58 protein-coding genes and 1 other RNA gene (1 of these 59 cut by a window edge) are annotated in these 53,857 nt (G+C 70.6%); 24 read left to right on the top strand and 35 right to left on the bottom strand.

The window, feature by feature from the left end:
* The 7 genes from C9F13_RS13605 to rsmI form a co-directional block, all read right to left on the bottom strand.
* Positions 1-997 carry the 5' portion of a UDP-N-acetylmuramoyl-tripeptide--D-alanyl-D-alanine ligase gene (locus C9F13_RS13605; RefSeq protein ID WP_108446818.1) on the bottom strand. Its footprint begins 371 nt before the window's first position, so only the first 997 of its 1,368 coding nucleotides appear in the window; its start codon is at positions 995-997; its stop codon lies beyond the left edge, outside the window.
* Entirely contained in the window at positions 994-2,502 is a 1,509-nt protein-coding gene (locus C9F13_RS13600; protein WP_108446817.1) for a UDP-N-acetylmuramoyl-L-alanyl-D-glutamate--2,6-diaminopimelate ligase, read from the bottom strand. Before C9F13_RS13600 ends, C9F13_RS13605 begins: the two co-directional genes overlap by 4 nt.
* A gap of 22 nt (positions 2,503-2,524) precedes the next feature.
* Positions 2,525-4,240, bottom strand: a complete 1,716-nt coding sequence (locus C9F13_RS13595; RefSeq protein ID WP_108446816.1) for a peptidoglycan D,D-transpeptidase FtsI family protein — start codon at positions 4,238-4,240, stop codon at positions 2,525-2,527.
* Positions 4,237-4,563 carry a cell division protein FtsL gene (gene ftsL, locus C9F13_RS13590; RefSeq protein WP_108446815.1) on the bottom strand — a complete coding sequence of 109 codons (327 nt, stop codon included), beginning with the start codon at positions 4,561-4,563 and terminating at the stop codon, positions 4,237-4,239. Before ftsL ends, C9F13_RS13595 begins: the two co-directional genes overlap by 4 nt.
* Positions 4,564-4,571: 8 nt before the next feature.
* A complete protein-coding gene (gene rsmH / locus C9F13_RS13585) occupies positions 4,572-5,528 on the bottom strand; it encodes a 16S rRNA (cytosine(1402)-N(4))-methyltransferase RsmH (RefSeq protein ID WP_108446814.1) in 957 nt (318 codons plus the stop codon).
* A 53-nt stretch (positions 5,529-5,581) separates the two neighbouring features.
* Positions 5,582-5,947: RNase P RNA component class A (gene rnpB / locus C9F13_RS13580), an RNA gene on the bottom strand.
* 32 nt (positions 5,948-5,979) lie between these two features.
* Positions 5,980-6,837 (bottom strand): 16S rRNA (cytidine(1402)-2'-O)-methyltransferase, encoded by an 858-nt coding sequence (rsmI, locus tag C9F13_RS13575; protein WP_108446813.1) that lies wholly within the window; start codon positions 6,835-6,837, stop codon positions 5,980-5,982.
* A 58-nt stretch (positions 6,838-6,895) separates the two neighbouring features.
* Between rsmI and C9F13_RS13570 the strand changes: the two genes are divergently transcribed.
* Genes C9F13_RS13570 through C9F13_RS13555 form a run of 4 tightly spaced genes read left to right on the top strand, consistent with a single transcriptional unit; the run spans position 6,896 to position 10,210 of the window.
* Positions 6,896-8,644: a penicillin-binding protein activator gene (locus tag C9F13_RS13570; RefSeq protein WP_108446812.1), complete on the top strand. Its 1,749-nt coding sequence runs from the start codon at positions 6,896-6,898 to the stop codon at positions 8,642-8,644.
* The gene (locus C9F13_RS13565) at positions 8,628-8,996 is read left to right on the top strand and encodes a YraN family protein (RefSeq protein ID WP_108446811.1); all 369 of its coding nucleotides are present in this window, start codon (positions 8,628-8,630) and stop codon (positions 8,994-8,996) included. Before C9F13_RS13570 ends, C9F13_RS13565 begins: the two co-directional genes overlap by 17 nt.
* 37 nt (positions 8,997-9,033) lie before the next feature.
* Complete coding sequence (locus C9F13_RS13560) at positions 9,034-9,627, top strand: phosphoheptose isomerase (protein WP_071941788.1); 594 nt, start codon at positions 9,034-9,036, stop codon at positions 9,625-9,627.
* A gap of 4 nt (positions 9,628-9,631) precedes the next feature.
* Positions 9,632-10,210 carry a BON domain-containing protein gene (locus C9F13_RS13555; RefSeq protein WP_108446810.1) on the top strand — a complete coding sequence of 193 codons (579 nt, stop codon included), beginning with the start codon at positions 9,632-9,634 and terminating at the stop codon, positions 10,208-10,210.
* 128 nt (positions 10,211-10,338) lie between these two features.
* Here C9F13_RS13555 and C9F13_RS13550 read toward each other — a convergent pair whose 3' ends face one another.
* The 8 genes from C9F13_RS13550 to zapE form a co-directional block, all read right to left on the bottom strand.
* Positions 10,339-10,803 carry a ClpXP protease specificity-enhancing factor gene (locus tag C9F13_RS13550; protein ID WP_108446809.1) on the bottom strand — a complete coding sequence of 155 codons (465 nt, stop codon included), beginning with the start codon at positions 10,801-10,803 and terminating at the stop codon, positions 10,339-10,341.
* A 56-nt stretch (positions 10,804-10,859) separates the two neighbouring features.
* The gene (sspA, locus tag C9F13_RS13545; RefSeq protein WP_108446808.1) at positions 10,860-11,486 is read right to left on the bottom strand and encodes a stringent starvation protein SspA; all 627 of its coding nucleotides are present in this window, start codon (positions 11,484-11,486) and stop codon (positions 10,860-10,862) included.
* Between the two features lie 145 nt (positions 11,487-11,631).
* Entirely contained in the window at positions 11,632-12,399 is a 768-nt protein-coding gene (locus C9F13_RS13540) for a cytochrome c1 (RefSeq protein WP_108446807.1), read from the bottom strand.
* Positions 12,399-13,658 (bottom strand): cytochrome b, encoded by a 1,260-nt coding sequence (locus C9F13_RS13535; protein ID WP_108446806.1) that lies wholly within the window; start codon positions 13,656-13,658, stop codon positions 12,399-12,401. The genes C9F13_RS13540 and C9F13_RS13535 overlap by 1 nt, the downstream gene beginning before the upstream one ends.
* Positions 13,658-14,251: a ubiquinol-cytochrome c reductase iron-sulfur subunit gene (gene petA / locus C9F13_RS13530; protein WP_108446805.1), complete on the bottom strand. Its 594-nt coding sequence runs from the start codon at positions 14,249-14,251 to the stop codon at positions 13,658-13,660. Before petA ends, C9F13_RS13535 begins: the two co-directional genes overlap by 1 nt.
* Before the next feature lie 218 nt (positions 14,252-14,469).
* Positions 14,470-14,859: a 30S ribosomal protein S9 gene (rpsI, locus tag C9F13_RS13525; protein WP_108446804.1), complete on the bottom strand. Its 390-nt coding sequence runs from the start codon at positions 14,857-14,859 to the stop codon at positions 14,470-14,472.
* Between the two features lie 13 nt (positions 14,860-14,872).
* Positions 14,873-15,301 carry a 50S ribosomal protein L13 gene (gene rplM / locus C9F13_RS13520; protein WP_071941796.1) on the bottom strand — a complete coding sequence of 143 codons (429 nt, stop codon included), beginning with the start codon at positions 15,299-15,301 and terminating at the stop codon, positions 14,873-14,875.
* 152 nt (positions 15,302-15,453) lie between these two features.
* Positions 15,454-16,644, bottom strand: a complete 1,191-nt coding sequence (gene zapE / locus C9F13_RS13515; protein ID WP_108446803.1) for a cell division protein ZapE — start codon at positions 16,642-16,644, stop codon at positions 15,454-15,456.
* Positions 16,645-16,839: 195 nt separating this feature from the next.
* On the opposite strand from zapE, the gene C9F13_RS13510 reads away from it, so the two are divergent.
* Positions 16,840-17,277 carry a Z-ring associated ZapG family protein gene (locus C9F13_RS13510; RefSeq protein WP_108446802.1) on the top strand — a complete coding sequence of 146 codons (438 nt, stop codon included), beginning with the start codon at positions 16,840-16,842 and terminating at the stop codon, positions 17,275-17,277.
* A 66-nt stretch (positions 17,278-17,343) separates the two neighbouring features.
* Here C9F13_RS13510 and C9F13_RS13505 read toward each other — a convergent pair whose 3' ends face one another.
* On the bottom strand, positions 17,344-18,105 hold the full coding sequence (locus C9F13_RS13505; RefSeq protein WP_108446801.1) for a Nif3-like dinuclear metal center hexameric protein: 762 nt from the start codon (positions 18,103-18,105) through the stop codon (positions 17,344-17,346).
* A 103-nt stretch (positions 18,106-18,208) separates the two neighbouring features.
* On the opposite strand from C9F13_RS13505, the gene C9F13_RS13500 reads away from it, so the two are divergent.
* Positions 18,209-19,438 carry a S1C family serine protease gene (locus tag C9F13_RS13500; protein WP_108446800.1) on the top strand — a complete coding sequence of 410 codons (1,230 nt, stop codon included), beginning with the start codon at positions 18,209-18,211 and terminating at the stop codon, positions 19,436-19,438.
* Between the two features lie 114 nt (positions 19,439-19,552).
* On the opposite strand, the gene hisD is transcribed toward C9F13_RS13500, so the two are convergent.
* The 9 genes from hisD to C9F13_RS13455 form a co-directional block, all read right to left on the bottom strand.
* On the bottom strand, positions 19,553-20,875 hold the full coding sequence (gene hisD / locus C9F13_RS13495; RefSeq protein WP_108446799.1) for a histidinol dehydrogenase: 1,323 nt from the start codon (positions 20,873-20,875) through the stop codon (positions 19,553-19,555).
* 81 nt (positions 20,876-20,956) lie between these two features.
* Positions 20,957-21,619 (bottom strand): ATP phosphoribosyltransferase, encoded by a 663-nt coding sequence (gene hisG, locus C9F13_RS13490; RefSeq protein WP_108446798.1) that lies wholly within the window; start codon positions 21,617-21,619, stop codon positions 20,957-20,959.
* 20 nt (positions 21,620-21,639) lie between these two features.
* Positions 21,640-22,902, bottom strand: coding sequence for a UDP-N-acetylglucosamine 1-carboxyvinyltransferase (murA, locus tag C9F13_RS13485; RefSeq protein WP_108446797.1), 1,263 nt, complete (start codon positions 22,900-22,902; stop codon positions 21,640-21,642).
* A 12-nt stretch (positions 22,903-22,914) separates the two neighbouring features.
* Positions 22,915-23,169, bottom strand: coding sequence for a BolA family protein (locus tag C9F13_RS13480; RefSeq protein WP_245781416.1), 255 nt, complete (start codon positions 23,167-23,169; stop codon positions 22,915-22,917).
* Between the two features lie 140 nt (positions 23,170-23,309).
* Entirely contained in the window at positions 23,310-23,648 is a 339-nt protein-coding gene (locus tag C9F13_RS13475) for an STAS domain-containing protein (protein ID WP_108446796.1), read from the bottom strand.
* Positions 23,645-24,295 carry an MlaC/ttg2D family ABC transporter substrate-binding protein gene (locus C9F13_RS13470; protein WP_108446795.1) on the bottom strand — a complete coding sequence of 217 codons (651 nt, stop codon included), beginning with the start codon at positions 24,293-24,295 and terminating at the stop codon, positions 23,645-23,647. The genes C9F13_RS13475 and C9F13_RS13470 overlap by 4 nt, the downstream gene beginning before the upstream one ends.
* 4 nt (positions 24,296-24,299) lie before the next feature.
* Entirely contained in the window at positions 24,300-24,764 is a 465-nt protein-coding gene (mlaD, locus tag C9F13_RS13465) for an outer membrane lipid asymmetry maintenance protein MlaD (RefSeq protein WP_108446794.1), read from the bottom strand.
* Between the two features lie 16 nt (positions 24,765-24,780).
* Positions 24,781-25,563 (bottom strand): lipid asymmetry maintenance ABC transporter permease subunit MlaE, encoded by a 783-nt coding sequence (gene mlaE / locus C9F13_RS13460; RefSeq protein WP_089846059.1) that lies wholly within the window; start codon positions 25,561-25,563, stop codon positions 24,781-24,783.
* Positions 25,560-26,372: an ABC transporter ATP-binding protein gene (locus C9F13_RS13455; RefSeq protein WP_108446793.1), complete on the bottom strand. Its 813-nt coding sequence runs from the start codon at positions 26,370-26,372 to the stop codon at positions 25,560-25,562. The genes mlaE and C9F13_RS13455 overlap by 4 nt, the downstream gene beginning before the upstream one ends.
* 157 nt (positions 26,373-26,529) lie before the next feature.
* Here C9F13_RS13455 and C9F13_RS13450 point away from each other — a divergent pair, with 157 nt between their 5' ends.
* The 11 genes from C9F13_RS13450 to C9F13_RS13400 all read left to right on the top strand — a co-directional run bounded on the left by C9F13_RS13450 (position 26,530) and on the right by C9F13_RS13400 (position 34,759).
* The gene (locus C9F13_RS13450) at positions 26,530-27,480 is read left to right on the top strand and encodes a calcium/sodium antiporter (protein WP_108446792.1); all 951 of its coding nucleotides are present in this window, start codon (positions 26,530-26,532) and stop codon (positions 27,478-27,480) included.
* A 40-nt stretch (positions 27,481-27,520) separates the two neighbouring features.
* Positions 27,521-28,516: a KpsF/GutQ family sugar-phosphate isomerase gene (locus tag C9F13_RS13445; RefSeq protein ID WP_108446791.1), complete on the top strand. Its 996-nt coding sequence runs from the start codon at positions 27,521-27,523 to the stop codon at positions 28,514-28,516.
* 46 nt (positions 28,517-28,562) lie between these two features.
* The gene (locus tag C9F13_RS13440) at positions 28,563-29,135 is read left to right on the top strand and encodes a KdsC family phosphatase (protein ID WP_108446790.1); all 573 of its coding nucleotides are present in this window, start codon (positions 28,563-28,565) and stop codon (positions 29,133-29,135) included.
* A 3-nt stretch (positions 29,136-29,138) separates the two neighbouring features.
* Positions 29,139-29,723, top strand: a complete 585-nt coding sequence (gene lptC, locus C9F13_RS13435; protein ID WP_108446789.1) for an LPS export ABC transporter periplasmic protein LptC — start codon at positions 29,139-29,141, stop codon at positions 29,721-29,723.
* The gene (gene lptA, locus C9F13_RS13430) at positions 29,723-30,250 is read left to right on the top strand and encodes a lipopolysaccharide transport periplasmic protein LptA (protein ID WP_425432891.1); all 528 of its coding nucleotides are present in this window, start codon (positions 29,723-29,725) and stop codon (positions 30,248-30,250) included. Before lptC ends, lptA begins: the two co-directional genes overlap by 1 nt.
* Complete coding sequence (lptB, locus tag C9F13_RS13425; protein WP_108446787.1) at positions 30,250-30,975, top strand: LPS export ABC transporter ATP-binding protein; 726 nt, start codon at positions 30,250-30,252, stop codon at positions 30,973-30,975. The genes lptA and lptB overlap by 1 nt, the downstream gene beginning before the upstream one ends.
* Positions 30,976-31,129: 154 nt before the next feature.
* On the top strand, positions 31,130-32,548 hold the full coding sequence (locus tag C9F13_RS13420; protein WP_108446786.1) for an RNA polymerase factor sigma-54: 1,419 nt from the start codon (positions 31,130-31,132) through the stop codon (positions 32,546-32,548).
* 169 nt (positions 32,549-32,717) lie between these two features.
* The gene (gene hpf, locus C9F13_RS13415) at positions 32,718-33,026 is read left to right on the top strand and encodes a ribosome hibernation-promoting factor, HPF/YfiA family (RefSeq protein ID WP_089846043.1); all 309 of its coding nucleotides are present in this window, start codon (positions 32,718-32,720) and stop codon (positions 33,024-33,026) included.
* 7 nt (positions 33,027-33,033) lie between these two features.
* Positions 33,034-33,519 (top strand): PTS sugar transporter subunit IIA, encoded by a 486-nt coding sequence (locus tag C9F13_RS13410; protein WP_108446785.1) that lies wholly within the window; start codon positions 33,034-33,036, stop codon positions 33,517-33,519.
* Positions 33,520-33,565: 46 nt separating this feature from the next.
* Positions 33,566-34,486 carry an RNase adapter RapZ gene (gene rapZ / locus C9F13_RS13405; protein ID WP_108446784.1) on the top strand — a complete coding sequence of 307 codons (921 nt, stop codon included), beginning with the start codon at positions 33,566-33,568 and terminating at the stop codon, positions 34,484-34,486.
* A 3-nt stretch (positions 34,487-34,489) separates the two neighbouring features.
* The gene (locus C9F13_RS13400) at positions 34,490-34,759 is read left to right on the top strand and encodes an HPr family phosphocarrier protein (protein ID WP_108446783.1); all 270 of its coding nucleotides are present in this window, start codon (positions 34,490-34,492) and stop codon (positions 34,757-34,759) included.
* 43 nt (positions 34,760-34,802) lie between these two features.
* Here C9F13_RS13400 and pmbA read toward each other — a convergent pair whose 3' ends face one another.
* Positions 34,803-36,143 (bottom strand): metalloprotease PmbA, encoded by a 1,341-nt coding sequence (gene pmbA, locus C9F13_RS13395; protein ID WP_108446782.1) that lies wholly within the window; start codon positions 36,141-36,143, stop codon positions 34,803-34,805.
* Positions 36,144-36,260: 117 nt separating this feature from the next.
* Here pmbA and yjgA point away from each other — a divergent pair, with 117 nt between their 5' ends.
* A complete protein-coding gene (gene yjgA, locus C9F13_RS13390) occupies positions 36,261-36,767 on the top strand; it encodes a ribosome biogenesis factor YjgA (RefSeq protein ID WP_108446781.1) in 507 nt (168 codons plus the stop codon).
* A gap of 151 nt (positions 36,768-36,918) precedes the next feature.
* Here the strand turns inward: yjgA and tldD are convergent, their stop codons facing one another.
* The 7 genes from tldD to C9F13_RS13355 form a co-directional block, all read right to left on the bottom strand.
* The gene (gene tldD, locus C9F13_RS13385; protein ID WP_108446780.1) at positions 36,919-38,373 is read right to left on the bottom strand and encodes a metalloprotease TldD; all 1,455 of its coding nucleotides are present in this window, start codon (positions 38,371-38,373) and stop codon (positions 36,919-36,921) included.
* Positions 38,370-42,215, bottom strand: coding sequence for a YhdP family phospholipid transporter (locus C9F13_RS13380; protein WP_108446779.1), 3,846 nt, complete (start codon positions 42,213-42,215; stop codon positions 38,370-38,372). Before C9F13_RS13380 ends, tldD begins: the two co-directional genes overlap by 4 nt.
* Positions 42,216-42,219: 4 nt before the next feature.
* Positions 42,220-43,683: a ribonuclease G gene (gene rng / locus C9F13_RS13375; protein ID WP_108446778.1), complete on the bottom strand. Its 1,464-nt coding sequence runs from the start codon at positions 43,681-43,683 to the stop codon at positions 42,220-42,222.
* Between the two features lie 83 nt (positions 43,684-43,766).
* Entirely contained in the window at positions 43,767-44,351 is a 585-nt protein-coding gene (locus tag C9F13_RS13370; protein WP_108446777.1) for a Maf family protein, read from the bottom strand.
* Between the two features lie 41 nt (positions 44,352-44,392).
* A complete protein-coding gene (mreD, locus tag C9F13_RS13365) occupies positions 44,393-44,881 on the bottom strand; it encodes a rod shape-determining protein MreD (RefSeq protein ID WP_108446776.1) in 489 nt (162 codons plus the stop codon).
* On the bottom strand, positions 44,881-45,753 hold the full coding sequence (gene mreC, locus C9F13_RS13360; RefSeq protein WP_108446775.1) for a rod shape-determining protein MreC: 873 nt from the start codon (positions 45,751-45,753) through the stop codon (positions 44,881-44,883). The genes mreD and mreC overlap by 1 nt, the downstream gene beginning before the upstream one ends.
* Before the next feature lie 74 nt (positions 45,754-45,827).
* Entirely contained in the window at positions 45,828-46,865 is a 1,038-nt protein-coding gene (locus C9F13_RS13355) for a rod shape-determining protein (RefSeq protein WP_089846023.1), read from the bottom strand.
* Between the two features lie 182 nt (positions 46,866-47,047).
* On the opposite strand from C9F13_RS13355, the gene gatC reads away from it, so the two are divergent.
* Genes gatC through C9F13_RS13335 form a run of 4 tightly spaced genes read left to right on the top strand, consistent with a single transcriptional unit; the run spans position 47,048 to position 50,902 of the window.
* On the top strand, positions 47,048-47,335 hold the full coding sequence (gene gatC, locus C9F13_RS13350; RefSeq protein WP_108446774.1) for an Asp-tRNA(Asn)/Glu-tRNA(Gln) amidotransferase subunit GatC: 288 nt from the start codon (positions 47,048-47,050) through the stop codon (positions 47,333-47,335).
* Positions 47,336-47,386: 51 nt separating this feature from the next.
* On the top strand, positions 47,387-48,847 hold the full coding sequence (gene gatA / locus C9F13_RS13345; protein ID WP_108446773.1) for an Asp-tRNA(Asn)/Glu-tRNA(Gln) amidotransferase subunit GatA: 1,461 nt from the start codon (positions 47,387-47,389) through the stop codon (positions 48,845-48,847).
* On the top strand, positions 48,847-50,301 hold the full coding sequence (gatB, locus tag C9F13_RS13340) for an Asp-tRNA(Asn)/Glu-tRNA(Gln) amidotransferase subunit GatB (protein ID WP_108446772.1): 1,455 nt from the start codon (positions 48,847-48,849) through the stop codon (positions 50,299-50,301). The genes gatA and gatB overlap by 1 nt, the downstream gene beginning before the upstream one ends.
* Before the next feature lie 49 nt (positions 50,302-50,350).
* Complete coding sequence (locus C9F13_RS13335; RefSeq protein ID WP_108446771.1) at positions 50,351-50,902, top strand: cupin domain-containing protein; 552 nt, start codon at positions 50,351-50,353, stop codon at positions 50,900-50,902.
* Positions 50,903-50,911: 9 nt separating this feature from the next.
* Here C9F13_RS13335 and C9F13_RS13330 read toward each other — a convergent pair whose 3' ends face one another.
* Positions 50,912-51,082 (bottom strand): DUF6435 family protein, encoded by a 171-nt coding sequence (locus C9F13_RS13330; RefSeq protein WP_108446770.1) that lies wholly within the window; start codon positions 51,080-51,082, stop codon positions 50,912-50,914.
* 250 nt (positions 51,083-51,332) lie between these two features.
* On the opposite strand from C9F13_RS13330, the gene C9F13_RS17595 reads away from it, so the two are divergent.
* Complete coding sequence (locus C9F13_RS17595) at positions 51,333-51,782, top strand: hypothetical protein (protein WP_170121157.1); 450 nt, start codon at positions 51,333-51,335, stop codon at positions 51,780-51,782.
* Positions 51,783-51,992: 210 nt separating this feature from the next.
* A complete protein-coding gene (locus C9F13_RS13315; protein ID WP_108446768.1) occupies positions 51,993-53,432 on the top strand; it encodes an FAD-binding oxidoreductase in 1,440 nt (479 codons plus the stop codon).
* An 84-nt stretch (positions 53,433-53,516) separates the two neighbouring features.
* Here the strand turns inward: C9F13_RS13315 and C9F13_RS13310 are convergent.
* Positions 53,517-53,857: aldehyde dehydrogenase family protein (locus C9F13_RS13310; RefSeq protein ID WP_114446917.1), on the bottom strand; the 341-nt coding region annotated here is incomplete at its 5' end.

Below are 53,857 nucleotides of genomic sequence, written 5' to 3'. Positions count from 1 at the left end.
AGAGGCGCGTGGCCTTGAGGCCCTCCACGGCGCTCAGTCGGCCCGGCATCGGTGCCACCGCGGCGAGCCCGGCCAGCACCTCGGCCGCCTCGAGCCCCATGGCCAGGGCCGCGGCCGCGGCGGCCAGGGCGTTGGCCACGTTGTGGCGCCCCATCAGGGCCAGCTGGACCCGGCCGAGCTCGCGGCCGTCCCGGACAAGCGTGAAAGCATAGCGCCCGAGGGCGTCGCAGGCCAGCGCCGCGGCGTGCACCCGCGCCCGGGGATCGAGCCCGAAGTCGAGCACCTCCCGGGGGGCGGCGAGGCTTGCCCAGGTGGCGAAGAAGGCGTCGTCGCGATTGAGCACCGCCACACCGTCGTCGGGCAGGCCGGCAAGGATCTCGGCCTTGGCCTGGGCGATGCGCCCCGTGCCGCCGAACTCGCCGACGTGGGCGCCGGTGACGTTGGTGATGATTGCCACCCGGGGCGCGGCCAGGGCCGTGGTCCAGGCGATCTCGCCCAGGTGGTTGGCGCCGAGCTCCACCACCGCCTGGCGGTGGCCGGACTCGAGGGCCAGCAGCGTCAGGGGCGCGCCGATGTCGTTGTTGAGGTTGCCCTGGGTGGCGAGCGTCGCGCCGCGCCGGCCGAGCAGGGTCGCCAGCATCTGCTTGACCGTGGTCTTGCCGCTGTTGCCGGTGACGGCGACCAGGTCGCCCGCCCAGGCCCGGCGCCGCGCCCGGGCGAGCAGCCCCAGGGCGAGCCGGGTGTCGGGCACCACCAGCTGGAGCAGCGGGTCGTCCACCGGGCGCTCGACCAGCGCCGCCACGGCGCCGGCATCCCGGGCCTGGGCCAGGAAGTCGTGGGCGTCGAAGCGCTCGCCCACCAGCGCCACGAAGAGCGCGCCGGGGGCGAGGCGCCGGGTATCGGTGACGATGGCATCGACGGCGTGATCTTCATCGGGCCGGGGCAGACCCAGGGCGGCCGCGACCTCGGCCAGGGTCCCCAGGCCGACGCCGCTCATCGTGCGCCCTCCCCGACCCGGCGCGCCAGGCCGCGCTCGGCCTCGGCGAGATCGGAGAAGGCGTGGCGCACGCCCGCCACCTCCTGGTAGTCCTCGTGGCCCTTGCCGGCGATCAGCACCACGTCATCGGGGGCGGCCTCGGCCAGCACCCGGGCGATGGCCGCGCCACGGCCGTCGATCTCGCGCACCTCGCCGCCGGTGCTCTCCTCCAGGCCCGCGAGGACCTGGGCGCGAATCGCCTCGGGCGCCTCGCCGCGGGGGTTGTCGTCGGTGACCACCAGCACGTCGGCATGACGCGCCGCGGCCTGGGCCATCAGCGGCCGCTTGCCGCTGTCGCGGTCGCCGCCGCAGCCGAACAGGCACCACAGCCGCCCCTCGCCCGGCAGGTGGGCGCGCAGCGCCGCCAGGGCATTGTCCAGGGCATCCGGCGTGTGGGCGTAGTCGATGACCACCGTGGGCGCGCCCGGGCGCGACAGCGGCGCCATGCGTCCCGGCACCGGAGATAGCGTCGCCGCCGCCGCGAAGAGCGCCTCGAGGGAGTGCCCCAGGCCGTGCAGGGTGGCGATGGCCAGCAGCACGTTGTCCAGGCTGAAGCGCCCCATCAGCGCAAGCTCGAGCTCGCGTTCGCCGTCGGGGGTGGCGATCAGCGCGCGCTGGCCGCCGGCATGGGCGAGCCAGTCGACGACACGCAGGGTCACCGCCTCGTCCTGGCCCACCGCCAGCACCCGCACGCCACGATGCACGCCGGCGAGCATCAGGCGCGCCAGGGGATCGTCGCCGTTGACCACGGCGAGTTCGAGCTCGTGGCGACGGAACAGTCGCGCCTTGGCGGCGGCGTAGGCCGCCATGCTGCCGTGGTAGTCGAGGTGATCGCGGCTCAGGTTGGTGAACACCGCCGCCCGCACGCTGGCCCCGTCGAGACGCCCCTGCTCCAGGGCGTGGGAGGAGGCCTCCATGGCGACCCGCGTCACCCCCTCGGCGGCCAGCTCACCGAGCGCCGCCTGCAGCGCCAGCGGCCCCGGCGTGGTCAGCCGGCCCGCCGCCAGGGCGCCGGGGCGGCCATGGCCGAGGGTGCCGATCAGGCCCGCTTCCACGCCGAGAGCCTGGCTCAGCTCGGCCAGGTAGTGGGTCACCGAGCTCTTGCCGTTGGTGCCGGTCACGCCGATCAGCTCCAGCGCCGCCGGCACGTCGAACAGCACCCGGCCCAGTTCCCCCTGGGCCTCGCGCAGCCCGGCGAGCCACAGCACCCGTGGGCTCTCCGGCCCGGCCCGGCCGTCGTCGTGGGCCAGCACCAGCGCCGCCCCGGCGGCCAGCGCCTGGTCGATGTAGTCGCGGCCGTCGACCGTCACGCCGGGCACCGCGACGAAGACGTCGCCCGCGCCGACCCGGCGGCTGTCGAGGACCAGGCGCACGGCATCGGGCAGGCCGATGCCGGCCAGGGCATGGCGGCTGTCGGGCCAGAGGCCGACCAGGCCCGCTTCGAGTCGCTCGGCACTCAGCTGCATCTCGTCTCTCCTGGCATTGCCATCATGGATCCTGCGCCCGGGCATCCGGGGGCACGTCGAGCAGGCGCAGGGCGTTGCCCACCACCCGCGAGAAGACCGGGGCGGCGACCGCCCCGCCGTAGTAGCTGTCGCCCCGCGGGTGGTCGATCATCACCACGGTGACGATCCGCGGGTCCGAGACCGGGGCGATCCCGACGAACAGGCCCCGATAGGCCTGCTCCTGGTAGCCGCCGGCGGCGGTCTTGCGCACGGTGCCGGTCTTGCCGGCGACCCGATAGCCCGGCACCAGGGCCCGGCGGGCGCCGGTGCCCGGCTCGACGACCTGATCCATCATCCCGAGCACCCGGCGGGCCACGTCGGGGTCGATCACCGGCTCGCCGGCCGGCGGCTCGGCGAGCTTGAGCAGCGAGGGCGGCAGGCGCCGCCCCTCGTTGGCGATGGCGGTGAAGGCGCTGGCCAGCTGCAGCGCCGAGGTCGACAGGCCATAGCCGTAGGAGAGCGCCGCCCACTGGCTGCTCGACCAGCGCACCGGGGCCGGGATGCTGCCGGTGGCCTCGCCGGGGAAGCCGGTGCCGGGGCTCTGCCCCAGCCCCAGGGCGCGGTAGGTGGCCGGGATCACCGGCTCCTCCAGGCGCAGGGCCAGCCGGGACATGCCGACGTTCGAGGACTTCTCGAGGATGCCGGCCAGGTCCAGCTCGCCGTAGTTGCGGATGTCCTTGATAGTGAAGCGATCGATGACCATCCAGCCGGGCGAGGTGTCGACCACCGTATCCGGCGCCACATCGCCGTGCTCGATCATCGCCGCCATCGCCAGGGGCTTCACCACCGAGCCCGGCTCGTAGGTGTCGACAATGGCCCGGTTACGCAGCCCCTGGGGGTCGAGGCCGGTGCGGTCGTTGGGGTTGTAGGAGGGCTGGTTGGCCATGGCCAGCACCTCGCCGGTGCGGGCGTCGAGCATCACCACGCTGCCGCCGTCGGCGTCGTGCTCGGTGACCGCCGCCTTGAGCTCGCGATAGGCCATGTACTGCAGGCGCTGGTCCAGCGCCAGGGTGAGGTCGCCGCCGGGCTGCGCCTCCTGCAGAAGCTCGAGGTCGCGCACCAGGCGACCGCGACGGTCCTTGAGCACCCGCCGCTTGCCGGGCACGCCGGCGAGGTAGGGCTGATAGGCGAGCTCGAGCCCCTCCTGACCCTGATCGTCGATGTTGGTCACCCCCAGCAGCTGGGCGCTCACCTCGCCGGCCGGGTAGTAGCGCTTGTACTCCTCCCGGGCGTGCACGCCCGGCACGCGCAGGGCGAGCACCCGCTGCGCCGCCTCGGGGGTCATGCGGCGGCGCAGGTACATGAACTCGCGGGTCGCATAGCGCGCGATGCGCTCGTTGAGGGTCTCGAGCTCCTGACCGAGGGCGTTGGCCAGCATCAGGCGCTGGATGTCATCGTCCGGCAGGTCCTGGGGGTTGGCCCAGAGCGTCACCACCGGCGTGGAGATGGCCAGCGGCTCGCCGTGGCGATCGGTGATCATGCCGCGGTGGGCGGGGATGGTGTCGGTGCGCAGGGTGCGGGCGTCGCCCTGCCCCTGCAGGAAGGGGCGGTCGAAGACGTGCAGGTCGACGATGCGCCCGGCCAGCAGCGCCAGGCCCAGCACCACCAGGCCCATCATCAGCCGGTAGCGGGCCTTGCCCATGGGGGCCGTGGGCGGGGGACGACGCGGCGTCACGCCGCTGCGCGCCTCGCCGCTCATGGCTGGATGACCTCGACCTCGTCGATATCGGGCAGGCGCATCTCCAGGCGCTGCTGGGCCAGGCGCTCGATGCGTGCCGGCGAGGACCAGGCGCTCTCCTCGAGCAGCAGCTGGCCCCACTCGGTCTGCAGCTGCTGCTGCTCGCGCTCGAGCTCCTGCAGGCGGGCGTACTGGTCGCGGGTCAGGTGGCTGGTGGTGATCACCCCGATGGCCGAGGCCAGGCAGGCCGCCAGCAGCAGCGTGACCAGCAGCAGCGCCCGCGACGCCCCGAGGCGCAGGGGCCACCCGAAGGAAGAGGTTACCGCAGAGCGTCCCTGTGCCATGGCGTGCCTCAGTATCGCTTGCGCGCTACACGCATCACCGCACTGCGCGCCCGGGGATTCTCCTGCACCTCCTCGGCGGAGGGCCGACGCGCCTTGCCCAGCGACTCGAGACGCCGCTTCAGCTGGTCGTCGCGGACCGGGACGCCCCGCGGCAGGTCGGTGTCGCCGCGCACGTGGTCGCGGATGAAGCGCTTGACCCGGCGATCCTCCAGCGAGTGGAAGCTGATCACCACCAGGTGCCCGCCCGGGGCGAGGGCCTCGAGGGCCGCGTCGAGGGCGGCATCGAGCTGCTCCAGCTCGCCGTTGACCTGGATGCGCAGCGCCTGGAAGACGCGGGTGGCGGGGTGCTTGCCCTTCTCCCAGGCGGGGTGGGCGGCCTTGACCACCTCGGCGAGGTCCGCGGTGCGCTCGAAGGGGCGCTCGACGCGGCGCGCCACGATGGCCCGGGCCAGACGGCGGGCGAAGCGCTCCTCGCCGTAGCTCTTGAAGACGCGCACGATCTCGCCCTCGTCGGCGCGGGCCAGGAAGGCGGCGGCGCTCTCGCCGTGCTCGGGATCCATGCGCATGTCGAGCGGCCCGTCGCGCAGGAAGCTGAAGCCGCGCTCGGGGTCGTCGAGCTGGGGCGAGGAGACGCCGACGTCGAGCAGCACCCCGGAGAGCCGGCCCTGCAGGCCGCGGCGCTCGCTGATCTCGTCGAGGCGGGCGAACTCGCCGCGCTCGATGGCGAAACGGGGGTCGGCGATGGTGCCGGCCTCGGCGATCGCCTGGGGATCGCGATCGATGGCCAGCAGCCGCCCCGCGGGACCGAGCCGTTCGAGGATGGCGCGGGAGTGGCCGCCGCGACCGAAGGTGCCGTCGAGATAGACCCCGTCGGCATCGTGGATCAGCGCCTCCACGGCGCCATCGAGCAGCACGCTGGCATGACGAAAGCCGCGGGCGGGCTGTTCAGGGGCGGATGGCGGCATGCGCTTCTCGATGACAGGGGACATGGAAGGCCGTTCGCGACGGCGATGTTAGAAGTGGGAGTCGGCCGATAAGCCGGGTTCTGTCGTGGACAGTCATTCCTCTAGGAGCCGCGTCACCGCGGCCCTCCAGCAACCTACCCGAACCCAGCGCGGGCCACGCCATGGGGTTCCTATTTGGTCTTGCTCCGAGTGGGGTTTACCGTGCCACGCACTGTTGCCAGGCGCGCGGTGCGCTCTTACCGCACCCTTTCACCCTTACCGGCCTCCCGAGGGAGACGTAGGCGGTCTGCTCTCTGCTGCACTTTCCGTCGGCTCGCGCCGCCCAGGCGTTACCTGGCACTCTGCCCTGTGGAGCCCGGACTTTCCTCCCCCGCCGTCGATGCGTGATCGGCGGCGGCGGCGACTGTCTGGCCAACTCCCGCGGCAAGGATACCAGCGCCCGGGCGCCGCCTCAATGACCGTCCTTGAGCGCCTGGGCCCGGGCGTACCACTCCTTCTTGACCCCGCCCAGCACCCGCGCGGCCACCGCGGCGACCTGCTTGACGCCCACCCCCTCGGCAAGCAGGGCCGCGAGCAGGGCATCGGCCTCCACCGCCGACTGCTCGGCCTCGTCACGCCGGGCGGCACCGGCCACCATCACCACGAACTCGCCGCGGGCCTGGTCCGGGTCCGCCTCCATGCGGGCCAGCAGCGCCCCGGGCGTGCCGTCGAGGAAGGTCTCGAAGGTCTTGGTCAGCTCCCGGGCCAGCACCACCCGGCGTTCGCCGAGCACGGCGTCGAGGTCGGCCAGGGTGTCGCGGACCCGGTGGGGCGACTCGTAGAACACCAGGGTCTCCTCCCGGGCGGCGAGCGATTCCAGCCGGGCGCGGCGGGTCCCGCCCTTGGCGGGAAGGAAGCCCTGGAAGAGGAAGCGGTCGGTGGGAAGCCCCGCCGCGCTGAGCGCCGCGACCAGGGCGCAGGGCCCCGGGAGGGGCACGATGCGGCGCCCCCGGGCCCGGAGCTCGCGCACCAGCACGAAGCCCGGATCGCTGATCAGTGGGGTGCCGGCGTCCGAGACTAGGGCGACGTCCTCGCCGGCGGCGAGCCGGGCGTCCAGGGTGTCGACCCGCGCCGCCTCGTTGTGCTCGTGCAACGAGAGCATCGGGCGCGACAGGCCCAGGTGGCGCAGCAGTCGGCCGCTGTGGCGGGTGTCCTCGGCGGCGATCAGCGCCACCTCGCCGAGCACCCTGGCGGCCCTCGGGCTCAGGTCGTCCAGATTCCCAATCGGCGTGGCGACCACGTACAATGAACCCGCAGGCGTATCGGACATCTCGGCTCCTGGATGCTCTGATGGGACGGTCTGGATCATGGAAACAAGGGAAGGAATCATGAAGATCTCGTTACGCGGCCCGCTGGCCGTCGCGCTCACGGCGCTGCTCCTCGCGGGCTGCAGTTTCCAGCCGGGCATCATCGAGCGACAGCCCGATGCCGACCCCGAGCGGCTGCTCGAGCAGGCCGAGCAGCAGACGCCGGAGCAGGCGGCCCTCTCCCGCCTGGAAGCGGCCGACATCCTAGCACGCCGGGGCGATCGCACCCAGGCGCTGGAGGTCGCCAAGCAGGTCGACGACAGCCGCCTCGAACGCGAGGCCCGGGTGCGCTGGGCCCTGCTGCTCTCCGAGCTGGGCGAGGCCGAGGGCGATCCCTGGGCGGTCATCCAGGCCGGACAGCTGCTCGACGAGATCCAGCTGCCCCGCGAGGCCTCGTTGACCCTGCGCGAACGCCTGGGTCGGGCGCTGGGCGAGGTCGACGAACCCCTCGCCGCCGCCCGGGCGCTGATCGAGGTCCAGGCCGCGACCGAGCGCGAGGACCTCAACGACCCGATCTGGGCGCAGCTCTCGAGGCTCGACCGCCGCGAGCTCGACACACTGCGCGGCGGCGACGACCTGACCGCGGGCTGGGTCGCCCTGACCGAGCTGGTGCGCTCCACCGGCAGCGACATCCAGCGGCTCTTCGCGCACCTCGACGACTGGCGCGAGCGCTACCGCGGCCACCCCGCCGCCAGGCGCCTGCCCGCCGAGATCACCGCCCTGGGCGAGCTGCGCGGCCAGCGGGTGGATCATATCGCCGTGCTGCTACCGGAGTCCGGCCCCCTGACGAGCATCGCCGAGGCGACCCGCCAGGGCATCCGCACCCACCACCTGTCGGGCGTTGACAGCGGCGCCCAGCTGAGCTTCATCGACAGCAGCAGCGGCGACATGCCGGCCCTCTATCGCGAGGCCGAGGCCCTCGGCGCCCAGGTGGTGATCGGCCCGCTGGACAAGGACATCGTCAGCCGGCTCGAGCAGCGCGACCGGGTGCCGATGCCGACCCTCGCCCTCAACTACGGCCGCGGCGAGCGCAACCGCGCCAAGGGGCTCTTCCAGTACGGCCTCTCCGCCGAGGACGAGGCGCGCCAGGCCGCGCAGCGTGCCTACGGCGACGGCCATCGCCTGGCCTCCCTGCTGGTGCCGGACAACGACTGGGGTCGCCGCGTGGGCGAGGCCTTCTGGAACGCCTGGCGCGAGCTCGGCGGCGAGGTCGCCAACGCGGTCCGCTACAACCCCGGCGCACCGGCCACCGAGAGCGCCAAGCGGGCGGCCACGAACCCCAAGCCGGACATGCTGTTCCTGCTGGCCCTGCCCGACTACGCCCGCCAGGTGCCGCCCAACCTGGACTACGCCTACAGCGGCGACCTGCCGATCTACGCCACCTCGCACCTCTACGAGGGGCGCCTGCAGCCGCGCCTGGACGCCGACCTGAACGACGTGATGTTCGTCGACATCCCCTGGCAGATTCCCGACGCGGCGGTGGGCGGCGTGGAGGCGCTGCCCTTCCTCGCCAGCTATCGCGAGCTGCGCGACGAGTCCAACTCGACGATGTTCCGGCTGATGGCCATGGGAGTCGACGCCTATGAGCTGGCCCTGCGCATGCCGCAGCTGCAGGCGATCGGCGGCACCGAGCTGTTCGGCGCCACCGGCACCCTGAGCGCCGAGGACGACGGCCGCATCCAGCGCCGCCTGCCCTGGGCCCGCTTCGTCGACGGCGTGCCCCAGCCGGTGCTCGCGCCCAACGTGTTCGGCGATGACCGGACCCCGTGACGCCCGCGCCCGCGGCGGCGCCATCGAGCGGCTCGCCGCCCGCTGGCTCGTCGAGCGCGGGCTGACCCTCGAGGCCAGCAACCAGCACGCCAAGGGCGGCGAGATCGACCTGGTGATGCGCGACGGCGCGACCCTCGTCTTCGTCGAGGTGCGCCACCGCGCCGACAGCCGCCACGGCCATCCCCTCGAGACCATCACCCCCACCAAGCAGCGCCGCCTGATCCGGGCGGCGCGTTTTTATCTCCAGCGCAACCGGCTATCATGTGCCTGCCGCTTCGACGTGCTGGCCGTGACCGGCACGCCGCCCGACCTCGAGATCGACTGGGTCGCGAACGCCTTCGAAGCGCCCTGACCGGTCAAGCCACTCTGCCAAAGGACCCGGAACCCGCATGGATTTCCAGCAGCGCATACTCGGCCACTTCAACGCCAGCATCGACACCAAGACCTACGCCAGCGAAGTGCTCCCCCCCTTCATCGAGGTGGCCAGCCAGATGATGGTCCAGTGCCTGGTCAACGAGGGCAAGATCCTGGCCTGCGGCAACGGCGGCAGCGCCGGCGACAGCCAGCACTTCTCCTCGGAGCTGCTCAACCGCTTCGAGCGCGAGCGCCCCAGCCTGCCGGCCCTGGCCCTGACCACCGATACCTCGACGCTGACCTCCATCGCCAACGATTACAGCTACAACGAGGTCTTCTCCAAGCAGATTCGCGCCCTGGGCCAGCCCGGCGACATCCTGCTGGCGATCTCCACCAGCGGCAATTCCGCCAACGTCATCCAGGCCATCCAGGCCGCCCATGATCGCGACATGACGGTGATCGCCCTGACCGGCCGCGACGGCGGCGACATGGCCTCGCTGCTGGGCCAGGACGACTGCGAGATCCGCGTCCCGGCGACCTCCACGGCGCGCATCCAGGAGGTCCACCTGCTGGCCATCCACTGCCTCTGCGACCTGATCGACGAGCAACTCTTCGGCACAAGCGAGTAATTCCATGACCAAGACCTCCCTGCTCCCCCCCCTGCTGCTCGGCCTGGCCCTGGCACTCGGTGGCTGCACCACCGTGACCGGCGTCACCAACCCCGGCACCATCGACGAGAACTACGGGGAACGCACCTTCGGCGCCCAGGTCGAGGACCAGAGCATCGAGACCAAGATCGCCCACAACCTGGGCCGCACCGATGCCCGCCTGAGTGATGCCCGCATCAACGTCGACAGCTTCAACGGCGTGGTGCTGCTCACCGGCCAGGTGCCCAGCGAGGAGCTCAAGAGCACGGCCGAACGGGTCGCCGGCGAGGTGCGCAACGTGCGCGAGGTGCACAACGAGCTCGCCATCGCCGCCAACCTGCCTGCCAGCCAGCGCCTCGCCGACACCTGGCTGCGCACCCGCATCAACTCCCACCTGGTGGCCAACCAGGAGATCGACTCGGGTCGCGTCCAGGTGATCACCGAGAACGACAGCGTCTACCTGATGGGCATCGTCACCCGCAGCGAGGCCGAGCGCATCGTGCGCTCCGTCGCGGGCCTCGGCGGCATGCAGCGCATCGTCAAGGTCTTCGACTACCTCGACTGAGCGTCGCCGCGTGATGCGGCATGCAACGCAAGACGGCAGGCCCATGGCCTGCCGTCTTGCGTTGCGGTGTCGATGATGGCGCGACCGACGTCCCGAGGCGCGCTACGCCGCCTGCGGTCGACGTCCACTCACTTGACGACGCGCAGGGACGGACGCCCCTTGCGCGGCCTGGCGTCGTCACCGTCGGCCTGGCCTTCATCGGCCTCGTCGCCGGCGTCGACCGTGCTCTCCACCTCGCTCAAGGGCGAGGCGTCGTCCGTCTCGTCGGCCTCGACCGGCATCACCGGCTCGTGGCCGAACACCATGCCCACGCCGTTCTCGCGGGCGTAGATGGCGATCAGCGCCTCCATGGGCACCATGATCTGCATGGGTTGTCCGCCGAAGCGGGCAGAGAAGCTGACCGCCGCGTTCTCCATGGCGAAGTCGCGGATGGCGCTCGGCGCCAGGTTCAGCACGATCTGGCCGTTCTGGACGCACTGTCGTGGCACCTCGACGCCCTCCTGCTCGGCATCGACGACGATGTAGGGCGTCAGCTCGTTGTCCAGCAGCCACTGGTACAGGGCCCTGGCCATATAGGGACGGCTCGAGTGCATAGTTGGCCCTCCTGGGGGTTACCCCCGGTCGAACCGGGGGAGAAATGCCGGGTGGATCAGGCGCGCATCTCGCGCTCGTTCTCGCTCAGCGCCGCCTTGAAGCCGTCGCGATCGAACAGCCGCTCCATGTAGTTCAGCAGCGGCTTGACCTGCTTCTCGGGCAGCTCGATGCCGAGCACCGGAAGGCGCCAGAGGATCGGCGCCAGGCAGCAGTCGACCAGCGTGAACTCGTCGCTCATGAAGTACGGCATGTCCTCGAAGATCGGCGAGATGCCGACAAGGCTCTCGCGCAGCTCCTTGCGGGCCTTCTCCACGTCCTTCTTGGCGCCGCTCTGGATCTGCTCGACCAGCGGGCACCACTCGCGCTCGATGCGGTGCATCCACAGCCGGCTCTTGGCACGGGCCACGGGATACACCGGCAACAGCGGCGGATGCGGGAAGCGCTCGTCCAGATACTCCATCATCACCTTGGACTCGTAGAGCACCAGGTCGCGATCGAGCAGCGTGGGCACGCTGTTGTAGGGATTGAGGTCGGCAAGCTCCTCCGGGCGCTGCTCGTCGCTCACCTCGACGATGTCCACGGCCACGCCCTTCTCGGCGAGCACGATGCGCACACGATGACTGAAATGGTCATCTCCCCCGGAGTAGAAGATCATCGACGACCGCTTGGCCACTACACCCATGAAACAATCCTCGCATCAGTTCGTGCCGAGATGATAACACGACCACCCCCGTCTTGAGGGCGATCGTGCGGCCCGGTATCGGGCAAAAAGCATCGGGGCGCACGGCCAGTGGCCATGCGCCCCGCAATGCACCGTCGCTGGCGGATCAGTGAATGTCGCGCCAGTACTCACGCTTGAGCAGGTAGCCGATGACACCGAAGATGAAGATGAAGATCAGCACCTTGGGTCCCAGCGACTGGGCCTGCAGCTTGGACGGCTCGCCGGCGTAGGCCAGGAAGTTGGTGAGGTCGTAGACCGCCTCCTCGAACTCCTCGGGCTCCATCTCGCCGGGCTTTGTCACCTGCAGCGTCTCGCAGGACTGGTACTTGCCGGTCAGCGGATCCAGCTCGGCCCCCGGGACCGGCTTGTCCGTGGCGGCGCAGACCTTCTCCTGCACCCCCTGCAGCGGCTCCAGCACGTTGGGCATGGCCACCAGCGGGAAGACCGCGTTGTTGACGCCGGTGGGACGCTCCGGGTCGCGGTAGAAGCTCAGCAGGTAGGTGTAGATCCAGTCGGTGCCGCGCAGGCGCGCCTCGAGGGTCAGGTCCGGCGGCGGCGCGCCGAACCAGTTCTCGGCATCGCCGCTGTCCATGGCGATGTGCATCTGGTCATTGAACTTAAGGGCGTCCGAGAAGATCAGGTTGTCCTCGACCAGTCCCTGGGGCATGTCCAGATCCTGGGCCGCGCGAGAGAAGCGCTGGTGCTCCATGGAGTGGCAGCCCATGCAGTAGTTCACGAAGAGCTTCATGCCGTTCTGCAGCGACGCCTTGTCGTCGAGGTCCGGATTCATCTCCTCGAGATGGACGCTCCCGCCGGCGGCGAACCCGACCATCGGCACCAGCGCGAAGAGCAGTGCGAACAGTTGCTTTTTCATTAGCCAGTCACCCTTTCCGGAACGGGTTTGGTCTTCTCCAGCCGGGTGTAGATCGGCATCAGCAGGAAGAAGGCGAAGTAGAGCGCGGTGCACAGCTGGGCGACCAGGGTCCGCGTCTCGGTGGTCGGCAGCACGCCGAGCACGCCGAGGATCACGAAGCTGATGGCGAACAGCAGCAGCATCACCTTGGAGATCCACCCCTTGTAGCGCATGGAGCGCACCGGGCTCTTGTCCAGCCAGGGCAGCACGAACAGGATGGCGATCGCCGCCCCCATCACGATGACGCCGAGGAACTTGGCGTCCAGGCCGAACAGCGAGAAGGTGATCGCGCGCAGCATCGCGTAGAAGGGCGTGAAGTACCACACCGGCGCGATGTGATCCGGCGTCTTCAGCGGGTTGGCCGGCTCGAAGTTCGGCTTCTCGATGAAGTAGCCGCCGCCTTCCGGGAAGTAGAAGATCACCACCGCGAAGACGAACAGGAACACGGCCACACCGACGATGTCCTTCACCGTGTAGTACGGATGGAAGGGGATGCCGTCCAGCGGCTTGCCGGTCTCGTCCTTCTTCTTCTTGATGTCGATGCCGTCGGGGTTGTTGGAGCCGACCTCGTGCAGGGCGATGATGTGCAGCACCACCAGCGCCAGGATCACGATGGGCAGGGCCACCACGTGCAGGGCGAAGAAGCGGTTCAGGGTGATGCCGGAGATCAGGAAGTCACCGCGCACCCACTGTGCCAGGTCCGGGCCGATGGCCGGAATGGCGGAGAACAGCGAGATGATGACCTGGGCGCCCCAGTAGGACATCTGGCCCCAGGGCAGCAGGTAGCCCATGAAGGCCTCGGCCATCAGCGCCAGGTAGATGGTCATGCCGAAGATCCACACCAGCTCGCGGGGCGCCTTGTAGGAGCCGTAGAGCAGGCCGCGGAACATGTGCAGGTAGACCACGACGAAGAAGGCAGAGGCCCCCGTGGAGTGCATGTAGCGGATCAGCCAGCCCCACTCCACGTCGCGCATGATGTACTCGACCGAGGCGAAGGCGCCCTCGGCGGAGGGGTTGTAGCTCATGGTCAGCCAGACGCCGGTCAGGATCTGGTTGACCAGCACCAGCAGGGCCAGCGAGCCGAAGAAGTACCAGAAGTTGAAGTTCTTCGGCGCGTAGTACTTGGACAGGTGGTCCTGCCACATCTGGGTGGCGGGGAAGCGGTCGTCGACCCAGCGCATCAGGCCGCGCTCCGCCTTGGCCTTGTTAGGATTACCCATCAGGCAGACTCCTCATCTTCGCCGACAGTGATCAGCACGTCGCTGTCGAAGCGGTAAGGTGGCACTTCGAGGTTGGTCGGCGCCGGCACGTTGGCGAACACCCGGCCCGCCAGGTCGAAGCGGGAGCCGTGGCAGGGGCAGAAGAAGCCGCCCGGCCAGTCCCCGACGTCCACGCTGCCCGGCTCCGGCCGGAACAGCGGCGAGCAGCCCAGGTGCGTGCAGATGCCGATCAGCACGCCGATCTCGGGCTTGATGGAGCGCATCGGCCCCTCCACGTAGGTCGGCTGCTGCGGCACGCTGGAGTCCGGATCCGCCAGTTCCGAGGGCTCGATGGCCTTGGTGCGCTCGATCATCTCCGGCGAACGGTTGAGGATCCACACCGGCTTGCCCCGCCATTCGACGGTCAAGCGCTGCCCGGGCTCGAGCTTCGACACGTCCGCCTGGACGGGCGCGCCCGCTGCTCTCGCCCTGGCGCTCGGCTGCCAGGAAGCTACAAAGGGGACCGCTACCCCGACGGCACCCACCGCACCCACGACGGTGGTGGCACCTACGAGGAAGCGGCGCCGACCCTTGTTTACGCCGTTATCTGCCATTTTCAGATTTCTCCCATCGACTTACCCGCTGTTCCATCACGAGCAGTGAATCCCCCGCGACCACGGATATCAAATGCGCACTATGTTAAAAAATCGCGTCGCCCCGCACAAGGAAAGGTTCCCCGCGTGCGGCGCAATCCGACGACAAATTCTTGATCCGAAACAAGAAACGCCCAGGTCGCAGGACCTGGGCGTTTTCGAGCGGCAATACGTGCGTATCAGCGCTTGGAGAACTGCGGGCGACGACGCGCCTTGCGCAGGCCGATCTTCTTACGCTCGACCTTACGGGCGTCACGGGTGACGTACCCGGCCTCGCGCAGCTGGCCGCGGAAGTCCTCGTTGTACTCCATCAGGGCACGGGTGATGCCGTGGCGGATGGCGCCGGCCTGGGCGCTGCCGCCGCCGCCCTTGACGGTGACGTAGACGTCAAACTGGCCGAGGGTCTCGGTCAGCTCGAGGGGCTGACGGACCACCATGCGGCCGGTGACGCGACCGAAGTACTGGTCCAAGTCGCGGCTGTTGACGGTGATCTTGCCGGTGCCCGGCTTCAGGAAGACGCGCGCGGTAGAGGTCTTGCGGCGCCCGGTACCGTAATACTGCTGTGTCATGGCGAAGACTCCCTCAGATGTTCAGTTCTTGCGGCTGCTGGGCAGCGTGCGGATGCTCGGTGCCGGCGTAGACCTTGAGCTTCGAGTACATGGCACGGCCCAGGGGACCCTTCGGCAGCATGCCCTTGACGGCGGACTCGATGACACGCTCCGGTGCGTGGGCGATCATCTTCTCGAAATTCATGGAGCGCAGGCCGCCCGGATAACCGGTGTGGCGGTAGTAGGTCTTGGCGTTGACCTTGTTGCCGGTGACCTTCACCTTCTCGGCATTGATCACGACGATGTAGTCGCCGGTATCGACATGCGGGGTGAACTCCGGCTTGTGCTTGCCACGCAGGCGGCGAGCGATCTCGGTGGCCAGACGACCGAGTGTCTTGTCCGCAGCGTCGACGACGAACCAGTCGCGCTGGACGGACTGCGGCTTGGCAGTGAACGTCTTCATGGGTGAATCACCATTAGGATGTATTGGGTTCTGCCGCCGGATGTCCGGCATGGAACCGTCCCTATTCTTCTTGGTTGCCCGTCCCGAGGGACGACGCAACGGTCGAGCGAGCGCGCATTCTACACGACCCGCGCCCCGAAGGGGAAGGGGCATCAGGGCTTGTGCGGCAGCGCCAGGTAGTCGTGGGACTGCATCTCCTGCAGCCGCGAGAGGGTGCGCTGGAACTCGAACTCCAGGCGCCCGTCGCGATAGAGCTCCTCGGCCGGCACCTCGGCGGACATCAGCAGCTTGACGCCGCGGTCGTAGAACTCGTCGACCATGTTGATGAAGCGCCGCGTGCGGTCGTCGGTGGCCCCGCTCATGCGGGTGACGTTGGAGACCAGCACGCTGTGGAATTCGCGCGCCAGCTCGATGTAGTCGTTCTGGCTGCGCGGCCCGTCGCAGAGCTCGCTGAACTCGAACCACACCACGTCGTCGTGCAGCCGCCGGGTGTGCAGCACCCGGTGGTTGATCTCCAGCGGCGCGCCCTCCTCGCCCTCGTGGCCGGCGATCTCGCGGAAGCTGCGGGCGAGTTCGACCTCGGCCTCGGCGTCGAGGGGGGAGTGGAAGATCTCGGCGCGCTCCAGCACGCGCAGCCGGTAGTCGACGCCCGAGTCGACGTTGACCACCTCGCAGTGGCGCTCGAGCAGGTCGATGGCCGGCAGGAAGCGCGCCCGCTGCAGGCCGTCCTTGTAGAGCTCCCCGGGGACGATGTTGGAGGTCGCCACCAGCACCACGCCGTGCTCGAAAAGCGACTCGAGCAGGTTGGCCAGGATCATCGCGTCGGTGATGTCCTTGACGAAGAATTCATCGAAGCAGATCACCCGGGCCTCGGCGGCGAACTTGGCGGCGATCAGCGAGAGCGGATTCTTCTCGCCCTTGTAGTGCTCGAGCTCGTTGTGCACCCGCTGCATGAAGCGATGGAAGTGGGTGCGCATCTTCTCGGGAAAGGGCAGCGTCTCGAAGAAGGTGTCCATCAGGTAGGTCTTGCCGCGCCCCACGCCGCCCCAGAAGTAGAGCCCGCTGACGGCCGGCAGCGCCGGCTCGTCGGACGCCTCGCGCCCGCCCCGGCCGAACAGCCCCGCCACCCGCGAGGCGAGCCCGCCGCCGCGCCTCGGCGGCGCCACCCGCGAGGGCGGGGTGGCCACCAGGTCGTCATAAAGGCGCTGCAGGTGCGCCACGGCCTGCTCCTGGGCCGGGTCATGCTGGAAGTCGGGGCGCTCGAGATCGGCTCGGTAGCGGGTCATCGGCGTCTCGGGCCGGCGCGACTCGCGGGCGGCCGCGGGGGAGTGCGTCTCGCTCATGGGGATTCCTGATCGCCTGTCCTCGGGCTTTGGCGTGAGGATTATACGCGTCCCGCCACTCATTGGCATGCACGCCCGCCCGCATTGACCCGGCACGTGGCCTCGCCTCTATAATGGAAGCCCGGCCATCAGCGGTCTCACGACGGCACCGGCGGCCGGCACGCCAAGGGCCACTGCTCCAGGGAGACGTACAACGTGGATGAGACCAACATCAGCTGGGCGCTGGCCGCCGCCTGCCTGCTGGCCGGCATCGGAATCGGGGCGCTGGGCTACCACCTGCTCAACGCCAGCGCCGGTAACACCCAACGCCTGCGCCAGCGCCTCGCCGAGCGCGAACGCACCCTGGCCGAACTCAAGGACGGCCTGGGCGACAGCCTGGAGCGCATCGGCCAGCTCGCCGAGAGCCTGCGCCGGGAGAGCCAGAGCCTCGAAGAGGAGGCCGCGACGGCCAGCACCACCCTGGGCGCCCCGTCACTGCGCCGCCAGGCCATGGTGGACGCCGCCACCCCCGCCGAGGGCGAGGCCGAGCCGTCGATGCCTCGCGACTACGCCGACGGCAACCGCGGCACCCTCTCCGAGGACTTCGGCCTCAAGCAGGGCGAGGAAGGCGCGCCCCAGCCGCCCCGCTACTGAGCGCCCCGCCCTGCCCCATCGCGCGCCCCGGCTTCTGGTCGGGGCGTCATCGTTATGAGCGTCGGATCAGGCCGGATTGTCGATGTCGACGAAGCGGTGCTCGACCCCGTACTCCGCGGCCAGCCGCGCGCCCAGCGCCTGCACCCCGTAGCGCTCGGTGGCGTGGTGGCCCGCCGCCAGGTAGTGAATGCCCATCTCCCGGGCCAGGTGGGTGGTGCGCTCGGAGATCTCCCCGGAGATGAAGGCGTCGGCGCCGGCCTCGACGGCGGTGGCGATCATGTCCTGGGCACCGCCGGTGCACCAGGCGACGCGCCGGATCTCCCCGCCGCCCGGCGCCTCGATCAGCAGCGGCTCGCGCTCCAGGCATGCGCCGACATGGCGGGCCAGCCCCGCGGCATCGAGGCCACGCGACGGCTCGCCGAGCCACACCAGCCCGTCGCCGAGCGCCCCGTCGGCGCAGCCGGTGACGGTGAAGCCCAGCCGCCGGCCGAGCTCGGCGTTGTTGCCAAGCTCGCGGTGGGCATCCAGCGGCAGGTGGTAGGCCAGCAGGTTGATGTCGTGGGCCAACAGCGTCGCCAGGCGCCGGCGCTTCATGCCGGTGATGGCGACCGGCTCGTTCTTCCAGAAGTATCCGTGGTGGACCAGCAGTAGATCCGCCTGCCAGGCCACTGCCTCGTCGAGCAGCGCCTGGCAGGCCGTCACGCCGCTCATCACCCGGGTCACCCGCTCGCGGCCGGCCACCTGCAGGCCGTTCAGGGTGTAGTCCTTGAAACGCTCGGGCTCGAGCAGGCGATCGCAGGCGGCGACCAGGTCGTCTCGGTTCGTCATGCAGCCTCCAGGCGCGGTCGGGTTGGCGATGTTACAATCCGCACAGTGTAACCAGCGGGCGGATGCCCCGCGACCCAGCATCGTCGACAAGGACTCCCGCCGCATGCGACGCACCCTGCTCCCCTACCTCTGGCCCGTGCTCATCGGCGTGCTGGGGGCCATCGTGCTGCTCAACGCCTTCCCGCAGCTGATCGGGCGCCCCGCTCCGGCCCCTGCGCCCTATGCCACTGTCCCCTATGAGGCCGCCCCGGGCGTCGCCGAGGGCGAGGGCGAGCCCCGCGACGCCCCCGAGGTGCGCCAGGCCGAGCCGCTGACGCGACAGCAGGGACCGGTGAGCTACGCCCAGGCGGTGGCGCGCGCCGCCCCGGCCGTGGTCAACATCTACTCCTCCCGGGTGGTCGAGCGGGAGGAGCACCCGCTGATGTCCGACCCCTTCTTTCGCCAGTTCTTCGGCGACGAGACGCCCCGCCGGCAGCGCATGCTGTCGAGCCTCGGCTCCGGGGTGATCGTCAGCGAGGACGGCTACGTGCTGACCAACCATCACGTGATCCGCGGCGCCGACCAGATCCAGGTCGCGCTGCGCGACGGTCGCGAGACCCTCGCCGAGGTGATCGGCACCGATCCGGAGAGCGATCTCGCCGTGCTGCGCATCGAGCTCGCCTCGCTGCCGGTGATCGAGCTGACCGACACCACCCAGATCGCCATCGGCGACGTCTCGCTGGCCATCGGCAACCCCTTCGGGGTCGGCCAGACGGTCACCATGGGCATCATCAGCGCCACCGGGCGCAGCCACCTCGGCCTGAACGCCTACGAGGACTTCATCCAGACCGATGCCGCCATCAACCCCGGCAACTCGGGCGGCGCCCTGGTCAACGCCGAGGGGGCGCTGATCGGCATCAACACCGCAATCTTCTCGCGCTCCGGCGGCTCCCAGGGGATCGGCTTCGCGATCCCCGCCAACCTGGCCCGCAGCATCCTCGAGGAGCTGGTCGTCAAGGGGCGGGTCATCCGCGGCTGGATGGGCATCGAGGCCCAGGAGCTCAATCAGGAGCTCGCCGCCTCCTTCGGCCTGAAGAACCCCATCGGCGTGGTGATCGCCGGGGTGGTGCCGGGCGGGCCCGGCGACCGCGCCGGCCTGCAGCCCGGCGACGTGCTGCTGGAGGTGGACGGCGAGCCGGTGCTGGACCCCCGCCAGACCATGAGCGACATCGCCGCGGTGGAGCCCGGCACCCGCCTGCCGCTAACCGTGGTGCGCGGCGGCGAGCGCCGCGAGGTGACCATCGAGCTGGGCGAGCGGCCGACGCCGACGGTGCGTCGCCCCGACCAGCGCTGAGCGCGCCCCGGCCGCTCGACGCGATCCACCCGCCCAAAACGCAGAGGGCCCCGCCGGATGGCGGGGCCCTCTTTACGTGCCCGCGTCTCTCGCGCCTAGGCGGCGCCTGCCCGCTCAGGGCTTGAGGCGATACTCGGCGGAGCGCGCATGGGCGGTCAGCGACTCGCCCCGCGCCAGGGTCGAGGCGATCTTGCCAAGCTCGCCGGCCCCCTCGGCGGAGCAGTGGATGATCGAGGAGCGCTTCTGGAAGTCGTAGACCCCGAGCGGCGAGGAGAAGCGCGCCGTCCCCGAGGTCGGCAGCACGTGGTTGGGGCCGGCGCAGTAGTCGCCCAGCGCCTCGGCGGTGTAGCGCCCCATGAAGATGGCCCCGGCGTGGCGCACGTCACCCAGCCAGCCCTCGGGATTGGCCACCGAGAGCTCCAGGTGCTCCGGGGCGATGCGGTTGATCAGCGTCGCCGCCTCGGCGCGGTCCCGGCAGCGGATCAGCATGCCGCGACGCGACAGCGACTCACGCACGATCTCCGCGCGCTCCAGGGTCGGCAGCAGCCGGACGATGGCGGCCTCCACCGCCGCCAGGTGCGCCTCGTCCCAGCTCACCAGGATCGCCTGGGCATCCTCGTCGTGCTCCGCCTGAGAGAAGAGGTCCATGGCCAGCCAGTCGGGGTCGGTGCCGCCATCGGAGACCACCAGGATCTCCGAGGGGCCGGCGATCATGTCGATGCCCACCTGGCCGAACACCGCGCGCTTGGCGGTGGCCACGTAGATGTTGCCCGGCCCGACGATCTTGTCGACCCGCGGCACCGTCTCGGTGCCGTAGGCCAGCGCCGCCACCGCCTGGGCGCCGCCCAGGGTAAAGACGTGATCGACGCCGGCCAGGTAGGCGGCCGCCAGCACCAGCTCGTTGAGCACGCCGTCGGGGGTCGGCACCACCATCACGATCTCGCGCACCCCGGCCACGTGGGCGGGAATGGCGTTCATCAGCACCGAGGAGGGATAGGCCGCCTTGCCCCCCGGCACGTAGATGCCGGCGCGATCCAGCGGCGTGACCTGCTGGCCGAGCACGGTGCCGTCCGCCTCGGTGTACTGCCAGGAGGCGGGCTTCTGGTGCTCGTGGTAGACCCGGATGCGCTCGGCGGCCGCCGCGAGCGCCTCGCGCTGCTGGGCCGGCAGCCCCTCGTAGGCCTCGCGCAGGCGCGGCTCGCCCAGCGTCAGCTCGGCCATGGAGGTCACGCTCAGGCGGTCGAAGCGATTGGAATACTCGACCAGCGCCGCATCGCCCCGGGCCCGCACCTCGGCGAGGATCTCGTCGACGCGCTGCTGGATCGTGGCGTCGGAGACCCCCTCCCAGGCGAGCAGGTGATCCAGGCGGGCATCGAAGTCGTCCTGCTCGGTCGACAGCCGGGCGATGTCGACGCCGGCGGTGGGGGATTCGCTCATGGCAAGGCTTCCTCTCGGATCAGGGTTCGTCGCATCGGGGCAATCACAACGGGTGCCCGCGGCGGTGCCGCGGGCCGGGCGCTACGACGCCGTCAGGGTCGCGTCGTCGCGACGCGCCGCCACGGCCTCATTGAGACGGGCGAGCAGCGGCTTGAGCCGGGCGTGCTTCATGGTCATCGCGGCCTTGTTGACCACCAGCCGGGTGCTGATCGGGGCGATCAGCTCGCGGGGCTCCATGCCGTTGGCGCGCAGGGTGTTGCCGGTATCGACGATGTCGACGATCTCGTCGGCCAGGTTCATCAGAGGGGCGAGCTCCATGGCGCCGTAGAGCTTGATCACCTCGGCCTGGATGCCCTGCTCGGCGTAGTAGCGGCGCGCCACGTTGACGAACTTGGTGGCCACCCGGCGCCGCGCCCGGGCCGGCTCGGCCCCGGTGATGCCGGCGGTCATCAGCTTGCAGCGGGCGATCTCCAGGTCGAGAGGCTCGTAGAGCCCCTCGACGCCATGCTCGAGCAGCACGTCCTTGCCCGCCACGCCCAGATCCGCCGCGCCGAGCTGCACGTAGGTCGGCACGTCGGTGGCCCGGATCACCACCAGCTTGACGTCCGGCAGGTTGGTGTCGAAGAGCAGCTTGCGGCTCTTGCCCAGGTCCTCGGCCGGGGTGATGCCGGCATCGGCCAGCAGGGGCAGGGTCTCGTCGAGAATACGGCCCTTGGAGAGGGCCAGGATCAGTTGCTTGCTCATGGGTCTCGCCTGTTGTCGGCTCAGCCGGGCACGCGTCGGATGCGGGCGCCCAGCAGCTGCAGTTTTTCCTCGATGCACTCGTAACCCCGGTCGATGTGGTAGATGCGGTCGACCAGGGTCTCGCCCTCGGCCATCATCGCCGCGATCACCAGCGAGGCCGAGGCGCGCAGGTCGGTGGCCATCACCGGCGCGCCGGAGAGCGCCTCCACGCCGGTGATCACCGCCGTGTTGCCCTCCAGGGCGATGTCGGCGCCCATGCGGTTGAGCTCCTGGACGTGCATGAAGCGGTTCTCGAAGATGGTCTCGACCACCCGGGCGGTGCCCTCGGCGACGGCGTTCATGGCCACGAACTGGGCCTGCATGTCGGTGGGAAAGGCCGGATAGGGGGCCGTGCGCAGGTTGACCGCCTTGGGCCGGCGCCCCTGCATGTCGAGCTCGATCCAGTCATCACCGTGGGTGATGGTCGCACCGGCCTCCTCGAGCTTGGCCAGCACCGCGTCGAGGATGTCGGCGCGGGTCCGGCGCACCCTGACCCGGCCACGGGAGAGCGCCGCGGCGACCAGGAAGGTGCCGGTCTCGATGCGATCCGGCATCACGTCGTGGTAGGCGCCGTGCAGGCGCTCGACGCCCTCGATGACGATGGTGTCGGTGCCGTGGCCGCGGATGTTCGCGCCCATCTTGATCAGGCACTCGGCGAGATCCACGACCTCGGGCTCCTTGGCCGCGTTCTCGAGCACCGTGGTGCCCTCGGCCAGGGTGGCCGCCATCAGCAGGTTCTCGGTGCCGGTCACGGTGACCGTATCGAAGAAGATGGTGGCGCCGTGCAGCCGGCCGTCGACCCGGGCCCGGATGTAGCCGCCCTCGACGCTGATCTCGGCACCCATGGCCTGCAGGCCGTGGATGTGCAGGTCCACCGGGCGCGAGCCGATGGCACAGCCGCCCGGCAGCGAGACGTCGGCATGGCCGAAGTGGGCCAGCAGCGGCCCGAGCACCAGGATCGAGGCGCGCATCTTCTTGACCAGCTCATAGGGCGCGTGACAGTCGGTCACCTGGGAGCCGTCGAGCTGGATGCACATCTTGTCGCCCATCACCGGCTGCACGCCCATGTGGCCGAGCAGCTCCAGGGTGGTGGTGATGTCCTGCAGGTGCGGCAGGTTGCCGATGGTCACCGGCTCGTCGGCCAGCAGGGTCGCGCAGAGGATCGGCAGGGCGGCGTTCTTGGCGCCACTGGCCCAGACCTCGCCGTCGACGGGGCCGTTGCCGGTAATGATCAGCTTGTCCATGGACGGTCGCCCTCAGGCCCCCTGCTGGTCGGTGGCGGCCTGCCACTGCTGCGGGGTGTAGGTCTTGATGCTCACCGCGTGCAGGGCCCCGGAGGCGATCTCCTCGGTCAGCGCGCCGTAGATCATCTGCTGGCGCTTGACCGGCGAGAGGCCCTCGAAGACCTCGCCGACGGCGATCACCTGAAAATTGCAGCCTTCGCCCTGGATGTGAAACTCGCAGCCGTCGAGTCGGTTCTCGAGCAGCGCCTTGACGTCACTGGGTTGCATGGAACCGGCACTCCTGTGGTTCATCGATTCGTCGCGGACACGCCCGCCGGGCCCGCAAGGGCCGGCGGGGGCGTCCCGTCATGGCAGAACATGGTAAAGAAAAGCACCGCGCTTGGCGATGGGGAGGACGCGGGCCGCCGTCAGGCGGGCTCGACGCTTACCAGGGGCAGCAGGGTGTCGAGCCCGGCGACCCGGGTCAGCCGCTCCAGCGGCGGCGAGAGGCGCACGCAGGCGACGTGCACCCCCGCCCGGCGGGCCCGGCGCGTCCACTCCAGCAGCACGCTGAGCGCCGCGCTGCTGACGCGGCCGACCCCGCTCAGGTCGAAGGTCACCTCGCTGCCCGCCGGCCGGGCCGCCAGCCAGTCGCGGCCGGCCTGGGCCAGCGCCGAGGCCACCCCGAAGCCGACCTCCCCGGTCACCGCCAGACGCCGTTCATCGGCCTCCAGGCGGGAGCCGTGCCGCTCCAGCAGCAGGCTCACGCGCTGCCGCCCTCTTCCAGCTCCTCGACGGCGAGGTCGGGCGACCAGCCGTCGATCACCGCGTCATAGTCGCGGCCGTGGTCGCGCATGGCCTGGTCGAACTGGTTGCGGAAGGTCAGCCCGAGGTTGATGCCGTTGACGATCACGTTGACCACCTTCCACTGGCCGTCGTCGAGGCGCAGCGAGTAGCTCACCGGGTAGACGGTGCCGTCGTTGGCCACCACCTCCATGGCCACGCTGGCCTGGTCCTCGTACCGCGAGGCCTGCTGGTTGTCGAGCACGCGGATCTCGCGGTAGTCGAAGGTCACCAGCCCCTTGGAGTAGGTGTCGATCAGCGTCTTGCGGAAGGTCTCGACGAAGCGCGAGCGCTGCTGCGGGGTGGCGTTGCCGAAGTAGCGGCCCATCACGCTGGCGCCGATGTAGCGGAAGTCGGCCACGTCCTCGAGGCTGTCGTCGACGATGGCCTCGAGCTCATCGAGGTGATCGGCGAAGTACGCCTCGCGCCCCTCGATGCGGGTCATCAGGTCGTCGATGCTGTCGCGGATCATCTGCTCGGGGCGCTGGTCGGTCTGGGCGGCCATCAGCGGCAGGGCCGCCAGCAGCAGGCAGAGCCCGACGAACAGGGCGCGCAGGGAAATCGTCTTCATGTCGTTACTCCTTGACCATGCTGGTCACGAACTGCTGGATGAGTTCCTCCAGCACCAGGGCCGATTGGGTGTCGCGCAGGGTGTCGCCGTCGCCGAGGGTCTCGGGGGCGCCGCCCACCGAGAGGCCGACGTACTGCTCGCCCAGCAGGCCCGCGGTGAGGATGGCGGCGGTACTGTCCTCGGGCAGCTGCCCCTCGAGCTCGCCGTCGAGCTCCATCACCACCCGCGCATCGTACCAGTCGGTATCGAGCTCGATGCTCTCGACCCGCCCCACGGTGACCCCGGCCATGGTGACCCGGGCACGCGGCTTCAGACCGCCGATATTGGCGAAGTTGGCCTCGAGCCGGAAGGTCTCGCTGGGCACGCTCAGGCTGAGTCCGCTGACGCGCAGCCCCAGGAACACCAGGCCCAGGATACCGGCCAGCATGAACAGGCCGACCCCGAGCTCCATCGTCTTGCTGCGCTTCATCCGTTTGCTCCGAACATCAGGAAAGCTCTCCGAACATCAGGGCGGTGAGCACGAAATCCAGGCCCAGGACCGCCAGAGAGGAATAGACCACCGTGCGGGTGGTGGCACGCGAGATGCCTTCCGAGGTGGGAATCAGGTCGTAGCCCTGGAAGACCGCGATCCAGGTCACCACCAGGGCGAACACCAGGCTCTTGATCAGGCCGTTGACGACGTCGTCGACGAACTCGACGCTGGCCTGCATGTTCCCCCAGTAGGAGCCCTCGAACACCCCCAGCCACTCGACGCCGACCAGCTGGCCGCCCCACACCCCCACCACGCTGAAGCCGATGGTCAGCAGCGGCAGGGCCACGAAGCCGGCCCACAGGCGCGGGGCGATAATGCGACGCAGCGGATCGACACCGATCATCTCCATGCTGGTCAGCTGCTCGGTGGCCTTCATCAGGCCGATCTCGGCGGTCAGGGCGGAGCCGGCGCGCCCGGCGAAGAGCAGCGCCGCCACCACCGGGCCCAGCTCGCGCAACAGCGACAGCGCCACCATCTGGCCCAGCGCCTGCTCGGCCCCGAAGTCGACCAGGATGGTGTAGCCCTGCAGGGCCAGCACCATGCCGATGAACAGCCCCGAGACCAGCACGATGGCCAGCGACATCACGCCGACGAAGTGCATCTGGCTGACCCACAGGCGCAGCCCCTCGCGGCTCGGCACCCCCACCGCCGACTGGCCGAGGAAGATCCCGGCGCGTCCCAGGGATTCCATCACCTCGCAGCCACGATGCCCCAGGCGGCGAATTCGCTCGATCATTGCGGCCCCCCGCTGCCCAGGATATCGGCGTGGAAGTCCATCGCCGGGTAGTGGAACGGCACCGGCCCGTCCGGCTCGCCGTGCATGAACTGACTGACCCGCGGGTCGCGATCCGCGTCGAGGCTCGCCGGAGTGCCGTGGGCCATCACCTGGCCGTCGGAGATCACGTAGACATAGTCGGCGATGCTCAGGGTCTCCTTGATGTCGTGGGAGACCACCACCGCCGTCAGCCCCAGCGCATCGTTGAGGCGCTTGATCAGCTGCACCAGCACGCCCATGGAGATCGGGTCCTGCCCCGCGAAGGGCTCGTCGTAGAGGATCAGCTCCGGGTCCAGGGCGATCGCCCGGGCCAGGGCCACGCGCCGCGCCATGCCGCCGGAGAGCTCCGAAGGCATCAGCCCGCGAGCACCGCGCAACCCCACTGCCTGGAGCTTCATCAGCACCACGTCGCGGACCATCGCCTCGGGCAGGTCGGTATGCACCCGCAGCGGGAAGGCCACGTTCTCGTAGACATCCAGGTCCGAGAACAGCGCCCCGCTCTGGAAGAGCATGCCCATCCGCCGGCGCAGGCCGAACAGGTCCCGGCGCGACAGCGCATGGACGTCCTGGCCGTCGATGCGCACGTGCCCGGCGTCGGGAGTGAGCTGGCCGCCTATCATCTTGAGCAGCGTGGTCTTGCCGGTGCCGCTGGGCCCCATGATGGCGGTGATCCGCCCTCGCGGAATGGCCAGGTCGACGCCACGGAAGATCTCCTTCTCGCCGCGGGAGAAGTGCAGGCGCTCCACCTCCACGAAGGGGGAGTCCGTCATTTCGTCAGCTTCCTTCGCAAAATCAGCGTCCTTCGCAAAATTGTCGAACATCGTATCCTAACCCTGCCCCGGCGCGCCAGCGCCCCGACGGCGCCCTTGCACCGCCGGGGCCCGCCATGTTCAATGTGCGCCCTTCATTCCCCGCTCGGATCTCGCCATGCTGGTTCCCCTGCTGATCGTGTCGCTCGGTTTCATCGGCCTGCTGTGGAGCGCAGACCGCTTCGTCGGCGCCGCCGCCGCCACCGCCTGGCGGGCCGGCATGAGCACCCTGCTGGTCGGCATGACCGTCGTCTCGCTGGGCACCTCGGCGCCGGAGATCGTGGTCTCGGTGATGGCCTCCCTGGACGGGGTGCCGGACCTCGCCGTCGGCAACGCGCTGGGCTCCAACATCGCCAACATCGGCCTGGTGCTGGGCGTGACCGCCCTGGTGGTGCCGATCCCGGTGCGCTTCTCCATCGTGCGCCGCGAACTGCCGCTGCTGCTCGGCGCCACCGGCCTCGCCGGCTATGCGCTGGCCAACGGCCATCTCGATCGCCTCGACGGCGCGCTGCTGCTGGTACTGCTGGTGTTCAGCCTGTGGTGGCTGTTTCGCGCCGACGCCCCGGACGACGAGAGCGGCGGCGAGATCCCCGGCATGCCGCTGGGCCAGGCCCTGGCCTGGCTGGTCGGCACCCTGGTGATCATGATCGTGAGCTCCCGGGCCCTGGTCTGGGGCGCCAGCGAACTGGCCCGCGGGCTCGGCGTCAGCGAGCTGATCATCGGCCTGACCGTGGTGGCCATCGGCACCAGCCTGCCGGAACTCGCCGCCTGTGTCGCCAGCGCGCTGAAGCGCCACCACGACCTGGCGATCGGCAACGTCATCGGCTCCAACCTCTTCAACATGCTGACCGTGCTGCCGGTGCCCGCCCTGCTGGCACCGGGCGCCACCGACCCCGCCGCGGCCGGCCGCGACTACCCGGTGATGCTGCTGCTGACCCTGGCACTGGGGGCGCTGCTGCTGTGGAACCGGCGCGGCCGGCTCGGGCGACTGCCCGGCGGCCTGCTGCTGCTCGGCTACCTCGGCTACCTGGCCTGGCTGGGCAACGCCGGCCTCTCCCCCGCGGCCTGACCCCTTGAGTGAAACCTTACGACGGGCAACAATCACTGCCATGACCAACGACATCCCCTCCGCGGCCGGCACCTCCCTCCTGCGCGACAGTGCCCGCCGCACCCTGGAACTGGAACAGCAGGCCGTGGCGGCCCTGGCGGAGCGCCTCGACGACGCCTTCGACCATGCCTGCCGGCTGATCCTCGCCTGCCGCGGCCGCGTGGTGGTCACCGGCATGGGCAAGTCGGGCCACATCGCCGGCAAGATCGCCGCGACGCTGGCCAGCACCGGCACCCCTGCCTTCTTCGTGCATCCCGGCGAGGCCAGCCACGGCGACCTGGGCATGATCACCCGCGGCGACGTGGTGCTGGCGCTCTCCAACTCCGGCGAGACCGCCGAGGTCACCGCCCTGCTGCCACTGCTCAAGCGCATGGGCACGCCGCTGATCAGCATGACCGGCCGCCCCGGCTCGACCCTCGCTCGCCATGCCGACGCCCACCTGGATGCCGGCGTCGAGCGCGAGGCCTGCCCGCTGGACCTGGCGCCGACCTCCTCCACCACCGCCGCCCTGGCCCTCGGCGACGCCCTGGCCGTGGCGCTGCTCGAGTCCCGCGGCTTCACCGCCGAGGATTTCGCCCTCTCCCACCCCGGCGGCAGCCTCGGCAAGCGCCTGCTGCTGCGAGTCGCCGACCTGATGCACCAGGGCCACCGGCTGCCCGCGGTGCCGCTGGGCAGCCCGCTGCGCGATGCGCTGCTGGAGATCACCCGCCAGGGGCTGGGCTTCACCTGCGTGGTGGGCGAGGACGGCCGCCTCGCCGGGGTCTACACCGACGGCGACCTGCGCCGCACCCTCGACCAGCACAGCGACCTCTCGGGGCTAACCGTCGACGACGTCATGACCCGCCCCGGCAAGCGCATCGCCCCCGACACCCTGGCCGCCGAGGCGGTCCGCCTGATGGAGGACGGGCGCATCTCGGCGCTGGCCGTGGTCGACGCCGACGGCCGCCCGATCGGCGCCCTGCACATGCACGACCTGCTCTCGAGCGGCGTCATCTGACCGCCCTCGACCACCCGCAACCGCCCGACCCTCGACCGGAGACGCCATGAGCCTCGCCCCACCCCAGCCCCACCGCCCCCTGAACGACGGCCAGCTGGTCGACCGCCTGCGCCATGTCCGCCTGCTGGCCATGGACGTCGACGGCGTGCTCACCGACGGGCGCCTCTACTTCCAGGCCGACGGCGTCGAGATCAAGGCCTTCCACACCCTCGACGGCCACGGCATCAAGCTCGTGCAGCGTGCCGGCATCGTGGTGGCGCTGATCACCGGGCGCGACTCGCCGATGGTCAGCCAGCGCGCCGCCGCGCTGGGCATCAAGCATGTCTTCCAGGGCGCCGAGAAGAAGCTCGTCGTGCTGCGCGAGCTGTGCGCCCGGCTGGACATCGGGCTCGAGCAGGTCGCCTACTGCGGCGACGACATGCCCGACGTGGCCGCCATCCGCCGGGCCGGGGTCGGCATCAGCGTGCCCGGCGCGCCGGCCTACATCCGCGACCAGGCCGACTGGGTCACCGAGGCGATGGGCGGTCACGGCGCGGTGCGCGAGATCTGCGACACCCTGCTGCAGGCCCAGGGGCACTGGGACGCCGTGCTCGACACCTACCTCCACGGCGCGAGCTGAGCCATGGGCCTGCCGCGTCCCGGCTTTCGCACCGGACTGGTGCTGCTGCTGCTCGCCCTGGGCGGCGGGCTGGCCCTGCTCGACCTGCAGGACGCGCCGTCGCCCGGCCCGGTCCCGGGCGGCGCCTCGGGCGAGCCCGACTACTACCTCGAGGACGCCCGACTGACGCGCTTCGATGCCACGGGCCAGCCCCATCAGCGCCTCGACACCCCGCGCCTGACACACACGCCCCACGACGACGTCACCCGCCTCGAGCGGCCCGACGGGCGGCTCTACGACGACTCGGGCCGGGTCTGGCTGGCCAGCGGCGACCACGGCACCCTGGGGGCGGGGGGCAACCCGCTGACCCTGACCGGCGACGCGCGCCTGCTGGCCCCGGCGGAGCGCTGGCAGCTCGACACCGAGATCCTGCACTTCGACGCCGACAGCGGCCATGCCTGGAGCGAGACCCCGGCGCTGCTGCGCCAGCCGCCCCAGCGGATGCGCGGCGAGCGCTTCGATGCCTGGATCCATGACAACCGCGCCCGACTGACCGACAATGTGCGCGGCCACCATCCGCCCGACACCCGCGAGGACCCCGAGTCATGATGCGAGCTTCCTGCGCCCCCCTGCTGACCCTCGGCGTCATCGGCCTGCTGCTTGGCAGCGCCCCGGCCCTGGCCCTCGAGGGCGATGCCAGCGCCCCGATCCAGGTCGAGGCCGACCGCCTCGACCTCGACGACCGCGCGGGCACCGCCGTCTACACCGGCGACGTGGAGATCCAGCAGGGCAGCATGCAGCTGACCGGCGCGCGGGTGGAGATCCGCCGCAACGACCAGGGCCAGCTGACCCTCGCCACCGCCACCGGCGAGCGCGCCTACATCGAGCAGAAGCCTGCCCCGGACGAGCCCCTGGTGCGAGGCTGGGGACGCACCGTGGTCTACCACGTCGCCGAGCGGCGCATCGAGCTGATCGACCGCGCCGAGCTCCACCAGGGCGGCGATACCTTCGACGGCGGCTACCTGGAATACTTCCTCGACCGGCGCGTCGTCCAAGCGCGTGCCGAGGCGCAGGGCGTCGAGGAGCGCCAGCGCGTGCGCATGACCCTCGAACCCGAACAGCAGGATGGCCCGTGATGAAGACCCTGAGGGCCGAACACCTGGCCAAGAGCTACAAGCGCCGTCGGGTGGTGCAGGACATCAGCCTCTCCATCGAGCAGGGACGCATCGTCGGCCTGCTCGGCCCCAACGGCGCCGGCAAGACCACCTCCTTCTACATGATCGTCGGCCTGGTGCGCGCCGATGCCGGCGCGGTGCATATCGACGATCGGGACCTGTCGACCGCGGCCATGCACGAGCGCGCCCGGGCCGGCATCGGCTACCTGCCCCAGGAGGCCTCGATCTTTCGCAAGCTCTCGGTGGCCGACAACATCATGGCGATCCTCGAGACCCGCCGCGACCTCGACCGCGCCGGCCGGGAGCGCCGGCTCGAGGAGCTGCTCGAGGACTTCCACGTCACCCACATCCGCGACAACCTCGGCATGAGCCTCTCCGGCGGCGAACGGCGGCGCGTGGAGATCGCCCGGGCGCTGGCCACCGAGCCCGCCTTCATCCTGCTCGACGAACCCTTCGCCGGGGTCGACCCGATCTCGGTGGGCGAGATCAAGGGCATCATCCGCCAGCTCAAGGCGCGCGACATCGGGGTGCTGATCACCGACCACAACGTGCGCGAGACCCTCGACATCTGCGACACCGCCTACATCGTCGGCGACGGCCGGATCATCGCCGAGGGGGATGCCGAGGCGATCCTCGCCAACCAGCGCGTGCGCGACGTCTACCTGGGCCAGGACTTCCGCCTCTGAGCGCCGGCTCGATCGCAAAACCCTGATATACATGTCGTTCTTTGCCGACGGCATGCCGATTGCGCATGGCACGATTGTTGCAAATTCTGCGGTTGCACCCCCCGCGCCCAGCCGCTAGGGTGGAATTTTTCGGCACGTCGAGGGAACTCCTCTCATGGCCATGAAGGCTTCCCTGCAGCTTCGCGTCGGCACCCAGCTGACCATGACCCCCCAGCTGCAGCAGGCCATCGCCTTGCTGCAGCTCTCGACCCTGGACCTGCGCCAGGAGATCCAGCAGGCGCTGGAATCCAACCCCCTGCTGGACGTCGAGGAGGAGTTCGGCGAACAGGTGGTGAGCGAGACGCCCGACGATGACTGGGCCAGCGAGATCCCCGCCGAACTCACCACCGACAGCGACTGGTCCGACACCTACCAGGACCTGGGCGGCGCGCCCGTCGGCGGCGAGGCGCCCGACTTCGAACGCCAGGCCGCGGGCCAGAGCCTCCAGGGCCACCTGGCCTGGCAGCTGGCGATGACCGACCTGGACCCGCGCCAGATGCGTATCGCCGAGAGCCTGATCGACGCCGTCAACGCCGACGGCTACCTCACCCAGCCGCTGGACGAGATCCGTGACGGCCTCAAGGCCCAGGGCCTCGCGGGGCTGCGCAGCCGGGAGGTCGAGCAGGTGCTCTTGCGCCTCCAGCAGTTCGAGCCCACCGGGGTGCTCGCCCGCGACCTGCGCGAGTGCCTGCTGCTGCAGCTCGCCACCCTGCCCGACGACACCCCGCTGCTGCCCCAGGCCCGTCGCCTGGTGCGCCAGTTCCTCGAGGCGCTGGCCGGCGACGACCGCCGCCTGCTCAAGCGCCGCCTCGGCCTCGACGACGCGGCCCTCGACACGGCGATCGGCCTGGTGCGCTCGCTGGATCCGCGCCCCGGCAGCGCCTTCGGCGAGGGCGACAGCGACTACGTGATTCCCGACCTTGTCGCCCGCCATACCCGCGAGGGGTGGCAGGTGGAGCTCAACCCCGAGGCGATGCCGCGCCTGCGCATCCAGCCGGACTATGCCGCCCTGATCCGGCGCGCCGACAAGAGCGCCGACAACCAGTTCCTCAAGGATCACCTGCAGGAGGCGCGCTGGCTGATGAAGAGCCTCGCCAGCCGCAACGACACCCTGCTGCGGGTCGGCCGCGAGATCATGGCGCGCCAGCTCGACTTCCTGGAGCACGGCGAGGAGGCCATGAAGCCGCTGATCCTGGCCGACATCGCCCAGGTCGTGGAGATGCACGAATCGACCATCTCGCGGGTCACCACCCAGAAGTTCATCCACACCCCACGCGGCATGTTCGAGCTCAAGTACTTCTTCTCGAGCCAGGTGGGCGGCGGCAGCGGCGAGGGCGACGCCCACTCCAGCACCGCCATCCGCGCCAGGATCCGCAAGCTGATCCAGGACGAGCCGCCGCGCAAGCCGCTCTCGGACAGCCGGCTGGTCGCCCTGCTCGACGAGGCCGGCATCAGCGTCGCGCGGCGCACGGTGGCGAAATATCGCGAGGGGATGGGCATCCCCTCCTCAAGCGAGCGCAAGCGCCTGCGCTGAGTGCCGTGAACGGCGCCGCGAAGCGCCCGAATGACGGCGCCCGGGGCAGGCGCAAGCGGTTGAATTGACGCCGTTCGACCCGCGTCTCACCGCCTCCGGCCGAGGGGGTATGCAGAACGCTAAAAAGGGTTACAATCGACTCACACCCCGTAAGAGCAAGGAGCGTGTCATGCAAGTCAACATCACCGGCCATCATGTGGAACTGACCGACGCACTGCGTGACTATGTGCAGGAAAAACTGACCCGCGTCGAGCGTCACTACGACAACATCACCAACGTGCAGGTCACCCTCTCCGTGGAGAAGGAACGCCAGCAGGCCGCCTGTACCCTGCATGCCGCCGGTGCCGACCTCCATGCCGAAGCCATGGAGAACGACATGTACGCCGCCATCGATGCCCTGGCCGACAAGCTCGACCGTCAGCTGGTCAAGCACAAGGAAAAGGCCCAGGCCCGCGCCCAGGGCGCCGGCGCGCGCTGACTCCGTCATGACACTGGACGCCATCCTGCCCCCCGAGCGCACCCTCTATGATGTGCCCGGGGGAAGCAAGAAGCGGGTGCTGGAGTTCTTCAGCACCTTCATCGCCCAGAACACGCCCAGCCTCGACAGCCAGGAGGTCTTCAGCCGCCTGATCGGCCGAGAGCGGCTGGGCAGCACCGGGATCGGCCACGGGGTGGCCATCCCACATGCCCGCAACCCGCACTGCAAGGCGCCCATCGCCGGCTTTCTCAAGCTGGCCGAGCCGGTGGACTTCGACGCCATCGACGGGGAACCGGTGGACCTGGTCTTCGTGCTGCTGGTCCCCGAGGAGGCCGACGAGGCGCACCTCGCCCTGCTCGGGCAGGTCGCCGGCGTCATGAACGATGCCGACACCCGGGGACGCCTGCGCCACAGCACGAGCCAGCGCGAGCTCCATGAGCACCTCATGGAGGCGATACGCCAACAGGCCCCGAACGACCGCCAGGGCGGCTGACCCCTCCCGGGGCACCGCCCGCCCCTTCACGACCAGGAGACCCCGCATGCAGCTCGTGATCATCAGTGGCCGGTCGGGTTCCGGCAAGTCGATCGCGCTGCAGGCGCTGGAAGACCTGGGCTACTACGCCATCGACAACCTGCCGGCGATGCTGCTCGGGCCGCTGGTCGACGAGCTCCAGCAGGGCAAGAGCGTGCGCTCCTCGATCGCCGTCAGCATCGATGCGCGCAACCTGCCGGACGCCCTGGCGCGCTTTCCGGAGCTGCTCGGCGACCTGCGCGCCCGAGACCTCGCCTGCCAGGTGGTCTACCTGACCACCGATGCGCGCATCCTGCTGGAGCGCTACTCCCATACTCGCCGCCGCCATCCGCTCACCCGCGACAGCGACATGAGCCTGGCCGAGGCGATCGATACCGAGGAGCAGGCCCTATCGGAGATCCGCGACCTGGCCGACCTGGTGATCGACACCACCCGGCTCTCGGTGCACGAGCTGCGCGGGCGCATCACCGATCAGGTGGCGGGCCATCGCGCCGAGCAGATGACCCTGACCGTGGAGTCCTTCGGCTTCAAGCGCGGCGTGCCGCTGGATGCCGACATCGTCTTCGACGCCCGCTGCCTGCCCAACCCCTACTGGGACCCGGCGCTGCGCGACGCCACGGGGCGCGACGCCAGCATCATCGCCTTCCTCGACGGCTACCCGATGGTCGCCGAGATGCACGACGACATCCTCGCCTGGGTGGAGCGCTGGCTGCCGCACTACCGCACCAGCCAGCGCAGCTACCTGACCGTGGCCGTCGGCTGCACCGGTGGCCAGCACCGCTCGGTCTACCTCGCCGAGCGGCTGGCCGCCCAGCTGGCATCGCGGCACGCCGGCGTGCGGCTGCGCCATCGCGAGCTGGGCGTGCAGGTCACCCTCCCCGCTGCACCGGCACCGCAAGATGCCGACGCGCCGCAGGAAGGAGCCTGAGGCGTGCCGAGCCGCAAGCTGACCCTGACCAATCGCCGCGGCCTGCATGCCCGCGCCGCCACCAAGTTGGTGCAGTGCTGCCAGCCCTTCGATGCGCGGGTCACCGTGCACCGGGACGGCCAGCAGGCCGATGCCGGCAACATCATGTCGCTGCTGATCCTCGCCGCCCCCTGCGGCACCGAGCTCGAGGTGCACACCCAGGGCAAGGAGGCCGACGCGGCCCTCGAGGCGATCTCCGCGCTCTTCGAGGCCCGCTTCGACGAGGACGCCTGATCGCGGCGCGGGGAGGCCACCCTCCCCGCACACACGACGCGACTCAGCCGCCGGCCACCATCATCTCGTCGATCAGCCAGGTGCCGGTATGGATGCTGCCGCGGGTGTCGGTATCGCTCCCCACCCCGGCGAGCCCCCGGAACATCGTCTCGAGGTTGCCGGCGATGGTGAACTCCTCCACCGGATGCTGGATCCTGCCGTCCTCGACCCAGAAGCCGGCCGCCCCGCGGGAGTAGTCGCCGGTCACGCCGTTGACGCCCTGCCCCATCAGCTCGGTGACCAGCACGCCGCGGCCCATGCGCTCGAGCAGCGCCTCGCGGCTCTCGAGCGGCGCGGTGATGCGCAGGTTGCGCGCGCCGCCGGCGTTGCCGGTGGTCTCGAGCCCCAGCCTGCGGGCGCTGTAGGCGGAGAGCATGTAGCTCGCCAGGCGGCCGTCGCGAACGAAGACGTTGTCGCGGGTCTGCACGCCGTCGTTGTCGAAGGGCGAGCTCGCCATGGCGCCGACCTCCATGGGGCGCTCGCCGAGGGTGAACCACTCGGGGAAGAGCGGCTCGCCCAGGCGGTCGCAGAGGAAGGAGGCCTCGCGGTAGAGCGCCCCGCCGGCGATGGCGCTCATCAGGTGACCGATCAGGCCGCTGGCCAGCGTCGGGTCGAAGAGCACCGGCATCCGCCCGGTGGCCGGGCGCCGGCCGCCGAGGCGGCTCAGGGTGCGCCGCGCGGCGCTCTCCCCCACCGCCTCGGCGGCGAGAAGGTCTCGGGGGTCCCGGGCGCTGGTGTAGTCGTAGTCGCGCTGCATGCCGCTCTCGTCCTCGGCGATCAGCAGGCAGGAGAGCGAGTGGCGGCTGCCGCGCTGGCTGCCCAGGAAGCCGTGGCTGTTGGCGTAGACTCGCACCCCCTCGCCGCTGGAGAGGCTCGCCCCGTCGGAGCTCTTGATCCCCGCCACGCCGCGCCCGGCCGCCTCGCAGCGCAGGGCGAGCTCGGTGGCCTCGTCGATGGAGAGCGTCCAGGGGTGGTGGACCTCGAGGTCGGGCAGCTCGGTCGCCATCAGCGCCGCGTCCGCCAGGCCCGAGGCCGGGTCCTCGCCGGTATGGCGGGCGATGGCCAGCGCCTTCTCGACCGCGGCGCGCACCGAGGCCTCGCCGGCATCGCTGGAGGAGGCGCTGCCCTTGCGCTGCCCCACGTAGACGGTGACGGCGATCCCCTGGTCCCGGGACAGCTCGACCGTTTCCACCTCGCCCTCGCGGACGCTGACGCCGACGCCCTGGTCGACGCTGGCCCCCACCTCGCAGGCCTCGGCCCCGAGCTGGCGGGCCAGGTCCAGGGCCATCCGGGCGCGACTCTCCAGCAGGGCCTGCTGGGCGGCGGCATCGAAAGCCTGTGTCATGAACGTCTCTCCTTACTCGGCCGGCCGGTCGCCGGCCCTCAAGATGGTGCATTGTCCAGCCCCGTACCGCGGGCTGATATACTGGCGCGATTCGATCCCCGACGAAGTGGAACCGGCATGACCCAGGATGACCTCTCCCCGGCCGACGAGCGGCCCAGCAAGTCCCAGCTCAAGCGCGAGATGCAATCCCTGCAGCAGCTCGGCGAGCAGATCATCGCCATGAGCGATGCCCAGCGCGCGCGCTTTCCCCTCTCCGACGACCTGCTGGCCGCCGTCGAGGAGACCGGGCGCATCAAGGCCCGTGAGGCCCGCCGCCGCCACATGCAGTACGTCGGCAAGCTGATGCGCGGCGAGGACCTCGAGGGCATCCAGGCGGTGTTCGACGAGATCGAGAACGAGAAGCTGCGCCGCGATCACGCCTTTCACCGCCTCGAGACGTGGCGCGACCGCCTCATCGACGAAGGCGACGACGCCGTCGAGGCCTTCGTGGTCGAGTTCCCCGACGTCGAGCGCCAGGCCCTGCGCCAGTTGATCCGCAACGCCCGCCGCGAGCGCGAGCAGGGCAAGCCGCCAACCAACGCCCGCCGGCTCTTCAAGCTGATCCGCGATACCGCCGGACTCTGACGCTCCCCTCGCATCATCTCCTCACCTGAGAAGCCAGCGAGCGACGACGAGGCCAGGCGGCGGCGAACGAGCCAGCGGAGTTTAGCGACGCCTAAATGAGCATGGCGAGTTCGTCGCCAACGCCGCCTCGTCGAGCGCAGCGGCTTCCCTGTTACGACTGGGTGCCGCCCACGGTCAGCTCATCGAGCTTCAGCGTCGGCTGGCCGACGCCCACCGGCACGCCTTGCCCCTCCTTGCCGCAGACGCCGATGCCGGTGTCGAGTTCCATGTCGTGGCCGATCATCGAGACGCGCCCCATGGCCTCGGGGCCGTTGCCGATCAGGGTCGCGCCCTTGACCGGCGCGGTGATCCGGCCGTCCTCGATCAGGTAGGCTTCGCTGGCCGAGAAGACGAACTTGCCCGAGGTGATGTCCACCTGGCCGCCGCCGAAGCTCATCGCGTAGATCCCGCGGCGCACGCTCTTCAGGATGTCCGCCGGGTCGTCGCTGCCCGCCCGCATGTAGGTGTTGGTCATGCGCGGCATCGGCAGGTGGGCGAAGGATTCGCGGCGGGCGTTGCCGGTGGGCGCCATGCCCATCAGCCGCGCGTTCAGCTTGTCCTGCATGTAGCCGGTCAGGATGCCGTCCTCGATCAGCGGCGTGCACTGGCCCGGGGTGCCCTCGTCGTCGACCGACATCGAGCCGCGGCGGTCGGCCAGGGTGGCGTCGTCGACCACGGTGACGCCCTTGGCGGCGACCCGCTCGCCCATGCGCCCGGCGAAGGCCGAGCTGCCCTTGCGGTTGAAGTCGCCCTCCAGGCCGTGCCCCACCGCCTCGTGGAGCAGGATGCCCGGCCAGCCCGGTCCCAGCACCACCGGCATCTGCCCGGCCGGCGCGTCGACCGCCTCCAGGTTGACCAGCGCCTGGCGCACGGCCTCCTTGGCGTAGCGCTCGGCGACGTTGTCGTCGCGCAGCCGCGCCATGGCGAAGCGGCCGCCGCCGCCGGCGCTGCCGCGCTCGCGCCGGCCGTTCCTGACCGCGATCACGCTGACGTTGAAGCGCACCAGCGGGCGAATGTCCGCCGCCAGGGTGCCGTCGCTGGCCCGCACCAGCACCACCTCGTGGACGCCGGTGAGCGAGGCGCTCACCTGGGCCACCGAGGGGTCCGCCGCCCGCGCCACGCGATCGGCCAGCTTGAGCATGGCGATCTTCTCCTCGGCGCTGAGCCCGGAGAGCGGGTCGATGCCGGCGTAGCGAGCCGCGGGGGCCACGGCCACGCCCGGCGCCACGCGCTGGCGCGCGCCCGCGCGCACGATGCCGGCGGCGGTGCGCCCGGTCTCGGCCAGGGCGTCCGCGGTGATCTGGTTGGAGTAGGCGAAGCCGGTCTTCTCGCCGGCCAGGGCGCGCACGCCGACGCCGCCGTCGATGTTGTAGCTGGCCTCCTTGACCTCGCCGTCCTCCAGCACCCAGCCCTCGTGCCAGCTGCGCTGGAAGTAGAGATCGGCATAGTCGATGCCCGGCCCCATGGCATGGCCGAGTCCGGTCTCCAGGGCCGCGAGGTCCAGCCCGCCCGGCGCCAGCAGCAGGTCAGAAGCGTCGTCGAGCATGTCGTGAGTCTGTGATGTCATTCGGCACTTTCCAGAGCGATCCGCGGCGAGGTCCAGGGGCCCTGCACGCGATAGTGGATTCGGGTCACGCGGTCGATGGCATCCCCGAACAGCTTGTCGGCGATGAACAGGGCACCGCCCACCATCGGGGCACCGGCCAGCACCGCCGCCAGCGGCAGGTTGTTGCTCACCGGTACGGTGACCGACAGGCGCTGATCGAGTTCCCGGCGCGCCAGGTCGACGCTGCCGTTCAGGGTGAAGTGGGTCGCCGGCCCCTCGATCTCCACCGGACCGCGGGTTTCCAGTACCCCACCATACAGGGTGGCGGCACCGCTGACACGATCGAAGGCGGTGCCCCGGCCGGTGACGTCGGAGAAATCGAGGCGCAGGCGACGCAGCAGGTTATCGACGTTGAGCAGCCCGACGACCCGGGCCGAGGGCGACTCCAGGTTGACGAAACGCCCGTCGCGCAGCATTACCTCGAGGCTGCCCTGGGAGCGCGGCAGGGCGAACTGCCAGGGCGCGCCCGGCCAGGCGAGCTGGCTCTCCACGCGGGTCTCGGCGCTCTCCACGGCGACCGGCTGGTCGAGCGCCGCCAGGGCGCTGCCCAGGTCGCCGCCGGAGAGGTCGAGCCGGGCGCGGGTCAGGCTGTCGCCGGCGCCGCTCGCCTCCCAGATCAGCTGGCCGCGGGCCTCGATCTCGCCGAGCGCAAGCGACAAGGGGTCGATCACCAGGCGGTCGCGCGTCGCCTGCCACTGTCCATCGAAGGGGCCGAGCCGCGCCCCGCGCCAGGCGAGGTCGGCGATGCGCAGCCGACCGTCCGGCAGCGCCGCCAGTCCTTCCGGCAGCGGGGCCGCCTCGACGGGCAGCGCGAGCTCGTCGAGCAGCTGGCCGCCGTCGGCCGCCGGGGAGACCAGCGCATCCAGCGAGAGGCGATCGAGGCTAATGTCGAGCGGCGCCGCCAGGGCGGGCCGATAGGTGAGGCGCCCGCCGGCCAGGCTGCCGTCCAGGGCGAGCCGCCAGCCGTCGGCGGCGCTGCCGCCCTCCACGACCAGCGAGCCGAGGCAGCGCTCGTCGAGCTGCAGGCAGTCGGTCTCGAGGGCGAGCGCGGAGAGCGCGCCCGAGGAGGCGCCGGCCGTGGCGGGGTTAACGGCCGCCAGCAGCGGCGACAGGGCGCGCCCCCAGGGCTCGATTGCCAGGCGCGGCAGGTAGGCATCCACCGCCCAGCCGGGCCGGCCGGCCCAGTCGGGCGGCGTCAAGTGCCCGATCCACGCCTGCCCCCGACCCGGGCCGCTGCCGGCGGGCGCTCGCCAGCGCAGCCCGAGCCGGTCGCCCAGGCGACCCTCGAGCCGCCCCTCGGTCAGGTCGACGTCGAGCCGCAGGGATCGCGCGGCCTCCCGGGACTTGCCCAGCGGCGCCGGCAGGTCGATGGCCAGTCCCTCCAGCCGGCTCTCCACGCGCACTGCGGCGCCCGCCTCCCCGATCGCCAGGCGCCCCTGCCAGGGCAGTCGACCGTCGATCAGGGTGTCGAGGCCGGCCACGCCGCTCCAGGCGGCCAGGGCCGCGGCCTCGGCCGTGCCGGAGAGATCGAGCCCGCCGGCCCGCGTATCGACGTCGGCGACCACGGGGCCGCCGAGCAGGCGAGCGCTCACTCGCCCCTCCAGGCCGCCCTGATCGCCGCGCTGGCGCCAGGCGAGCGGGCCCTCCAGCTGCGTGAAGGCGAGCCCGAGGGGGGCATGGACCAGGCGGGGGAATGCCGCCTCGGTCTCGATGTCCAGCGTCAGGGCCTCGGGGGCCTCGAGGTGCAGGGCCAGATCCAGGGTGCCGGTCGCCCGCCCCTCGGCCCGCCACGCCTCCAGCGCCTCCATGCCCTCGACGGGCAGCGCCAGCAGGAAGCGGCGCAGCGCGTCGCCCTCGGCCGCGAGGTCGCCACGGACCGAGAGCTGCTTCTCCTCGAGGGCCACCTCCCCTGCCGAGGCCTCGACGCCCAGGCTCTCGGCGGCGTCGACGCGGGCCGTCAGCGTCTCGTCGACCACCGACAGGTGGCCGCTGATGCCCTCGAGGCGCGGCCAGCCGGGGGCGATCGGCAGGCGCCCGTCGACGATCTCGAGATCGAGCTGCAGGGCGGGGGCGATCGTTTCCTGATCGGGGGCCACCGGCACATGGAGACGCAGCGCCCCCTCGGGCACGCGCCCGGCGGCCCCGTCGGCGAGCCAGTCGGTCAGCGCCGGGGGGAGCACGCCCACCGGCAGCCAGTCGGTGAGCGGGGTCTCCACGGCGTCCACGTCGGCGAAGTCGAGCTGCAGCCCGAAGCCGCCGCGCCGCTCGCCGCCGATCGAGAGCCCGAAACCGCCCTCGATCCGCGCCCCGTTCCACGCCACCTCGAGGTCGCGGCCGCTGACGAAGCTGCGCGGGCCGTCGTAGGCCCAGTCGATCACGCCGCGGGCGCCGTCGAGCGTCATCGGCGCGGCGAACACCTGCGGGAAATGCAGTTGCGACTCGCGACCGCTGAACTCGACGTGGCCCGAGAGGTCCTCGGACTCCACCCAGACGTCCAGCGGCCCGCCGCCGGGCGCCTGCTCCCAGGGCGACACGGCCACCTCGGTGGCCGCCGCCCGGGCCCGCCAGTGGCCCTCCTCGCGCCCCAGCCCCAGCGCCGTGACCCGTCCCCGGGGATCCAGGCTGTCGATCACCCGCGCCAGGGCCTCCGGCAGCGGCAGCCGGTCGCGCCAGGCGGCCAGGGCCCCCAGGTCAAACTCGCTGGTGGTGAGCCACCAGCCGTCATCCTGGCTGCGCACCTCCCAGTAACGGGGCACCGCCGGTCCCGCCTCCTCACGCTGCCCCTCGGGGCGGGCCCAGTCGGCGCTCTGCGCATCGGTCTCGATCCACGCCTGCCAGCCGCTGTCGTCGCGCAGCCACTGGGCGCTCGCCGAGGCCTGCTTGAGCACGATGGCCTGGGGCACCTCCTCGACGGTCGAGGTCGGTCGGCGCAGCGCCAGCAGGGGCGCCTGCAGATCCGCGCGCAGGTCGGCCAGGGCCCCCCGATGCCAGCGCCCCCAGAGCCGTGCGTCGCCGCTGACGGCCTCCAGGCGCAGGGCGCCGCCGTAGCCCAGCACCTCCGAGAGCCCCTTCAGGCTCTTGAGGCGCATGTCGGCCTGCAGCGCCGCGCTGAAGTCGCCGAGCCCCGAGGGCCCGGGCTGAAGTTCCATGACCGCCTGGATGGCATGCTCCTGCTGCCCCTCGACGAACACCTCGCCCTCGAGGTGGGTGCGACGCTCGTCGCCGGTCATCACCAGGCGCGGCGCCGTCAGCACGGCGCGCTGCTTCCGGCCGTGCAGCACCAGGCGGACGTCCTCGACCCAGGCGCTCTGGCGCAGCAGCGTGCCGACCCAGAAGTCGAGTCGCTCGAGGTCGAAGGTGCTCTCGGGAATCAATTCGGGGGGCAGCTCGGCGGGCTTGGGCCACTGCCAGCGACCGGACGGATCCTGGTAGAGGTGCACGGTCACGCCCTCCACCCGGGCCTCGGCCACCCGCGGCATGCCGGCGGTCAGGCTGCCAAGGCTGTCCAGGCGCAGCTGCGCCCGGTCCACCTCGAGCAGCGGCACGTCGCCGAGCCCCTTGCGGGAGCGGATGTAGAGGCCCTCGACCTCGAGGTGTGGGTCCAGCCGGGCGAGGCCCGCGGTGACGTCATCCAGCACCACCTCGGCGTTGAAGCGCGCCGAGAGCAGGCGCTCCAGGGAGCCGGTCTGCTCGTCCAGCAGCAGCGGCAGCCCCCGCAGCGCGACGACCAGCACCGCCAGCAGCGCCAGCGGCACCGCCACCAGGGTCAACAGCCAGCGAAGGATCAGGCGCGCCGCGGACATGGGCTCACATCAGCACGATGTCGTACTGCTCCTGGGAGTAGTGGGTCTCGACCTGGAAGCGGATGGTCTTGCCGATGAACTCCTCGAGGTCGGCCACCGCGGCGGACTCCTCGTCGAGCAGGCGATCGACCACGGACTGGGAGGCCAGCACTGCATAGGTCTCGGCGTTGTAGGCCCGCTCCTCGCGCAGGATCTCGCGGAAGATCTCGTAGCAGACCGACTCCGGCGTCTTCAGGGTGCCGCGCCCCGCGCAGGTCGGGCAGGCCTCGCAGAGCGTCTGCTCGAGGCTCTCCCGGGTGCGCTTGCGGGTCAGCTGGACGAGCCCCAGCTCGGTGACCCCGGTGCACTTGGTCTTGGCGTGGTCGCGCTCCAGCGACTTCTCGAGCATGCGCAGCACCTGGCGCTGGTGCTCGGGCTCGTCCATGTCGATGAAGTCGATGATGATGATGCCGCCGAGGTTTCTGAGCCGGAGCTGGCGGGCGATGGCGGTGGCGGCCTCGAGGTTGGTCTTGAAGATCGTCTCCTCGAGGTTGCGGTGCCCCACGTAGCCGCCGGTGTTGACGTCGATGGTGGTCATCGCCTCGGTGGGATCGATGACCAGGTAGCCGCCCGACTTGAGCTGCACCTTGCGGCCGAGCGCCTTCTGGATCTCGTCCTCGACGCTGAACAGATCGAAGATCGGCCGCTCGCCGGCGTAGTGCTCGATGCGCTCCACCGCCGTCGGCATGAACTCCTGGGCGAACTCGATCAGCTTGACGTAGTTCTCCCGGGAGTCGATGCGCACCTTCTCGATATCGTCGCGCATCACGTCGCGCAGGGTGCGCATGAACAGCGGCAGGTCGTCGTAGACCACGCTGGGCGCCGCCGCCGTCACCTTGCGCTCGCCGACCCGGCGCCACAGGCGCAGCAGGAAGTGCATGTCGGCGGAGAGCTCCTCGAGGGTGACGCCCTCGGCGGCGGTGCGCACGATGAAGCCGCCGGTGACCTCCAGCTGCTGCTCGGCCGCCGCCGCCTCGACCAGGCCGCGCAGCCGCTCGCGCTCGGTCTCGTCCTCGATGCGCTGGGAGACCCCGTGATGGGGCGAGTCGGGCATATAGACCAGGTAGCGCGACGGCACCGAGAGGTGGGTGGTCAGCCGCGCGCCCTTGGAGCCGATGGGGTCCTTGGTGACCTGCACCACCAGCGCCTGTCCCTCGTGGAGCAGCTGGGCGATGGAGACCTGCTCGTCGGCCGGCGTGCCCGGCGGCATCACCTCGTGGGCGTGGATGAAGGCGGCCCGATCCAGGCCGATGTCGATGAAGGCCGCCTGCATCCCCGGCAGCACCCGCACCACCTTGCCCTTGTAGATGTTGCCGACGATACCGCGTCGCCGGGCGCGCTCGATGAAGGCCTCCTGCAGCACGCCATTCTCGACGACGGCGACCCGGGTCTCCATCGGTGTCAGGTTGATGAGTACTTCACCGCTCATGCGGATATCCTTGTCCGGAAAGATCTGGCGCCATTATGACATAGCGCGCCACGCCGTCCTGTGCCGCGGTCAACGTCCCGGGGCTAGGCCCTGTGCCACAGCGGCACGCCCTGGCGGGCGAGCAGATTGGCGGTCTCGAAGAGCGGCAGGCCCACCACCGCCGAGTGGCTGCCCTCGATGTGCTCGACGAACACGGCGGCCAGCCCCTGGATGGCGTAGCCGCCGGCCTTGTCGGCGGGCTCGCCGGTGGCCCAGTAGGCGGCAAGCTCGTCCTCCTCCAGCACGCGCATGAAGACCCGGGTGGTCACGCAGGCGCTCAGCAGGCCGGCGGGGCCGGTGACCGCGACCCCGGTGAGCACCTCGTGGCCGCGTCCCGAGAGCGAGCGCAGCATCGCCAGGGCCTGCTCGCGGTCCGCCGGCTTGCCGAGGATATCGCCATCGCGCACCACGGCGGTGTCCGAGCCCAGGGTCGGCAGGTCACTCAGCCGCGCGCCGGCCAGGGCCTTCTCCCGCGCCAGGCGCACCACGTAGTCGGCCGCCGACTCCGCGGGCCGCGGCGTCTCGTCGAGGTCCACCGGGCGCACCTCCACCGTCACACCGATCGAGGCGAGCAGGTCGCGACGGCGCGGGGAGGCCGAGGCCAGGCAGAGCACGGGATCGTCGGTCATGGCGGCTCCAGAGCGAGTGGCAGAGGGTGAATGACGTGGGATCAGTCGCGGACGCGTCGGCGGCCCAGCGCCTCAAACAGGGTGGTGAGCCAGGGCCAGAGCAGCGCCCCGATCAGCGCCGGCAGCAGGAAGGAGAGGTGCATCAGGAAGGGACCGAACAGGGTGCGCAGCCACTGCTCGGCCAGCTGGACCATGCCCAGCAGCACGAAGATCAGCACCGCCTGCTGGACCAGCGAATAGGCCCGGAAGCGCGAATAGACCAGCGCGCAGAGGAAGGCCAGCAGCGACAGCAGCAGCGCGTTCTGCCCCAGCGGTGCCCCCTCGATCAGGTCCACCAGCAGGCCCAGCACGAAGCCGTGCAGGACGCCGACCCGCAGCGGCTCGCGCATGCACCAGTAGATCAGCATCAGGCCGAGCCAGTCCGGGCGCCACACCTGCCAGCCGTCGGCCAGCGGCATCACCTGCAGGCAGAGCGCCAGCAGCAGGGTGAACCAGACCCACAGCAGGTTGGCGGGCGAGGACGTGGCCATCAGCGCGTCTCCTCGTTGGCCAGGGCCCCGCTCACGGCCCGCGCCGCCTCGAGGGCCGGGGCGGTGAGCTCGCCCTCGGGCGGGGCCACGGGCGGAGCCGGGGGAAAGAGCAACAGGAAGTGGCGCGAGCGCTGCAGCTGGGCGACCGGCGCGGCGGTGACCCGGGCGAAGGGCTCGCCCGGGTCGTGGACCACCGACGAGACCCGCGCCACCGGATAGCCCGCCGGGAAGCGGCCGCCGAGCCCGGAGGTGGTCAGCAGGTCGCCCTCGCGGATGTCGGCCGTGTCCGGCGCATGCTGGACGTTGAGGGCGTCGTAGCTGCCCACCCCCTGGACGACGAAGCGCAGGCCGTTGCGATTGATCTGCACCGGCAGGGCATGGCTGGCGTCGGCCAGCAGCAGCACCCGGCTGGAGTAGGCCGAGGTCGCGGTGACCTGGCCGACCAGCCCCGAGGCGTCGAGCACCGGCTGGCCCACGTAGGCCCCGTCGCGACGGCCGCGATCGATCACCATCTGATGGGTGAAGGGATCGGGGTCCAGCGACAGCAGCTCGGCGGTAATGTAGGGGATGTCGCGCTCGCGGGTCGCCGCAAGCAGCTCGCGCAGCCGCACGTTCTCGGCCGTCAGGCTGGCCATGCGCTGCACCCGGTGCGAGAGCGTCAGGATCTGCTCGCGCAGCCGGCGGTTCTCGTCCACCAGGGCGCGCTGCTCGGAGAGCGCCAGCGCCCCCCAGTTGAGGACGTCGCTGGGCAGGCTGACCACCCACTGGATCGGCGCCACCAGGGTCGACAGCTGGGCCCGCACGGGCTCCATGCGCGTGAAGCGCGCGTCGGCGTACATCAGCGCCGCGGCCAGCATCGCACACAGCAGCATGCGATAGCCCGGCAGCGGTCCGTGCGAGAACAGCGGTTTAATGAGCGACCCCCTGCATCAGGCCAGCGCCTCCGTCAGTCGCTGGAGAGCAGCTCGAAGGTGTGCTGGTCGATCATCTCCAGGGCCTTGCCGCCGCCGCGGGCCACGCAGGTCAGCGGGTCCTCGGCGACGATCACCGGCAGGCCGGTCTCCTCGGCGATCAGCTTGTCGAGGTCGCGCAGCAGCGCGCCGCCGCCGGTCAGCACCAGGCCGCGCTCGGCGATGTCGGAGGCCAGCTCGGGGGGCGACTGCTCCAGGGCGCTCTTCACCGCGGCGACGATGGAGCCCAGGGTCTCCTGGAGGGCGTCGAGGATCTCGTGGGAGTTGAGCGTGAAGCTGCGCGGGATGCCCTCGGCCAGGTTGCGGCCGCGCACGTCGATCTCGCGCAGCTCGCCGCCGGGGTAGGCGCAGCCGATCTCCTCCTTGATGCGCTCGGCGGTGGCCTCGCCGATCAGGCTGCCATAGTGGCGACGCACGTAGGCGATGATCGCCTCGTCGAAGCGGTCGCCGCCGACGCGGATCGACTCGGAGTAGACCACGCCGTTGAGCGAGATGATGGCGATCTCGCTGGTGCCGCCGCCAATGTCGACGACCATCGAGCCCTGGGCCTCCTCCACCGGCAGGCCGGCGCCGATGGCCGCGGCCATGGGCTCCTCGATCAGGAACACCTCGCGGGCCCCGGCGCCCTCGGCGGACTCCTTGATGGCGCGCCGCTCGACCTGGGTCGACATGCAGGGCACGCAGACCAGTACGCGCGGGCTCGGCGTCAGGAAGGTGCTCTGATGGACCTTGCGGATGAAGTACTGGAGCATCTGCTCGGTGACGGTGAAGTCGGCGATGACGCCGTCCTTCATCGGGCGAATGGCGGTGATGTTGCCGGGGGTCCGACCGAGCATGCGCTTGGCATCGGCACCCACCGCCGCCACGCTGCGCATGTTGCCGGACTGGCGAATCGCCACGACCGACGGTTCATCGAGCACGATGCCGCGGCCGCGGACGTAAATCAGCGTATTGGCCGTCCCCAGGTCGATCGATAGATCGCTGGAAAACAGCCCCCTCAAGCGTTTGAACATGGAGTCGTTACCTAGTGCAGTCCGGGAACCCTGTGCGGACGCAAACGGTATCACCGAGCCCCCCCAGCAGCAAGCGGAACACCCCCGGTTCCCGGGCTTTGTTGGGCCTGCCAGCCAGGCGGCGGATGTGGTACCTTCTGCGGTCATTTCCATGACCCACCCCCTCTCGAGGACATCCGATCATGGCGCTTGAACACGCAGACGTTCTCAGGGCCGCCCATCTGGCACGGCTCGGCCTGAACGACGACGAGGCCGCCCACTACCTGGACGACCTGGGTCGCATCCTGGCGATGGTCGACCAGCTCCAGACCCTGGACACCGAGGGCGTCGCCCCCCTGGCCCACCCCCTGGAGACCACCCAGCGGCTGCGCGCCGACGAGGTCACCGAGCCCGACCAGCGCGAGACCTTCCAGCGCTGCGCCCCCGCCGTGGAGCAGGGGCTCTACCTGGTTCCCCGGGTCGTCGAATGATCCGCGTCTCCCCCATCCGTTACCGGCAAGCCATCACGGAGCCCAGGGCCCATGCATGACAAGACACTGACGGAACTCGCCGCCAGCCTCGCGGCCGGCGAGTTCTCCAGCCGCGAGCTCACCGAGAGCCTGCTCGCGCGCATCGAGCGCCTCGACGGCGAGATCAACAGCTTCATCACCGTGACCCCGGAGCAGGCGCTGGCCGCCGCCGATGCCGCCGACGCCGCCCGCGCCCGGGGCGAGGCCGGCCCGCTCACCGGCCTGCCGCTGGCGCTCAAGGACATCTTCTGCACCACCGGCGTGAAGACCAGCGCCGGCTCGAGGATGCTCGACAACTTCGTGGCCCCCTACGACGCCACCGTGGTCGAGAAGCTCAATGCCGCCGGCACCGTGAGCCTGGGCAAGACCAACATGGACGAGTTCGCCATGGGCTCGTCCAACGAGAACAGCTTCTTTGGGCCGGTGAAGAACCCCTGGGACGGAGCCGCCGTGCCCGGCGGCTCCTCCGGCGGCAGCGCCGCCGCCGTGGCCGCGGGCCTGGTGCCCGCCACCATGGGCACCGACACCGGCGGCTCGATCCGCCAGCCGGCCGCCTTCTGCGGCATCACCGGCCTGAAGCCCACCTACGGCCGCGTCTCGCGCTACGGCATCATCGCCTACGCCTCGAGCCTCGACCAGGCGGGCCCCATGGCGCGCACGGCCGAGGACTGCGCCCACCTGCTCGGCGCCATCGCCGGCCATGACCTGCGCGACTCCACCAGCGTGGCGCGCGGCGTGCCGGACTACACCGCCGAGCTCGACGCGCCCCTCGCGGGGCTCAAGATCGGCCTGCCGAAGGAGTACTTCGGCGAGGGCCTCGACCCCGAGGTCGAGAGCGCCGTGCGCGAGGCGATCCGCGTCTACGAGTCGCTGGGCGCCACGGTGCGCGAGGTGAGCCTGCCGCACACCCACTTCGCCATCCCGGCCTACTACGTCATCGCCCCGGCGGAGGCCTCCTCCAACCTGGCGCGCTACGACGGCGTGCGCTTCGGCCACCGCTGCGAGGCCCCGACCGACCTGACCGACCTCTACCTGCGCAGCCGCGCCGAGGGCTTCGGCGAGGAGGTCAAGCGGCGCATCCTGATGGGCACCCACACCCTCTCCGAGGGCTTCTTCGACGCCTACTACAAGAAGGCCCAGCAGGTGCGCCGGCTGATCCGCCAGGACTTCCTCGACGCCTTCGACGAGGTCGACGTGCTGATGGGCCCGGCCTCGCCGACCCCGGCCTTCGACCTGGGGGCGAAGAAGGACCCGGTCTCGATGTACCTGCAGGACATCTACACCATCGCCATCAACCTGGCGGGCATTCCCGGCATCAGCGTGCCGGCCGGCTTCGCCGGCGGTCGACCGGTGGGCCTGCAGATCCTCGGCACCCACTTCGCCGAGGCGCGGCTGCTCAACGTCGCCCACCAGTTCCAGCAGGCCACCGGCTGGCACCTGCGTCGTCCCGCTCTCGCCGAGGAGTCCCTGTGATGCAATGGGAAACCGTGATCGGGCTGGAGGTCCACGTCCAGCTCGCCACCCGTTCCAAGATCTTCTCCGGCGCCTCGACCGCCTTCGGCGCCGAGCCCAACAGCCAGGCCTGCGCCGTCGACCTGGGCATGCCCGGCGTGCTGCCGGTGCTCAACGAGGCCGCCGTGGCCATGGCCGTGCAGTTCGGCCTGGGCATCCACGCCGAGATCCCCGAGGTCTCGGTGTTCGACCGCAAGAACTACTTCTACCCGGACCTGCCCAAGGGCTACCAGACCAGCCAGATGTATCACCCCATCGTCGGCCCCGGCGAGGTGGAGATCACCCTGGACGACGGCAGCACCAAGGCCATTCGGGTGCATCATGCCCACCTCGAGGAGGACGCCGGCAAGTCGCTCCACGAGGACTTCCACGGCATGACCGGCATCGACCTCAACCGCGCCGGCACGCCACTGCTGGAGATCGTCTCCGAGCCGGACATGCGCTCGGCCAAGGAGGCCGCGGCCTACCTCAAGGCGATCCACTCCATCGTCACCTATCTCGGCATCAGCGACGGCAACATGGCCGAGGGCTCGATGCGCTGCGACGTCAACGTGTCGGTGCGCCCCAAGGGCCAGGAGGCCTTCGGTACCCGTGCCGAGATCAAGAACGTCAACTCCTTCCGCTTCGTCGAGCGCGCCATCGCCTTCGAGGTGGAGCGCCAGATCGAACTGCTCGAGGACGGCGGCGAGGTGGTCCAGGAGACCCGCCTCTTCGACCCCGAGCGCGACGAGACCCGCAGCATGCGCACCAAGGAGCAGGCCAACGACTACCGCTACTTCCCCTGCCCCGACCTGCTGCCGGTGGTGCTCGACCGGGCCTACGTCGACCACCTGCGCGACAACCTCCCGGAGCTGCCCGCCGACAAGCGCGCCCGCTTCCAGGAGGCCCTGGGCCTCTCGGCCTACGACGCCGGCGTGCTCTCGGCGAGCCGCGATATGGCCGAGTTCTTCGAGGCGGTCAAGGACGTCTGCGGCGACGCCAAGCTGGCCGCCAACTGGGTCCAGGGCGAGCTCTCCGGCGCGCTCAACCGCGAGGGCCTGCCGATCCAGGACAGCCCCGTCTCGGCGCAGCAGCTCGGCGAGCTGGTCGCCCGGGTGAAGGACGAGACCATCAATGGCAAGGCCGCCAAGCAGGTCTTCCAGGCGCTGTGGAACGGCGAGGGCGAGAGCGCCGACGCGGTGATCGAGGCCAAGGGCCTCAAGCAGGTCACCGACACCGGCGCCATCGAGGCGATGATCGACCAGGTGATCGCGGACAGCCCGGCCCAGGTGGCCCAGTATCGCGACGCCGAGCCCGACAAGCGCGGCAAGATGATCGGTTACTTCGTCGGCCAGGTGATGAAGGCCTCGCGGGGCACCGCCAACCCCCAGCAGGTCAACGCCCTGCTCAAGGAAAAGCTCGACGCCCTGTGCTGAGCATCGGGGCGGGCCGCGCGCCCGCCCCCTCGATTCGTAAGGACGATCCATGGCAGACGATGTCGGCGCGCGACTGCGCGCCCTGCGCAACCTGAGAGGCATTTCCCAGCGCGAGCTCGCCAAGCGCTGCGGCGTCACCCACTCCAGCCTGTCGCTGATCGAGCAGGGCAAGGTCTCGCCCTCGGTGAGCTCGCTGAAGAAGATCCTCGACGCCATCCCGATGAGCGTCGGAGACTTCTTCACCATGGACCTGGAGAGCCGCAATCAGGTGTTCTATTCGGCCGACGAGCTGGCCGACGTGGGCACCGGCGACGTCATCTACAAGCTGGTGGGAGCCAACCGTGCCAGCCGCGCCCTGGCCTTCATGATCGAGACCTACCCGCCCGATGCCGACACCGGCCGCGAGATGATCGCCCACCAGGGTGAGGAGGCCGGCGTGGTGCTCGAGGGGGAGATCGAGATCACCATCGGCGCCGAGACGCGCCTGCTGGGGCCGGGCGAGGCCTACTACTTCGACACCAACGTGCCCCACCGCTTCCGCAATCCCGGCAGCGCGCCCTGCCGCCTGGTGAGCTGCGCCACCCCGGCGCGCACCTTCTGAGCCAACCGCTCAGGCCTCCTTCAGCTTCTCGATCTCCTCACGCAGCGCCTCCGCCTCCTCGGTCAGCGAGGCGTTGGCGCGCATGTCGCCATTGCGCGCGGCCAGCATCGCCTGTTCGAGCTTCTGCTCATAGGCCTTCTGTAGCTTCTTCTGCGGGTCGGTCTTGAAGAGTCCGAACATCTGCCTGCCTCCTGTTCACAAGATTCGCCTCTCAGCCTACGCCATAGCATGTACACATGCTATACAGAACTACATTTATGTATCACCTTGCTGGCAGACTCCTGCGCCCCAGGACTTGCCCGCCCGCCTCGCGTCTCTCATCCTGAGGCAGGACACGGATCCCCGCGGCCCGTACCGGCACGAGACCCGAGTCGCCGGGACGAAGATCGCCCGCCCGGACAGTGGACGCATTCCCCCAGGAGACAATGAGATGACGACACGTACGCACATGGCCGTGGCACTGCTGCTGGGGCTGCTGCCCCTGGGCGCCCTGGCCCAGGAGGCCGACGACGTAGAGATCGAGGGCGTGGTGGTCGAGGAGAGCGAGCCGGACGTCCGGCAGTCCCTGGACAACCTGAACGAGGCGGCGCGAGAGAGCCGTCCCGCGGCTGCCGGCTTCGGCCTCGAGACGGCTCACACCGCGGTCAACGAGGGCGGCGTGGACGGCCAGACCGTCAGCGAGCGAGCCCGGGATCGCCGCGATGCCGAGAACGACCGCGCGAGCCGAGACGCTGCCGGCGGTCGCGGCAGCGCCGGCACTAGCGGCGGCGGTAACGGCGGCGGCGGTAACGGCGGCGGCGGTGGAAACGGCGGCGGCGGTGGAAACGGCGGCGGCGGTGGAAACGGTGGCGGCGGCGGAAACGGTGGCGGCCGCGGCTGATTCCCGAACGCGCCCTGTGGCTCGAGGCCGGTCCTTCGGGGCCGGCCTCGTCGTGTCGGCACCGCCAATATCGCCACTTTCGACCTAGCAATATGAGCCGCTGCACCGGCAGGCACCATCCAGACTTAGCACAGGACCCATCCCAAGGTTCCGACGGCCTCGCCCGGGGCTGCGCGTTCCGGCGACCGCCTCACAGAGGAGGAACGCTTCATGACCACGCTGACCTATCGCACCCTGGATGGCGACCAGACCGCCTTGTCGGCCGAGGCCGTCGACGCCCTGGCGGCGAGTCTCCACGGACAGCTGACCACGCCGACCGACGACGACTACGCGTCTCGACGAGGCGTCTGGAACGGCATGGTCGACCGCCACCCGGTGCTGATCGCCGGCTGCCAGGGCACCCAGGACATCGTCCAGGCCGTCGACTTCGCCCGCACGCACCGCATGTGCGTGAGCATCCGCGGCGGCGGCCACCATATCGCCGGCAACGCCATCGCCGAGGGGGGCCTGGTGATCGACCTCTCGGCCATGCGCAGCGTGCATGTCGATCCTCGCCAGGGCACCGCCCGGGTGGCGCCGGGCGCGCTGCTCGGCGACGTCGACCGCGAGACCCAGGCCTTCGGCCTGGCCACACCGCTGGGCATCAACTCCACCACCGGCGTGGCCGGCCTGGCGCTGGGCGGCGGCTTCGGCTGGCTGACCCGCCAGCACGGCCTGACCGCCGACAACCTGCTCTCGGCGGAGCTGGTCACTGCCGATGGCCAGCGCCACCACGTCTCGGCCGAGGAGGATGCCGAGCTCTTCTGGGCGCTGCGCGGCGGCGGCGGCAACTTCGGCGTGGTCTCCTCCTTCGAGTTCCGCCTGCACCCGGTGGGCCCGGAGATCTATGCCGGCCTGGTGGTCTACCCCTTCGACCAGGCCCGCCGGGTGCTCGAGGCGTGGCGCGACTTCACCCATGAGGCGCCGGAGGCGCTCAGCGTCTGGGCGATCCTGCGCGAGGCGCCGCCCCTGCCCTTCCTGCCCGAGGCCATCCACGGAGAGCGGGTCGTCGTGTTCGCCCTGATGCATGTCGGCGACCCGACTAGCGCCGAGCGAGACGCGGCCGCGGTGCTGGCGTTCGGCGAGCCGGCCGGCCAGATGCTCGGCTTCCAGCCGTACGCCGACTTCCAGGCGGCCTTCGACCCCCTGCTCGCCCCGGGGGCACGCAACTACTGGAAGTCCCACGACTTTCGCGACCTCGGCGACGAGGCACTGGCGCAGGCCATCGCGGCGGCCGAGGCGCTGCCGGGCCCGGAGTGCGAGATCTTCCTGGCCCACCTGGGGGGCGCCATGTCGCGGGTCGACCCCACCGCCACCGCCTATGCCGGACGCGATGCCCACTACGTGATGAACGTGCATGCCCGCTGGCAGGAGGCCGCCGAGGATGATCGCTGCCGCGACTGGGCGCGCGAGGTCTTCCAGAAGCTGGCGCCCTTCGCCACCGGCGGCGGCTACGTCAACTTCCTGACCGAGGACGAGGGCGATCGCGTGGCCAGCGCCTACGGCGTCAACTTCGCGCGCCTGCAGGCGGTGAAGCGCCGCGTGGATCCGGACAACCTGTTCCGGGTGAACCTCAACATCCCGCCCGGGGCCGCCGAGGTCGCCGCCTGACCCGGCCTTGACCGGCCCCAACGACGACCGGCGCCCTTGCGGGGCGCCGGTCGGCGAGTCGGACGGGGCCGCAAGGGCCCGACCTCAGGTTGCGAGGGTCATCCACACGCTCTTGAGGTCGGAGTACTCCTCCAGCGAGTGGTGGGACTTGTCACGGCCGTTGCCCGACTGCTTGACCCCGCCGAAGGGCATGGTCTGATCGCCCCCCGCCCAGTTGTTGACGAACACCTGGCCCGAGCGCAGCCGTCGGGTCACGCGCATGATGCGATCGATGTCCTGGCTCCACAGCCCGGCCGCGAGGCCGTAGTCGCTGTCGTTGGCGAGCCGCACCGCCTCGGCCTCGCTGTCGAAGCCGAACACCGCCAGCACCGGGCCGAAGATCTCCTCGCGGCCGATGGCCATCTGCTCGGTGACGCCGTCGAACA

Source organism: Halomonas denitrificans (genome assembly GCF_003056305.1).
Lineage (GTDB): Bacteria > Pseudomonadota > Gammaproteobacteria > Pseudomonadales > Halomonadaceae > Halomonas > Halomonas denitrificans.
This window is presented reverse-complemented; position numbering and strand designations above follow the sequence as displayed.

What these genes read in the sequence shown, in the direction of transcription:
- C9F13_RS13600 (WP_108446817.1), bottom strand. Translation starts at nt 2,502, where the DNA reads ATGCAGCTGAGTGCCGAGCGACTCGAAGCGGGCCTGGTCGGCCTCTGG.
- C9F13_RS13595 (WP_108446816.1), bottom strand. Translation starts at nt 4,240, where the DNA reads ATGAGCGGCGAGGCGCGCAGCGGCGTGACGCCGCGTCGTCCCCCGCCC.
- ftsL (WP_108446815.1), bottom strand. Translation starts at nt 4,563, where the DNA reads ATGGCACAGGGACGCTCTGCGGTAACCTCTTCCTTCGGGTGGCCCCTG.
- rsmH (WP_108446814.1), bottom strand. Translation starts at nt 5,528, where the DNA reads ATGCCGCCATCCGCCCCTGAACAGCCCGCCCGCGGCTTTCGTCATGCC.
- rsmI (WP_108446813.1), bottom strand. Translation starts at nt 6,837, where the DNA reads ATGTCCGATACGCCTGCGGGTTCATTGTACGTGGTCGCCACGCCGATT.
- C9F13_RS13570 (WP_108446812.1), top strand. Translation starts at nt 6,896, where the DNA reads ATGAAGATCTCGTTACGCGGCCCGCTGGCCGTCGCGCTCACGGCGCTG.
- C9F13_RS13565 (WP_108446811.1), top strand. Translation starts at nt 8,628, where the DNA reads ATGACCGGACCCCGTGACGCCCGCGCCCGCGGCGGCGCCATCGAGCGG.
- C9F13_RS13560 (WP_071941788.1), top strand. Translation starts at nt 9,034, where the DNA reads ATGGATTTCCAGCAGCGCATACTCGGCCACTTCAACGCCAGCATCGAC.
- C9F13_RS13555 (WP_108446810.1), top strand. Translation starts at nt 9,632, where the DNA reads ATGACCAAGACCTCCCTGCTCCCCCCCCTGCTGCTCGGCCTGGCCCTG.
- C9F13_RS13550 (WP_108446809.1), bottom strand. Translation starts at nt 10,803, where the DNA reads ATGCACTCGAGCCGTCCCTATATGGCCAGGGCCCTGTACCAGTGGCTG.
- sspA (WP_108446808.1), bottom strand. Translation starts at nt 11,486, where the DNA reads ATGGGTGTAGTGGCCAAGCGGTCGTCGATGATCTTCTACTCCGGGGGA.
- C9F13_RS13540 (WP_108446807.1), bottom strand. Translation starts at nt 12,399, where the DNA reads ATGAAAAAGCAACTGTTCGCACTGCTCTTCGCGCTGGTGCCGATGGTC.
- C9F13_RS13535 (WP_108446806.1), bottom strand. Translation starts at nt 13,658, where the DNA reads ATGGGTAATCCTAACAAGGCCAAGGCGGAGCGCGGCCTGATGCGCTGG.
- petA (WP_108446805.1), bottom strand. Translation starts at nt 14,251, where the DNA reads ATGGCAGATAACGGCGTAAACAAGGGTCGGCGCCGCTTCCTCGTAGGT.
- rpsI (WP_108446804.1), bottom strand. Translation starts at nt 14,859, where the DNA reads ATGACACAGCAGTATTACGGTACCGGGCGCCGCAAGACCTCTACCGCG.
- rplM (WP_071941796.1), bottom strand. Translation starts at nt 15,301, where the DNA reads ATGAAGACGTTCACTGCCAAGCCGCAGTCCGTCCAGCGCGACTGGTTC.
- zapE (WP_108446803.1), bottom strand. Translation starts at nt 16,644, where the DNA reads ATGAGCGAGACGCACTCCCCCGCGGCCGCCCGCGAGTCGCGCCGGCCC.
- C9F13_RS13505 (WP_108446801.1), bottom strand. Translation starts at nt 18,105, where the DNA reads ATGACGAACCGAGACGACCTGGTCGCCGCCTGCGATCGCCTGCTCGAG.
- C9F13_RS13500 (WP_108446800.1), top strand. Translation starts at nt 18,209, where the DNA reads ATGCGACGCACCCTGCTCCCCTACCTCTGGCCCGTGCTCATCGGCGTG.
- hisD (WP_108446799.1), bottom strand. Translation starts at nt 20,875, where the DNA reads ATGAGCGAATCCCCCACCGCCGGCGTCGACATCGCCCGGCTGTCGACC.
- hisG (WP_108446798.1), bottom strand. Translation starts at nt 21,619, where the DNA reads ATGAGCAAGCAACTGATCCTGGCCCTCTCCAAGGGCCGTATTCTCGAC.
- murA (WP_108446797.1), bottom strand. Translation starts at nt 22,902, where the DNA reads ATGGACAAGCTGATCATTACCGGCAACGGCCCCGTCGACGGCGAGGTC.
- C9F13_RS13480 (WP_245781416.1), bottom strand. Translation starts at nt 23,169, where the DNA reads ATGCAACCCAGTGACGTCAAGGCGCTGCTCGAGAACCGACTCGACGGC.
- C9F13_RS13470 (WP_108446795.1), bottom strand. Translation starts at nt 24,295, where the DNA reads ATGAAGACGATTTCCCTGCGCGCCCTGTTCGTCGGGCTCTGCCTGCTG.
- mlaD (WP_108446794.1), bottom strand. Translation starts at nt 24,764, where the DNA reads ATGAAGCGCAGCAAGACGATGGAGCTCGGGGTCGGCCTGTTCATGCTG.
- mlaE (WP_089846059.1), bottom strand. Translation starts at nt 25,563, where the DNA reads ATGATCGAGCGAATTCGCCGCCTGGGGCATCGTGGCTGCGAGGTGATG.
- C9F13_RS13455 (WP_108446793.1), bottom strand. Translation starts at nt 26,372, where the DNA reads ATGACGGACTCCCCCTTCGTGGAGGTGGAGCGCCTGCACTTCTCCCGC.
- C9F13_RS13450 (WP_108446792.1), top strand. Translation starts at nt 26,530, where the DNA reads ATGCTGGTTCCCCTGCTGATCGTGTCGCTCGGTTTCATCGGCCTGCTG.
- C9F13_RS13445 (WP_108446791.1), top strand. Translation starts at nt 27,521, where the DNA reads ATGACCAACGACATCCCCTCCGCGGCCGGCACCTCCCTCCTGCGCGAC.
- C9F13_RS13440 (WP_108446790.1), top strand. Translation starts at nt 28,563, where the DNA reads ATGAGCCTCGCCCCACCCCAGCCCCACCGCCCCCTGAACGACGGCCAG.
- lptC (WP_108446789.1), top strand. Translation starts at nt 29,139, where the DNA reads ATGGGCCTGCCGCGTCCCGGCTTTCGCACCGGACTGGTGCTGCTGCTG.
- lptA (WP_425432891.1), top strand. Translation starts at nt 29,723, where the DNA reads ATGCGAGCTTCCTGCGCCCCCCTGCTGACCCTCGGCGTCATCGGCCTG.
- lptB (WP_108446787.1), top strand. Translation starts at nt 30,250, where the DNA reads ATGAAGACCCTGAGGGCCGAACACCTGGCCAAGAGCTACAAGCGCCGT.
- C9F13_RS13420 (WP_108446786.1), top strand. Translation starts at nt 31,130, where the DNA reads ATGGCCATGAAGGCTTCCCTGCAGCTTCGCGTCGGCACCCAGCTGACC.
- hpf (WP_089846043.1), top strand. Translation starts at nt 32,718, where the DNA reads ATGCAAGTCAACATCACCGGCCATCATGTGGAACTGACCGACGCACTG.
- C9F13_RS13410 (WP_108446785.1), top strand. Translation starts at nt 33,034, where the DNA reads ATGACACTGGACGCCATCCTGCCCCCCGAGCGCACCCTCTATGATGTG.
- rapZ (WP_108446784.1), top strand. Translation starts at nt 33,566, where the DNA reads ATGCAGCTCGTGATCATCAGTGGCCGGTCGGGTTCCGGCAAGTCGATC.
- pmbA (WP_108446782.1), bottom strand. Translation starts at nt 36,143, where the DNA reads ATGACACAGGCTTTCGATGCCGCCGCCCAGCAGGCCCTGCTGGAGAGT.
- yjgA (WP_108446781.1), top strand. Translation starts at nt 36,261, where the DNA reads ATGACCCAGGATGACCTCTCCCCGGCCGACGAGCGGCCCAGCAAGTCC.
- tldD (WP_108446780.1), bottom strand. Translation starts at nt 38,373, where the DNA reads ATGACATCACAGACTCACGACATGCTCGACGACGCTTCTGACCTGCTG.
- C9F13_RS13380 (WP_108446779.1), bottom strand. Translation starts at nt 42,215, where the DNA reads ATGTCCGCGGCGCGCCTGATCCTTCGCTGGCTGTTGACCCTGGTGGCG.
- rng (WP_108446778.1), bottom strand. Translation starts at nt 43,683, where the DNA reads ATGAGCGGTGAAGTACTCATCAACCTGACACCGATGGAGACCCGGGTC.
- C9F13_RS13370 (WP_108446777.1), bottom strand. Translation starts at nt 44,351, where the DNA reads ATGACCGACGATCCCGTGCTCTGCCTGGCCTCGGCCTCCCCGCGCCGT.
- mreD (WP_108446776.1), bottom strand. Translation starts at nt 44,881, where the DNA reads ATGGCCACGTCCTCGCCCGCCAACCTGCTGTGGGTCTGGTTCACCCTG.
- mreC (WP_108446775.1), bottom strand. Translation starts at nt 45,753, where the DNA reads ATGCTGCTGTGTGCGATGCTGGCCGCGGCGCTGATGTACGCCGACGCG.
- C9F13_RS13355 (WP_089846023.1), bottom strand. Translation starts at nt 46,865, where the DNA reads ATGTTCAAACGCTTGAGGGGGCTGTTTTCCAGCGATCTATCGATCGAC.
- gatC (WP_108446774.1), top strand. Translation starts at nt 47,048, where the DNA reads ATGGCGCTTGAACACGCAGACGTTCTCAGGGCCGCCCATCTGGCACGG.
- gatA (WP_108446773.1), top strand. Translation starts at nt 47,387, where the DNA reads ATGCATGACAAGACACTGACGGAACTCGCCGCCAGCCTCGCGGCCGGC.
- gatB (WP_108446772.1), top strand. Translation starts at nt 48,847, where the DNA reads ATGCAATGGGAAACCGTGATCGGGCTGGAGGTCCACGTCCAGCTCGCC.
- C9F13_RS13335 (WP_108446771.1), top strand. Translation starts at nt 50,351, where the DNA reads ATGGCAGACGATGTCGGCGCGCGACTGCGCGCCCTGCGCAACCTGAGA.
- C9F13_RS13330 (WP_108446770.1), bottom strand. Translation starts at nt 51,082, where the DNA reads ATGTTCGGACTCTTCAAGACCGACCCGCAGAAGAAGCTACAGAAGGCC.
- C9F13_RS17595 (WP_170121157.1), top strand. Translation starts at nt 51,333, where the DNA reads ATGACGACACGTACGCACATGGCCGTGGCACTGCTGCTGGGGCTGCTG.
- C9F13_RS13315 (WP_108446768.1), top strand. Translation starts at nt 51,993, where the DNA reads ATGACCACGCTGACCTATCGCACCCTGGATGGCGACCAGACCGCCTTG.